Source organism: Herbidospora sakaeratensis, assembly GCF_001570525.1.
GTDB lineage: Bacteria > Actinomycetota > Actinomycetes > Streptosporangiales > Streptosporangiaceae > Herbidospora > Herbidospora sakaeratensis.
In genome coordinates, this window is sequence record NZ_BBXC01000009.1 from 1 (window position 1) to 57,671 (window position 57,671).

Annotated in this window: 43 protein-coding genes (1 of these 43 running past the window's edge); 22 read left to right on the top strand and 21 right to left on the bottom strand. The window is 70.0% G+C overall.

Features of this window, described 5'->3' with window-relative positions; all coding sequences use genetic code 11:
• The 3 genes from AW271_RS10035 to AW271_RS10045 all read left to right on the top strand — a co-directional run.
• Window positions 1-540 (top strand): carbohydrate binding domain-containing protein (locus AW271_RS10035; RefSeq protein WP_157554011.1); only part of this gene is annotated, 540 nt, incomplete at its 5' end.
• Between the two features lie 13 nt (window positions 541-553).
• Window positions 554-1,888 (top strand): carbohydrate binding domain-containing protein, encoded by a 1,335-nt coding sequence (locus AW271_RS42285; protein ID WP_083976439.1) that lies wholly within the window; start codon window positions 554-556, stop codon window positions 1,886-1,888.
• Window positions 1,889-1,978: 90 nt separating this feature from the next.
• A complete protein-coding gene (locus AW271_RS10045; RefSeq protein WP_275935759.1) occupies window positions 1,979-2,812 on the top strand; it encodes a fumarylacetoacetate hydrolase family protein in 834 nt (277 codons plus the stop codon).
• Here the strand turns inward: AW271_RS10045 and AW271_RS10050 are convergent.
• On the bottom strand, window positions 2,791-3,489 hold the full coding sequence (locus AW271_RS10050) for a TetR/AcrR family transcriptional regulator (RefSeq protein WP_062335312.1): 699 nt from the start codon (window positions 3,487-3,489) through the stop codon (window positions 2,791-2,793). The two genes, AW271_RS10045 and AW271_RS10050, sit on opposite strands and share 22 nt — an antisense overlap.
• Window positions 3,490-3,583: 94 nt before the next feature.
• Between AW271_RS10050 and AW271_RS10055 the strand changes: the two genes are divergently transcribed.
• The 5 genes from AW271_RS10055 to AW271_RS10080 all read left to right on the top strand — a co-directional run bounded on the left by AW271_RS10055 (window position 3,584) and on the right by AW271_RS10080 (window position 17,117).
• Window positions 3,584-3,991 carry a hypothetical protein gene (locus tag AW271_RS10055; protein ID WP_063817947.1) on the top strand — a complete coding sequence of 136 codons (408 nt, stop codon included), beginning with the start codon at window positions 3,584-3,586 and terminating at the stop codon, window positions 3,989-3,991.
• Between the two features lie 212 nt (window positions 3,992-4,203).
• A complete protein-coding gene (locus tag AW271_RS10060; RefSeq protein WP_062335314.1) occupies window positions 4,204-6,180 on the top strand; it encodes an alpha-L-fucosidase in 1,977 nt (658 codons plus the stop codon).
• Window positions 6,181-6,203: 23 nt separating this feature from the next.
• Complete coding sequence (locus AW271_RS10065; protein WP_169806311.1) at window positions 6,204-10,184, top strand: glycoside hydrolase family 2 TIM barrel-domain containing protein; 3,981 nt, start codon at window positions 6,204-6,206, stop codon at window positions 10,182-10,184.
• A gap of 289 nt (window positions 10,185-10,473) precedes the next feature.
• Window positions 10,474-16,446, top strand: coding sequence for a DNRLRE domain-containing protein (locus tag AW271_RS10075; protein WP_083976443.1), 5,973 nt, complete (start codon window positions 10,474-10,476; stop codon window positions 16,444-16,446).
• 71 nt (window positions 16,447-16,517) lie between these two features.
• The gene (locus tag AW271_RS10080; protein ID WP_062335318.1) at window positions 16,518-17,117 is read left to right on the top strand and encodes a DUF6461 domain-containing protein; all 600 of its coding nucleotides are present in this window, start codon (window positions 16,518-16,520) and stop codon (window positions 17,115-17,117) included.
• 9 nt (window positions 17,118-17,126) lie between these two features.
• Here the strand turns inward: AW271_RS10080 and AW271_RS10085 are convergent, their stop codons facing one another.
• The 6 genes from AW271_RS10085 to AW271_RS10110 are packed head-to-tail and all read right to left on the bottom strand — an operon-like array spanning window position 17,127 to window position 24,810.
• The gene (locus AW271_RS10085; RefSeq protein WP_157554012.1) at window positions 17,127-19,157 is read right to left on the bottom strand and encodes a bifunctional aldolase/short-chain dehydrogenase; all 2,031 of its coding nucleotides are present in this window, start codon (window positions 19,155-19,157) and stop codon (window positions 17,127-17,129) included.
• Between the two features lie 5 nt (window positions 19,158-19,162).
• Window positions 19,163-20,320: an L-rhamnose isomerase gene (rhaI, locus tag AW271_RS10090; RefSeq protein WP_083976445.1), complete on the bottom strand. Its 1,158-nt coding sequence runs from the start codon at window positions 20,318-20,320 to the stop codon at window positions 19,163-19,165.
• A 38-nt stretch (window positions 20,321-20,358) separates the two neighbouring features.
• Window positions 20,359-21,321, bottom strand: a complete 963-nt coding sequence (locus tag AW271_RS10095; RefSeq protein WP_062335321.1) for a substrate-binding domain-containing protein — start codon at window positions 21,319-21,321, stop codon at window positions 20,359-20,361.
• Between the two features lie 29 nt (window positions 21,322-21,350).
• A complete protein-coding gene (locus tag AW271_RS10100) occupies window positions 21,351-22,334 on the bottom strand; it encodes an ABC transporter permease (RefSeq protein ID WP_062335322.1) in 984 nt (327 codons plus the stop codon).
• A complete protein-coding gene (locus AW271_RS10105; RefSeq protein ID WP_062335323.1) occupies window positions 22,331-23,290 on the bottom strand; it encodes an ABC transporter permease in 960 nt (319 codons plus the stop codon). Before AW271_RS10105 ends, AW271_RS10100 begins: the two co-directional genes overlap by 4 nt.
• Complete coding sequence (locus tag AW271_RS10110; protein WP_062335324.1) at window positions 23,287-24,810, bottom strand: sugar ABC transporter ATP-binding protein; 1,524 nt, start codon at window positions 24,808-24,810, stop codon at window positions 23,287-23,289. Before AW271_RS10110 ends, AW271_RS10105 begins: the two co-directional genes overlap by 4 nt.
• Window positions 24,811-25,021: 211 nt before the next feature.
• Here AW271_RS10110 and AW271_RS10115 point away from each other — a divergent pair, with 211 nt between their 5' ends.
• Entirely contained in the window at window positions 25,022-26,434 is a 1,413-nt protein-coding gene (locus tag AW271_RS10115; protein ID WP_062335325.1) for a rhamnulokinase, read from the top strand.
• Between the two features lie 70 nt (window positions 26,435-26,504).
• Complete coding sequence (locus AW271_RS10120; RefSeq protein ID WP_218008024.1) at window positions 26,505-29,705, top strand: alpha-L-rhamnosidase; 3,201 nt, start codon at window positions 26,505-26,507, stop codon at window positions 29,703-29,705.
• A 6-nt stretch (window positions 29,706-29,711) separates the two neighbouring features.
• Here the strand turns inward: AW271_RS10120 and AW271_RS10125 are convergent, their stop codons facing one another.
• From AW271_RS10125 to AW271_RS10145, 5 genes are read right to left on the bottom strand one after another with little or no spacing between them, the layout of a single operon-like run.
• Entirely contained in the window at window positions 29,712-30,755 is a 1,044-nt protein-coding gene (locus tag AW271_RS10125) for a LacI family DNA-binding transcriptional regulator (RefSeq protein ID WP_157554013.1), read from the bottom strand.
• A gap of 30 nt (window positions 30,756-30,785) precedes the next feature.
• A complete protein-coding gene (locus AW271_RS10130; RefSeq protein ID WP_062335327.1) occupies window positions 30,786-33,338 on the bottom strand; it encodes a glycoside hydrolase family 78 protein in 2,553 nt (850 codons plus the stop codon).
• A gap of 1 nt (window position 33,339) precedes the next feature.
• Window positions 33,340-34,167, bottom strand: coding sequence for a carbohydrate ABC transporter permease (locus tag AW271_RS10135; protein WP_062335328.1), 828 nt, complete (start codon window positions 34,165-34,167; stop codon window positions 33,340-33,342).
• Window positions 34,167-35,048 (bottom strand): carbohydrate ABC transporter permease, encoded by an 882-nt coding sequence (locus AW271_RS10140; RefSeq protein WP_062336358.1) that lies wholly within the window; start codon window positions 35,046-35,048, stop codon window positions 34,167-34,169. The genes AW271_RS10135 and AW271_RS10140 overlap by 1 nt, the downstream gene beginning before the upstream one ends.
• The gene (locus AW271_RS10145) at window positions 35,045-36,352 is read right to left on the bottom strand and encodes an ABC transporter substrate-binding protein (protein WP_062335329.1); all 1,308 of its coding nucleotides are present in this window, start codon (window positions 36,350-36,352) and stop codon (window positions 35,045-35,047) included. The genes AW271_RS10140 and AW271_RS10145 overlap by 4 nt, the downstream gene beginning before the upstream one ends.
• Before the next feature lie 276 nt (window positions 36,353-36,628).
• Here AW271_RS10145 and AW271_RS10150 point away from each other — a divergent pair, with 276 nt between their 5' ends.
• From AW271_RS10150 to helR, 5 genes are all read left to right on the top strand, one after another.
• Window positions 36,629-37,267 (top strand): HD domain-containing protein, encoded by a 639-nt coding sequence (locus AW271_RS10150; protein ID WP_062335330.1) that lies wholly within the window; start codon window positions 36,629-36,631, stop codon window positions 37,265-37,267.
• On the top strand, window positions 37,267-38,184 hold the full coding sequence (locus tag AW271_RS10155) for an NADP-dependent oxidoreductase (protein ID WP_062335331.1): 918 nt from the start codon (window positions 37,267-37,269) through the stop codon (window positions 38,182-38,184). The genes AW271_RS10150 and AW271_RS10155 overlap by 1 nt, the downstream gene beginning before the upstream one ends.
• Window positions 38,185-38,284: 100 nt before the next feature.
• Entirely contained in the window at window positions 38,285-39,502 is a 1,218-nt protein-coding gene (locus tag AW271_RS10160) for a serine hydrolase domain-containing protein (protein ID WP_062336361.1), read from the top strand.
• A 326-nt stretch (window positions 39,503-39,828) separates the two neighbouring features.
• Entirely contained in the window at window positions 39,829-41,130 is a 1,302-nt protein-coding gene (locus AW271_RS10165) for a sensor histidine kinase (protein WP_245653018.1), read from the top strand.
• A 116-nt stretch (window positions 41,131-41,246) separates the two neighbouring features.
• Window positions 41,247-43,379 (top strand): RNA polymerase recycling motor ATPase HelR, encoded by a 2,133-nt coding sequence (gene helR, locus AW271_RS10170; protein WP_062335333.1) that lies wholly within the window; start codon window positions 41,247-41,249, stop codon window positions 43,377-43,379.
• Window positions 43,380-43,385: 6 nt separating this feature from the next.
• Here the strand turns inward: helR and AW271_RS10175 are convergent, their stop codons facing one another.
• The gene (locus tag AW271_RS10175; RefSeq protein WP_062335334.1) at window positions 43,386-44,234 is read right to left on the bottom strand and encodes a class II glutamine amidotransferase; all 849 of its coding nucleotides are present in this window, start codon (window positions 44,232-44,234) and stop codon (window positions 43,386-43,388) included.
• A 169-nt stretch (window positions 44,235-44,403) separates the two neighbouring features.
• Here AW271_RS10175 and AW271_RS10180 point away from each other — a divergent pair, with 169 nt between their 5' ends.
• Complete coding sequence (locus AW271_RS10180; RefSeq protein WP_169806313.1) at window positions 44,404-44,751, top strand: helix-turn-helix domain-containing protein; 348 nt, start codon at window positions 44,404-44,406, stop codon at window positions 44,749-44,751.
• Window positions 44,752-44,758: 7 nt separating this feature from the next.
• Here the strand turns inward: AW271_RS10180 and AW271_RS10185 are convergent, their stop codons facing one another.
• From AW271_RS10185 to AW271_RS10200, 4 genes are read right to left on the bottom strand one after another with little or no spacing between them, the layout of a single operon-like run.
• Entirely contained in the window at window positions 44,759-45,298 is a 540-nt protein-coding gene (locus AW271_RS10185; RefSeq protein WP_157554014.1) for a hypothetical protein, read from the bottom strand.
• Between the two features lie 40 nt (window positions 45,299-45,338).
• Complete coding sequence (locus AW271_RS10190) at window positions 45,339-45,623, bottom strand: PepSY domain-containing protein (RefSeq protein ID WP_062335337.1); 285 nt, start codon at window positions 45,621-45,623, stop codon at window positions 45,339-45,341.
• A 35-nt stretch (window positions 45,624-45,658) separates the two neighbouring features.
• A complete protein-coding gene (locus AW271_RS10195; protein ID WP_062335338.1) occupies window positions 45,659-46,879 on the bottom strand; it encodes a sensor histidine kinase in 1,221 nt (406 codons plus the stop codon).
• On the bottom strand, window positions 46,876-47,553 hold the full coding sequence (locus AW271_RS10200) for a response regulator transcription factor (RefSeq protein WP_062336363.1): 678 nt from the start codon (window positions 47,551-47,553) through the stop codon (window positions 46,876-46,878). The genes AW271_RS10195 and AW271_RS10200 overlap by 4 nt, the downstream gene beginning before the upstream one ends.
• 96 nt (window positions 47,554-47,649) lie before the next feature.
• Here AW271_RS10200 and AW271_RS10205 point away from each other — a divergent pair, with 96 nt between their 5' ends.
• The gene (locus tag AW271_RS10205; RefSeq protein ID WP_062335339.1) at window positions 47,650-48,084 is read left to right on the top strand and encodes a hypothetical protein; all 435 of its coding nucleotides are present in this window, start codon (window positions 47,650-47,652) and stop codon (window positions 48,082-48,084) included.
• Here AW271_RS10205 and AW271_RS10210 read toward each other — a convergent pair.
• Entirely contained in the window at window positions 48,081-48,644 is a 564-nt protein-coding gene (locus AW271_RS10210) for a TetR/AcrR family transcriptional regulator (protein WP_062335340.1), read from the bottom strand. The genes AW271_RS10205 and AW271_RS10210 overlap by 4 nt on opposite strands.
• Before the next feature lie 77 nt (window positions 48,645-48,721).
• Here AW271_RS10210 and AW271_RS10215 point away from each other — a divergent pair, with 77 nt between their 5' ends.
• A complete protein-coding gene (locus tag AW271_RS10215; protein ID WP_062335341.1) occupies window positions 48,722-49,291 on the top strand; it encodes a dihydrofolate reductase family protein in 570 nt (189 codons plus the stop codon).
• Here AW271_RS10215 and AW271_RS10220 read toward each other — a convergent pair.
• Entirely contained in the window at window positions 49,282-50,823 is a 1,542-nt protein-coding gene (locus AW271_RS10220) for an LCP family protein (protein WP_062335342.1), read from the bottom strand. The genes AW271_RS10215 and AW271_RS10220 overlap by 10 nt on opposite strands.
• On the opposite strand from AW271_RS10220, the gene AW271_RS10225 reads away from it, so the two are divergent.
• The gene (locus AW271_RS10225) at window positions 50,822-51,838 is read left to right on the top strand and encodes a glycosyltransferase family 2 protein (protein ID WP_083976452.1); all 1,017 of its coding nucleotides are present in this window, start codon (window positions 50,822-50,824) and stop codon (window positions 51,836-51,838) included. The genes AW271_RS10220 and AW271_RS10225 overlap by 2 nt on opposite strands.
• Here the strand turns inward: AW271_RS10225 and AW271_RS10230 are convergent.
• Together AW271_RS10230 and AW271_RS10235 are read right to left on the bottom strand one after the other, a co-directional pair.
• Window positions 51,818-53,569 (bottom strand): CDP-glycerol glycerophosphotransferase family protein, encoded by a 1,752-nt coding sequence (locus AW271_RS10230; RefSeq protein ID WP_062335343.1) that lies wholly within the window; start codon window positions 53,567-53,569, stop codon window positions 51,818-51,820. The genes AW271_RS10225 and AW271_RS10230 overlap by 21 nt on opposite strands.
• Window positions 53,570-53,578: 9 nt before the next feature.
• Window positions 53,579-54,973: a bifunctional cytidylyltransferase/SDR family oxidoreductase gene (locus AW271_RS10235; protein WP_062335344.1), complete on the bottom strand. Its 1,395-nt coding sequence runs from the start codon at window positions 54,971-54,973 to the stop codon at window positions 53,579-53,581.
• A 105-nt stretch (window positions 54,974-55,078) separates the two neighbouring features.
• On the opposite strand from AW271_RS10235, the gene AW271_RS42820 reads away from it, so the two are divergent.
• From AW271_RS42820 to AW271_RS10250, 3 genes are all read left to right on the top strand, one after another.
• Window positions 55,079-56,497, top strand: a complete 1,419-nt coding sequence (locus AW271_RS42820; RefSeq protein ID WP_062335345.1) for a CDP-alcohol phosphatidyltransferase family protein — start codon at window positions 55,079-55,081, stop codon at window positions 56,495-56,497.
• Complete coding sequence (locus tag AW271_RS42825) at window positions 56,497-57,120, top strand: DUF5941 domain-containing protein (RefSeq protein WP_062335346.1); 624 nt, start codon at window positions 56,497-56,499, stop codon at window positions 57,118-57,120. Before AW271_RS42820 ends, AW271_RS42825 begins: the two co-directional genes overlap by 1 nt.
• Window positions 57,121-57,213: 93 nt before the next feature.
• On the top strand, window positions 57,214-57,671 hold the 5' portion of the coding sequence (locus AW271_RS10250) for a phosphocholine cytidylyltransferase family protein (protein ID WP_062335347.1). 274 nt of this gene lie beyond the right edge of the window; only the first 458 of its 732 coding nucleotides appear in the window; the start codon lies at window positions 57,214-57,216; its stop codon lies off the right edge, out of view.

Sequence of the window (57,671 nt, forward strand, 5' to 3'; positions counted from 1 at the left end):
GTCTCCGGCGCGACCGGCACCCGTGACCTGTTCCTGCGCTTCGCCGGCAACAGCGGCAACCTGTTCAACCTCAACTGGTGGCAGTTCACCGGCGGCGGCGGCACCACCGAAGTGCTGACCAACGGCTCGATGGAGAACGGCACCACCGGCTGGACCGCCTCCGGCGGCACCCTGACCTCCGCCACCCCCGCGTACGCGGGCAGCCGGTCGCTGCTCGTCTCCGGTCGTACCGCCTCCTGGCAGGGCCCCAACCAGAACGTGACCGCCCAGCTCACCAACGGCAGGAGTTACACCACGAGCGTCTGGGTGCGCTCGCAGAGCGGCACCCCGAGCGCGAAGGCCACCCTGGCGCTCACCGCCAACGGCACGACCAGCTATCTCCAGCTGACCCCCGCCCAGGCGGTCAACACCGGCGGCTGGACCCGGTTGACCGGCACCACGACGGTCTCGTGGACCGGCACGCTCACCAACGCCTCCTTCTACGTCGAGACCACCGCCGGCACCGACGGGCTCTACGTCGACGACGCCTCCTTCCAGTGACAGGACCGGTGACATGTCCTTACGCAGAACACTGCTGACCGCGATCACGGTCGCATCCCTGGTGTCCCTCGCCGCCGTGCTCACTCCGACCGCCGCCACCGCGGCGGCCACGGCGGGGTGCGGGCGGACCCCGACTCTCGCCAACGGGAACAACACCATCCAGAGCGGCGGCAAGACCCGCAGCTTCATCGTCCGCATCCCCAGCGGCTACGACAACCGGCGGCCTTACCGGCTGGTGTTCGGATTCCACTGGCGGGGCGGCACCTCCACCGACGTCGCCACCGGCCAGACCGTCCAGCGGGACGTCTGGTCCTACTACGGTCTCCAGCGCCTGGTCGGCGAGAGCACGATCTTCGTCGCGCCCCAGGGCATCGGCAACGGCTGGGCCAACGCGGGCGGCGAGGACGTGACCTTCGTCGACGACATGCTCCGCCGCATCGAGGGCGACCTGTGCGTGGAGACCACGCAACGCTTCGCCCTCGGCTTCAGCTACGGCGGCGCGATGAGCTTCTCCCTGGCCTGCTCCCGGCCGGACGTCTTCCGGGCGGTCGCCGTCTACTCCGGCGGGCGGCTCAGCGGATGCGCCGGCGGCACCCAGCCGATCGCCTACTTCGCCGCGCACGGCCTGCGCGACGGCGTCCTGAACATCTCGGGTGGACGCTCGATGCGTGACCAGTTCGTGCGCAACAACGGCTGCACCGCGCAGAACCCGCCCGAGCCCGCCCAGGGCAGCCTGACCCACCGCACCATCACCTATTCCGGCTGCGCGTCGGGCCGTCCCGTCACGTGGGCCGCCTTCGACGAGGGCCACATCGCGGCCCCGCAGGACGGGGCGACCGGCGACAGCGGCTCCCGCACGTGGTTGCCCGCCGAGACCTGGCGCTTCTTCACCCAGTTCGGCGGTGGCGGCGGTGGCAACCTGCTGACCAACGGCTCGATGGAGAACGGCACCACTGGCTGGACCGCCTCCGGCGGCACTCTGTCGTCGGCCACCCCTGCGTACGCGGGCAGCCGGTCGTTGCTCGTCTCCGGCCGGACCGCCGCCTGGCAGGGCCCCAACCAGAACGTGACCGCCCAGCTCACCAACGGCAGGAGCTACACCACGAGCGTCTGGGTGCGCTCGCAGAGCGGCACCCCGAGCGCGAAGGCGACGCTGGCGCTCACCGCGAACGGCACCACCAGTTACCTCCAGCTCACTCCGGCCCAGGCGGTCAACACCGGCGGCTGGACCCGGTTGACCGGCACCACGACGGTCTCGTGGACCGGCACGCTCACCAACGCCTCCTTCTACGTCGAGACCACCGCCGGCACCGACGGCTTCTCCATCGACGACGCCTCCTTCCAGTGACAGCTCCGCCGCGGGCCCACGAAGCGCTTCGTGGGCCCGCGGGCTCGAAAGGATCATCATGAGAGGAACCACACCGTGAGGTTCTGCCGTGTGGGCGCTGCGGGCCGTGAACGTCCGTGTGTCGTCAACCATGAAGGGCAGGCGTTCGACCTGTCGCCGCTGACGGCGGACATCGACGGCGCCTTCTTCGCCGCAGGCGGGATCGAGCGGGTGCGCGCCGCGCTCGCGGACGACCGCCTCCCCGGCGCGGCGCCCCGTGAGCGCATCGGCGCCCCCGTGGCGCGCCCGGGAAAGGTCGTGTGCATCGGGCTGAACTACTCCGACCACGCCTTGGAGACCGGGGCGCCCATCCCGCCGGAGCCGGTCGTCTTCATGAAGGCGTCCAACACGGTGGTCGGCCCGAACGACGAGGTGCTGGTGCCGCGCGGCAGCGTGAAGACCGACTACGAAGTGGAGCTGGCGGTCGTCATCGGAAGGACGGCCCGCTACCTCGGCTCGCCGGCCGACGCGGGGGACGTCATCGCGGGATACACGATCTCCAACGACGTCTCCGAGCGGGAGTTCCAGAACGAGCGCGGCGGCCAGTGGGACAAGGGCAAGTCGTGCGAGACCTTCAACCCGCTGGGGCCGTGGCTGGTCACGCCCGACGAGGTGGGCGACCCCCAGTCGCTCGACCTGCGTCTGTGGGTCAACGGGCAACTGCGCCAGAACGGCAGCACCAAGGACCAGATCTTCGGCGTCCACCACGTCATCTGGTATCTCAGCCAGTTCATAGTGCTGGAACCGGGCGACGTGGTGAACACCGGCACGCCGGCCGGGGTGGCCATGGGCCGGGGCGCCCAGGCCTACCTGCGCGCGGGGGACGTGGTCGAGGTGGAGATCGAGGGTCTGGGACGTCAGCGTCAGTGGGTGGGACAGGCGTGACGTGCCGTCTCGATCACGGTCTCGATCTCGGTGGCGGCGAGCTGGGCGGCGTCCAGCTCCATGGCGGCGAAGGCGCCGGAGATCTCCAGGGAGACCAGCCCGTGGAGGCGGGACCAGCAGAGCACGCCGAGGCGCAGGGCCAGCGGGCTCATGCCGGGAGGCGCGCCGATGGCCTGACCCCATCTCACCAGCGGCTCGTCGAGCGGGGTCGCGGTGTGCGGGGTCGATTCGGCGATCTCCTGGAGGGCGGCGAGCAGGTGCAACATGCCCTGGTTGACCCCCGCGACGCCCTCGGGGGTGTCCTGCGCGGAGGCCGAGCGGTCGGAGAAGAGCATCGCGTAGCGACGGGGATGGGTGAGGGCCCATCGCCGCCACGCCTGGGCGATGCGGGCGATCCGGGCCGGGGCGTCGAGGGGCGGCTCGGTGTGGGCGGCGGCCGCCGTGGAGGAGCCGAGGTCGGCGTAGGCGTCGACGACCAGCGCTTCCAGCAGGGCCTCGCGTGAGGGGAAGTAGCGGTAGAGCGCGGGGGCGCTCATGCCCATGGCTTTGCCGACCGAGGCGATCGAGACGTCGGTGACGCCGCCGGCGTCGAGGAGTTCGAAGGAGCGCTCCTTGATCTCCCTGATCGTCTGCTGCCGCACCCGCTCGCGTCGGCTCGGGTTCTCGGTCACGGACATGTGCTCAGTGTAGCCACTTTACGTTCGCTACGATCAGACACTACAGTTAATGGTCGTAACGAAAATTATTCGGCGTCACACACAAGGAGCTCTCATGGCCATCGGACAAGACCCCGCCCCCTGGGCCGACCGCACTGGACGTGTCCTCATGGCCGTCAACGCGGTCGCCACGCTCGGCGCGTTCGCGGGCGGGCTGTTCATCACCGCCGAGGTCGCCGACGAGCGAGTCATCACCGAGGCCTGGCGGACGCTCGCCTACATCGTCTTCGCCGGCATCTGGGCGATCCTCGCCGTCGCGCCGCGCCGCCAGTGGGGGTTATGGGAACTGCTGCTCTTCCAGAAGGGAGGGATCACGATCTACAGCTTCGTCATGTGGCACCTGCCCGACGCGCCCCGGACGGCGTTCATCGACCTCGCCGTCACCGTCACCACCCTCATCGCGTACGTGTTGTGCCGCGGGTGGAGCAGCTGGCGGACCGGCGCCGCCGTGTCGACCGCATAACTCAAGACCGTCCACCCGTACCGCCCGCGCCTGTGCCGCGTGGGCGGTTTTCGGCGTTGCCCATTCTCAGATCAGACATCAATCCCATGTCTAGTTCCGTATTGCGGGTTGATCATCCCGATAAGTCTGTTATTCACCGCGACCATTGCGTGATTAATCCCATGTTTGTAGCCTGACTGGACCGGCACTCATCAGGCCTGAAAGGACATTCGATGTCCGATTCCCCGTATCACTTAAGCCGCCGGAGCGTTCTGGCCGCCGCCGTTGCCACCACGGCGGCGACCCTGCTCAAGGCCGGCCCCGCCTGGGCCACCGAAGGCCCGCAGAGTTACTCGCCGACCTGGGCGTCGGTGGACCAGCACCCGCCCGCCGCCGAATGGTTCCAGGACGCCAAGTTCGGCATCTACTACCACTGGGGCGTCTTCAGCGTCCCGGCCTTCGCCAATGAGTGGTATCCGCGCAACATGTACAACAACGGCTCCGGCGAGAACAACCACCACCGCAACACCTACGGCGACCCGGCGGCCTGGCCGTACCACAACTTCATCAACGGAGCCCGGGACAGGGCCGGCAACTGGGTGCAGTTCGCGCCCCGGCTGCGTTCGGCCGGGGGCAACTTCGACCCCGACGAGTGGGCGCAGTTGTTCGTGGACGCCGGCGCGAAGTTCGCCGGCCCGGTGGCCGAGCACCACGACGGCTACTCGATGTGGAACAGCAGCGTCAACGAGTGGAACTCCGTCGCCACCGGCCCCCGCCTCGACCTGCTGCGGCTGCACGCCGACGCCATCAGGGCCAGGGGGATGAAGCTCCTGGTCGCGATGCACCACGCCTTCAACTTCACCGGCTTCTACCAGTGGGCGCCCCAGCAGTCGACCGCCTCGCTGCGCAAGCTCTACGGCCAGCTCGACCGCGCCACCGAAGAGGTGCTCTGGCACAACAAGCTCAAGGAGATCATCGACGGCTACCAACCCGACGTCATCTGGCAGGACTTCGACCTCAGCCGCATCGCCGAGTCGCACCGGCTGAACTTCCTGTCCTACTACTACAACCGCGCGGTCGCCTGGAACCGCGACGTCGTCGCGACGTACAAGGACGGGTTCAACACGCGCGGCGAGGTCTTCGACTTCGAACGCGGCGGCCCCGCCGGCATCCAGACCCCTTACTGGCTGACCGACGACAGCGTCTCCAGCTCCAGCTGGAGCTACACCAACGGCCTGGGCTACTACGCCTTCAGGGCGGTGCTCCACGCGCTGATCGACCGGGTCAGCAAGAACGGGAACATGCTGCTCAACATCGCGCCCATGGCCGACGGCGCCATTCCCTCCGCGCAGCGCACGCTGCTGCTGAACATCGGCGACTACCTGCGCCGCTTCGGCGAATCCATCTACTCCACCCGCGCCTGGACGGCCTTCGGCGAAGGGCCGACCCAGATGGGCGGCGGCACCTTCCAGGCGCCGCGGGAGGGGACGAGCGCCGACATCCGGTTCACCCGCAGCAAGGACAACCGCGTCCTGTACGCCACCGTGCTCGGCTGGCCCGGCGGCCAGCTGCACATCACGACGCTCGGCTCCAACCGCATCAACCTGGGCTCGCTCACCTCCGTCCAGCTCCTCGGCTCGAACGCGGGCTCCTACGTCAACCTGCCCACCCGCACCCAGGACGGCGGCGGCCTGCACATCACGCTGCCCTCCTCGTCGGCGCCGTTCTCCGCGCCCGCGTATGTCGTCAAGCTCACGTTCTCGGGCTCGATCCCCCCGCTGGGCGCGGGCCCCACGCCGACCGGCTGGGTGCGGATCGGCAACGCGGCCACCGGCCTGGTCCTCGACAGCGGCGGCAACGTCGCCTCCGGATCGGTGCTCAAGCAGTGGACCTCCGACGGCTCTGCCAACCTGCAGTGGCAGCTCGTCGACCTGGGCAGCGGCTGGTTCCGCATCGTCAACCGGACCAACGGCATGGTCATCGACAGCTGGGGCGCCGCCAGCGGCACCTTCTGCCGGCAGGCCGCGTGGAACGGCGGCAACAACCAGCAGTGGCGGCTCAGCAGCCTGAGCAACGGGCGCTACCAGATCATCAACCGCGGCAACGGGCTCGCGCTCGACAGCGGCGGAGACACCACGGTCGGTTCGTCGGTGAAGTTGTGGACGCCGGTCTCCAGCCCCAACCTCGAATGGACGATCACCAGCGTCTGATCACCACACCTCGTGGAGGCTTGATGAAGGCCCGCAGGACGATGGCGACGGCGCTGAGTCTGTCGCTGTTCATCAGTACGTTGATCTCCCTGGTCGCGCTCACGGTCGCGGCTCCGAGCGCGACGGCCGCGGAGACGCGCAGTCACCTGAACTTCAACCGCGGCTGGAAGTTCCTCCGCAAGGACGTCACCGGCGCGTCGAACGTCGGCTTCAACGACGCGTCGTGGGTCGCGGTGGGGCTGCCGCACAACTTCGACGCCCCATACGACGTCGGCGGGTCCGCCGGAGGCGACTCCTTCCACGTCGGACCGGGCTGGTACCGCAAGACCTTCGACGTCCCGGCGGAATGGAGCCAGAAGACCGTCGAGATCGAGTTCGAGGGCGCGGCCAACGTCGCCGACGTGTGGGTGAACGGGACGAAGGCCGGGACGCACCGCGGCGGTTTCACCGGTTTCACCTTCGACATCGGCAGGCTGCTGAGGCCCGGCTCGAACCTCGTCGCCGTCCGTGTCGACAACGGGTGGAAGGCCGATCTGGCGCCCCGGACCGGTGACCACCAGTTCATGGGCGGGCTCTACCGCGACGTGTTCCTCAACGTCACCGACAAGGTGCACGTCACGTGGTACGGCACGTTCGTCACGACGCCGGCCCTGACCAACCCCGTCTGGGACACGAGCAACGCGGCCTACTACCGGAACATCGATCTCAGCCAGTATCCGGGCACCACGGCGTTGCAGGCCAACCTCGACGCGAGGCGGTCCAACGTCCGGGTCCAGACCGAGGTCCGCAACGACCGGACCACCTCCTCGAACGTCATGGTCCGGCACGTCGTGACCAGGAAGGGCGCCACCACCGCGCTCGCCACGTTCACCTCGTCCACGCGGACCCTGGCAGCTGGCCAGACCGCGACGATCGACGCGCTCAGCGGCGGTCTCGGCGACACGGGCGCGATGGTGCAGAACCTCGACCTGTGGGCGCCGGACAACCCCGCGCTCTACACCGTGACGACCTCCGTGATCGTGGACGGCGCGCAGGTCGACGACTACCAGACCGTCTTCGGCTTCCGCAGCGCCCAGTGGAAGGCAGACGGCTTCTATCTCAACGGCCGCAAGACCCTTCTCGTCGGCGCCAACGCCCACCAGGACCACGGCGGCTGGGGCAACGCGGTGACCAACGCCGGGCTGCGCCGCGACGTGGAGATGATCCGCGAGGCCGGGATGAACTTCATCCGCGGTTCGCACTACCCGCACGACCCGGCCTACTCCCAGGCGACCGACGAGCTCGGCGTCATGATGTGGGCCGAGAGCGACTACTGGCACACCGCCACCGCCGGCCGCGAGGGCGCCCCGGTCGGCAGCTCGACCGACTACCTGAAGGACGGCTACCCGCAGAACTCCTCCGACCAGGCCGCCTTCGAGCAGAGCGCGCTCGACCATCTGGGCGCCATGATCCGCATGGAGCGCAACCGTCCGTCGATCATCAACTGGTCGATGGGCAACGAGGCGTTCTTCACCGCGTCCGGCACGATGGCGAAGGCCAAAGCGCTGGTGAGCAGGATGCGCGACCACGCCCACCTGCTCGACCCGACCCGCAAGGCGGCGATGGGCGGCGTGCAGCGCCAGTCCTTCGACCAGCTGTCGATCGCCGACATCGCCGGCTACAACGGCGACGGCGGCAAGATGACCAACACGTGGATGCCCAACATCGTCAGCGAGTACGGGTCCCACACCTCCGACCGGCCGGGTCTGTACGCGCCGACCTTCGGCGACATCGCCGATCCGGCCGACACCTCACGGTTCAAGCTGACGACGGGCAGCGCGGGCCTGGCCATCTGGGCCGGCTTCGACCACGGCACGGTCTTCGGGGCGAGCCTGGCCCGCATGGGCATGATCGACTACTACCGGCTCCCCAAGGCGCAGTGGTACTGGTACCGGGCCAACAAGTCCCTGTGGACCGGCCTGACGCGGGTGAACGACGCCAGGGCGGTCGCCCGGGAGCAGTCGGTGTCCGGAACGGCCACGAAGATGTCCCTCGCCGTCTCCAAATACGGCGGCACGACGATCGCCAACGACGGCTCCGGAGACACCCAGCTGGTGGTGACGATGCTCAACGCCGCCAACCAGTGGGTGAACCAGACGAGGCAGGTCAAGCTCACCGTCACCAGCGGCCCCGGCGGGTTCCCCGGCGGCAAGACCTACACCTTCGTGCCCGGCCGGCAGATGTTCGACGGCAGGGCCGCGATCGAGTTCCGCTCCTACTACGCCGGCACGACCACCATCACCGCGAGCTCGTCCGGGCTCCCCGACGCGACCCTGCAGATCACCACCGCCGACACGGCCGGCGCCGGGCCGGAGAGCGAACCCCCGTACTTCGGGGACTCCAGCCGGTGGGGGGAACAGATCACGACGGTGACCCCGCCCGTCGCGTACCCGACCGACAACCAGGCGGTCGCGCACCCGATGGACGCGACCTCGGAGCAGAGCGGGCGCGGCAAGGCGTTCGCGGCCGACGGAGACCCGTCGACCTGGTGGGCCGCCGGAACGACCGGCGCGAACCAGAGCGTCACCGTGTTCCTGGAACAGGCGCGCCACCTCTACAAGGTCAGGGTCGACTTCCCCGACGGACCCCTGCCGTACACCGTCGCGGTGCGGAACGCGGGCGGCACGTGGACCGACGTGGTCCGCCACACCGCCGGCACGGTCGCCGCCCGCCCGGTCGAGGACTCCCTCGACGGCGTGTACGCCGAGTACGTCCGCGTCTCCTTCCCCGACCTCACCTCCGGCCAGCGCGCGGCGGTGGGCGAGCTGACCGTCCTCGGCAATCTGGCGATCACTCCCCGCTATGCCGCCGACGGCGCCTACCTGTCCGACGTCGTCGACTTCTCCGGCGGCGTGACGACCAGCTCGGGAGCCAAGGGCAAGGACCAGACGAGCACCGGCCGCAGGCTCACCCTCGGCGGTGTCGCCTACGACAAGGGCATCGGGCTTCAGAGCGCCAGCTCGGTCACCTTCGCCACCTCGGGCCGGTACGCCCGGATCGTCGGCGTGGCCGGTCTCGACGACGAGGTGACCGGCGGAGACGCCACCTTCCTGGTCTACGCCGACGACCAGCTCATCTACACCAAGCGCATGTCGGCGGCGACCGTCCTGAGGGAGCCGTTCGATCTCTCGATCAGCGGCGCGGCCCGGATCCGGCTGGTCACCGACGCCAACGGATCGGCCGCCAACGACTCCATCGACTGGGCCGACGTCCGCCTCATCGGCGCCGTACGTGATCTCAGCAAGGCGGGATCGCGGCTGGAGACCACGTTCGCGGCCCTGACCGACCAGTTGCAGGCGGGCACGCCCTACCGGGCGGGCGTCACGGTGGCCAACACCGGAACCGCCGCGCGCGGCGTGCGGGCCGGCATCACCCTGTACGACAACCAGGGCGCCGTGCTCGACAGCAGGGTGAGCCAGGTCTCGGTCCCGGCCGGTGACCGGGTCACCGTCAACCTCACCCTCCCGATGCCGAACTCCGTCACCGGCCGGTACGCCACGGTCAGCGTGTCGGACCCGGCCACGCTCGACGTCCTGTCGGCGGTGGCCTGGCTGGGGCCGGACCCCGCCAGGTCGACCTACGACGTCCCGGCCTGGACCACGAAGACAGACGGGGAGAGCTCCTCGATCGTCAAGACCGGCTCGTGGGCGCGATGGGACAGCAGCGCGGCGTACCAGGGCACCGAGACCTTCGTGAACACGTCGGGCGCGACGATGGCGTACACCTTCACCGGCGAGTACGCGCGGATCGGCGCCAAGTTCGACGGCAGCCAGAGCGGCTTCACCGTCTTCGTTGACGGCACCCAGGTGGCGACGGTCTCGACCCAGGTCGGCGACGGCAGCAACACCTACCGGGTCGCCTGGACCTCCGCCCGCCTGGCGGCGGGCCCGCACACGGTCCGCATCGTCACCACCGGGAAGGCGGGCATCGACTACTTCGAGTCGGGCATCGCGACCTCGACGTAGCCTCCGGCCGTCACGGGGGTGGGCCGGCCACCCCCGTGACGTAGCGGGTGGTCAGGTGATCGCGCTCGGCACCTGAGCCTTGATCCGACTGCCAGCTCCGTCGTGGCGGTCTCCCGCGCCGTCTCCGCGCACCACAGATTCGTGACCTGCGTCTATATACGGAGGAGCGCGTTCCCGATACTGAAGACGATCTTTACTTTCATCTCTTCTCCGTGTGACGATCGGTGTGGTTTTAGTACACTTATTCGAAAGGTGGTAAGTGAACACACGCCGATGCACGTCCAGACGAGTGCGCCGTCACATCGCCACGTCGCTGGTGCTCGCGCTGACGCTCTCGCTCATGTGTGCTCCCGTGAGCGCCCAGACCACCCCGTCCTCCACATCGACGAGCCGATCAACCGCCCCATCGCAGCCTGCGCTCAAGAGCGCGTGGGAGACGGCCGCGAAGACCGGTAAGCCGGTGGAAGTGCCCTCCCGGTTCACCGAGACCATGAAGGTGTGGGCAGACCCGGATGGCGAACACCTGCGGGCCGAGTTGTACACCCGGCCGGTTCAACTCAAGAACGCGGTGAGCAACACATGGGAACCTGTCGACACGCGCATCGTGAACCGCGGCGGGATCCTGCAGGCGGCGCGGGTCAAGACTCCGCTCTCCTTTGGGAAGCGCGGCGCCCGCCAGCTCGTGTCGGCCGCCGGAAAGGAGAGCGCGACCGGCCTGGGCGTCACTCGCGCGCTGCCGGAACCGGAGGTGTCCGGCAACACCGTCACCTACGCCGACGCGGTGGCGCCAGGAGCGGATCTGGTCGTGACGGCTCAGTCCGACGGCTTCGTCGCACAGGTGGTCTTCCGGCGCGCGCCGACAGGGCCGGTGACCGTACGGCTGCCGCTCACGCTGCCCAAGGGAAGCAAATTCGGCAAGACGGCTCAAGGCCTGCCGCAGTTGACGGACGCAAGTGGTGCGGCGAAGGCTGCGCCGATCGTTCTGACCGCGACAGACGCGAAGGTCGAGGCGTCCCCGGACCAGGGGCGGACCGCCCGAGTGGACGCGCGCGTCGAAACGACTGGCACGACCTCGGAACTGGTGTTCACTCCTGATCAGGAATTCCTGTCCGACCCGGCGGTCACCTATCCGGTGACGATCGCGGCCGCCTCCGAGTGGTTCGGCGGTGGTGAACCCGCCGACGCCTGGGTCAGCAGGAACGATCCCTACAACAACAATGCCGCCGCCGCGTGGCTGCGGGCGGGTACCACCTCGACCAGCGCGGATATCGCGCGCGTCTACCTGAAGTACGACACCGACGCCCCGGAACTGATCGGTGCGGACGTCGTCGAGGCCGATCTGATCATCTGGAACTACAAGTCCGGCGGCCCCAACGGAGCGTTGTGCGGAGACCCGCTGGGGGCGGGCATCACGGCCGCCCGGCTGGGCTCCTCGTGGACTCCTACCAGCCTCAATTGGTACAACCAACCCTCAACCATCGGGGGAACCGAGGGACTGAACAGGGCCGGGTACAACTACGACGCCACCGGTTCCTGGTGCGCGAAGGACGAAGCGCTGTGGTACCGGGTGAGCGGCATGGCTCGGGCTTGGATCGAAGGGGACGAGCCCAACCACGGGCTGATGCTGCGGGCCGCAAGTGAGACGGCGGCGATCAACTGGCGTCAGTACTACGCCGGCGAACACAGCGGCGACCCTTACCCGGGTTACCGGCACGCACCGACACTGATGATCGAATATGTGCCCGCGCCGCCTCCCGAGGTGATCGTCTACTCCTATGAGGGGCCGAGAAGGACGACCCAGCCGACGTATGAGGAAGCTCTGGCGATGCGGGTGGACACACCCGGCGGGATCCCGGACCTCCCGGCCATGACCGACGCGGACGAGCAGGCTCTCATCTCTCAGCCCAACCACCCGGTGGAGATCTCGCCGGAGGAGTTGGAGCCGTTGACCGGTGAGTCAGGCGAAGAGTCCTGGGACGGAGAGACCATCGAGGAAGGCGGCCCGCCGGAATCGATCCCACCCACTGTCATCAGCACTGATCCCGCCGCCGACGCGCGGAATGTCCGGGTGGACACTCTCATCAAGGCCACCTTCGACGAGCCCGTGTGGGAGCCGACGTTCACGGTGAGGGATGAGTCGGGCGCGGAGATCGACGGGGCACTGTCCAGCGATTCCTCCGATCGTGTGTCCACTTTCGCACCCACTGAGCCGTTGACGGTCGGCACCACCTACACGGTGGATGTCTCGGAGGGAACCGACGCGTCGGGAAACCCGGTCACCCCCTATCAGTGGTCCTTCCAGACACAGGAGGCCGGGAGCGTCCATTGGTCGTTCGACGAGGGCACCGGGAAGGTCGCCGTCGACTCATCCGGCCGGCATCCGGCCACGCTCGGCGACACGTCGACCTGGATCGCCGGAAAGCACGGCGGCGCGATCTCCAACTCACCGGCGCAGGCCCGTTCTGCCGCTTCTCAGGCAGCGGCCAAGCAGGGTAAGGCCGTGGAGGTCTCCGACGAGACGACCGCGAGCAGCATCACCTACGCCCAGCCCGACGGAAGGACGTACACGACCGAGGTCACCACAGGTCCGGTCCGGACCCGGGTGAACGGGACATGGGTGCCGATCGACACCACCCTGGCTGAACACGGCGGCACGTTGCGGCCCGAGGCCCTCGCGGAGGGCACGTCTGTGGAGATCTCCGCCGGAGGGACCCGGCCGTTCGTCACGATGCGCACTAAGGGGAGCTCGTATGGCCTGACCTGGCCGTCCCCGCTACCGAAACCCATCGTCAAGGGCGGCGTCGCCACTTACACCGACGCCGCCGGTCCTGGCGCCGACCTGGTGGTGACCGTGCTGCCGACCGGGTTCCGGCATGACGTCCTGCTGCGGACGCGCCCGGCCAAACCGCTCGAGTTCCGCATCGGAGTCCAGAACGACGGCCTCACCTTGACCGAAGCGGCGGACGGACGGTTGTTGCTCACGGGGCAGAACAGAAAGAAGGTCGCCTCCGCCCCGCAACCGGTGATGTGGGACGGCAGTGCGAGGGGACTTCCGGCACGGGCCAGACATGCCAAGGTCCACACCGACGTCGTCACCAAGGACGGTCGTACGGAACTGGTGCTCAGGCCGGATCACCAATGGCTCGTCGACCCGACGACCAAATATCCGGTCAGGGTGGACCCCACTGTCACGGTGCCGCTGAACACCGATGTCGAGGTCACTTCGGACAACGATGCCGACAACCTGGCCGATCCGACGATGGCGTACCTCATGGCCGGGACGATTCCCGGCGGTTTCAAGTTCCGGACGCATCTGAAGTTCGACGTCCCGAATCTGACCGGCTCGACGGTGACCGACGCACGGTTGTCGATGAACACCATCGACGCCCAGGGATGCGGTGCCGTGGTCGGCAACGGCATCCAGGCAGCCCGGTTGACCAGCGCATGGGACCCGGAGAACGTGCACTGGGTGAACAAGCCCGCCTTCACGACCGAGGACGCCTCGACCAACACCAAGGGCGTGAACCAGAACTGTGCCACTTGGCCGGACAGCATGGAGTGGAACGTCACGGGCATCGCCCAGGACTGGGCGGCCGGCGCCGGCAACCACGGCCTGGTGCTCAAATCTCCCGGTGAGGGCAACGTCAACAATTTCCGCGTCTACACCGCCGCCGAGAACACCGACGAGTTCGGGAGCCCGCCGAAGCTGACCATCACCGGCAGCGGTCCTGCGTCCACACCGGCTGTGTCGAACCCGGTGACCCACCCGGTGGAGACCGTGAACGGCGTCGTCGTGGCACGCTCGATCACCCCGCAATTGGCCGTGGCCGTCTCCGACACCGTCGGTGGCCAGTTGACCGGCGAGTTCGACGTCGAGCACGATCCGGCTGCGACCGGCCAGGGAACCGGTCGCATCTGGACCGGGAGTTCGCTCCCCGTGGCCTCCGGAAGCCAAGCGGCTGTCACGGTCCCGGCGCAGGCGTTGGCCGACGGCTGGCGGATCCGCTGGCGAGCCCGAGCCGTCAACTCTGCGGCTTCGACGAGTTCGGCGTGGACGTCGTGGCAGCAGATCACGATCGACCTGCCGGGGCCCACGGCGCCACCTGTCGTGGGCGCCCTTCAGGTCGTCCCGTCTCAGCAGATCGACGGCAGCACCATCACCTCCTCTCGCACCCCCGCTCTCCGGGCGCACGTGAGCGATCAGGCCGCCGCCACGTTACGGGCGGAGTTCGAGGTGGAGCACGATCCGGCCGTGACCGGACAGGGCAACGGCCAGATCTGGGCGGGCGCCGCCGATGGCGCCGCATCCGGGAGCGCGGCCGAGGTCGTCCTCCCGGCAGGAGAACTGGAGGACGGCTGGAAGATCCGCTGGCGCGCCCGCGCGGTCGCCGGCGAACGCACGTCGGCATGGTCGGACTGGCAGCCGCTCACGGTCGACGCGACCGACCCCGGAGAGGAGCCGTTGGCCCAGACCGCCGGACCGGTCGTGCGCACGGATCAGAGTTTCACCGTCGCGGCCTGGGTGCGCTGGAGCGACAAGGACGGCGACTACCTCGTCGCCGAGCAGCGTGGTACCCACCAAGCGCCGTTCCGCCTGGGCAACACCGCGGAGCATGGCCTGGAATTCACGCTGACCAGCGCGGACAGCGCCACTGCCACCACCGAGGGGGTCCGGTCTGACGCCGAACCGCCCGTGGACACCTGGATTCACCTGGCCGGTGTCTATGACGCCACGGCCAGCACCGCGACGCTGTATCTCGACGGTCAACCGCTTGGGTCGGAGCCGGTGAGCTTCGTGGGATGGCACGCCGATGGGGCCCTGACGTTGGGCACCCGCATGCTTGGTGCGCTGGATGACGTACACGTCTATCAGAAGGCGCTCACTGCGGCCGAGATCGCACCCCTCGCCGGAACCGAGGCCGCCGCGGCGCTCAAACCGGCGCTCAAACCGGCGGGTGAGTCCGTGGTCCCGAATCGGCCGGCCGTCGCCGACGAGCCGAACCCGCGTGAGGTCGACTACCGTCACTACACCCTGGCGACCTGCCGGACGAAAGCTCCGAAGGAGGCCACCTGGGGAATCTGGACGGACGCGACCGTTTTCAGCGGCTGCTCCGTCCGCTGGTTCGGGGTCAGCATGTGGTTCGACGACATGGACCCCGACACCGGCGGGAGAAAAAAGGTCAGGCTGAAGCTGCCAGACGGCTCGGAGGGGCTCGACCTCCAGGTTCGGGCGACCACCGTCATGAACACCTATCTCGGAACGAAGTCAGGCACGGATATCCGCAACCCGGGCAGTGACGGTGTGACGGGTCCGATGACGCCACAGGACATTTCGATGTGGGTCGCGCTGGACCAGATCACGTTCGACGAGCTGACGGGGATCGGCAATTCACCTCTTCAGCTGTCGGTGACGGCCAAACCGGACTCCAACGCGTCGACCTGCCAGAAGACGGTGAACGGCGATCGGCAGGCTCTGGTCAAGAACTGGAACAACTCGATGCAGTACTTCCGCTTCAAGTCGGTGAGCCCGGCGAAGGAGATCCGGAAGTGCACGGTGTTCCCCTGGCTGACCATCAAGGAGGTCGTCACCAGTACGGGGCCGAACAGCTTCCCCCTCTGGGGCAAGATGAAGGATGATCGGCAGAACGGTGTCTGGACTCCGCCGACCGTCCGTTGTGACGACCTGACAATGGGTCCGGGCTCGCCGGGCAACTGGCCGGAGGAGAAGCGGGTGCGCTACACCGGCGCCTGCATCTTCCCTGATGTGAGCCGCATCTTCCGCAATGACGTGGCGCATCCCAAGCGCGGCCCCGTTGGGGTGCACATCTGGACGGCGTTCAACAAGCCTGAGACCACCAAACCCGAGAAGACCACAGGGCCCAAGGTCATACCGGGCAACTGGGACGGGAAGACGGCCGCCACACGTGCCGCGTTGATCCGCATCAACGAGGACGAGCCCCGGCCCAACGACCCCAAGGGACGCACGTGGGGGTCGGTCCAGGTGTCGGAGCGGACCAAGGCTTGCCGAGCCGAGAAGATCAAACCTGACTGTGACGAGTTTCCCTTCAACTCCGTGCGGCAAGGGCCAGGATGGGGAGACGGGAACTTCTCCGTCCGCCAGGTGAATCCCGCCAACAACAAGAGCGACGGCTGGTATCTGACCGTCTTCTACGCGCGATATCGAGTACTCACTCCAGACGGACCCAAACGTCCCAACGGTGACCGCTTCTGGGTGAGCATCGTCGGCACACCCGCCTCATGACCATCCACCCGTCCGGTCCGTCCAGGACCGGACGGGTGGCTTCCGCCAAGTCCGATTAGGGGATCGATCAAATGCCGGCAGACGAGCTGTACCGACTACTGCGTTCCTACGATCCGAGCGACGTGTCCATGCAGTGGTTCTATGCGGCGTGGGTGGAGAACCTTTCGGTCGAGGACGCGGTCGCCGTGCTCAACGGTGATCCGGCCACCGGCGCGCCGGACAGTTTCGCCGGGTGGGGTTCGGGCTCTGACGGAAGCGACGACGAGGCAGGTGGAATGCTGGCCGGTCCGATCGGGGGCTGGACACTGGTCATCGGCGACTACCGTGTCACCGAGGACGAGGCGGTGCTCGCGCTGTCACGGCGAGGTGGACGCGCGCTGGCCGTCTGCTGGGACACCGGCAGCCAGACTCAAGTCAAGTATGCGAAAAGCGGTGAGTTGCTCACCGTCCTCGACATTCTCTTCACCGATGACCGGTCCGGCAGCGAGCCTGATGCTCTGGTCCCCTACATGGACGGTCTTCGTTTCGACATTGACGGTGAACCCCCTGTCGAGCCGGCCGAGAGCTTCACCTCTGCGCTGACTCTGATCGGGCGGATGACCGGCCGCCCGATCGACAGGGAATGGCTTGAGGCCACGCACGTGGCCTATGCCGTACCTGCCGAGGTCTGACACCGCGGTTCATCGAAGGAAGGCGGCCGCCACTCCGGCGTCCACGGGCACGTGCAATCCCGTGGTGTGCGACAGGTCGCCGCCGGTCAGGGCGAACACCGCGTTGGCGACGTGCTCGGGGAGCACCTCCCGCTTCAGCAGGGTGCGCTGGGCGTAGAACTCGCCGAGTTTCTCCTCCTCCACCCCGTACACCGCCGCGCGGTTGGCTCCCCATCCCGACGCGAAGATGCCCGAGCCGCGCACGACGCCGTCGGGGTTGACGCCGTTGACCCGGATGCCGTGGCCGCCGAGTTCGGCCGCGAGCAGACGCACCTGGTGGGCCTGGTCGGCCTTGGCCGCGCTGTAGGCGACGTTGTTCGGCCCTGCGAAGATCGAGTTCTTGGACGAGATGTAGACGACGTCGCCGCCCATGTTCTGGCCGATCATGATGCGGGCCGCCTCGCGGGAGACCAGGAACGAGCCGCGGGCCATGACGTCGTGTTGCAGGTCCCAGTCGGCGACGGTCGTCTCCAGCAGCGGCTTGGACAACGACAGGCCGGCGTTGTTGACGATCAGATCCACGCCGCCGAAGGCCAGCACGGCCGCCGCCAGCCCGGCGCGGACGGCGTCTTCGCTGGTCACGTCGGCCTCGACGGCGACGGCGACGTCCGCCGAGCCGAGTTCGGCGGCGACCCGGCGGGCCGCGGCCAGGTTGCGGTCGGCGATGACGACGCAGGCGCCCTCGGCGGCCAGGCGGCGGGCGGTGGCCGCGCCGATGCCCGAGCCGCCGCCGGTCACGAAGGCGATGCGGGTCGCCAGCGGTCTGGGTTTGGGGCGGCGCTGGAGTTTGGCCTCCTCCAGTGACCAGTACTCGATGCGGAACTTCTCGGCCTCGCTGATCGGGGCGTAGGCCGACACCGATTCGGCGCCGCGCATGACGTTGATGGCGTTGACGTAGAACTCGCCGGCGACCCGGGCGGTCTGCTTGTCGCCGCCGAAGGAGAACATGCCGACCCCCGGGACCAGCACGATCGCCGGGTCGGCGCCGCGCATCGCGGGGGAGCCCTCGACCGCGTTGCGGTCGTAGTAGGCGGCGTAGTCGGCCCGGTACCGCGCGTGGAGTTCCCGAAGGCGGTCGGCCACGACGTCCAGGGGAGCGTCGGCCGGCAGGTCCAGGACCAGCGGCGCGACCTTGGTCCGCAGGAAGTGGTCGGGGCACGAGGTGCCCAGCGCGGCCAGGCGGGGGTGTTCGGCGCGCGAGACGAAGTCGAGCACGACGTCGCTGTCGGTGTAGTGGCCGACCTGCGGCCGGTCGGTCGAGGCCAGGCCGCGGATCAGCGGGAACAACTCGGCGGCGCGCGCGTGCCGCCGCTCCGGGGGTAGCGGTTCGTAGCCGCCGAGGACCGGGCCGAAGGGCTCGGGCCTGCCATGAAGACTCAGATGGGTTTCCGCCAGCCGGATGATCTCCAGGGAGTTCGATCGGCACTCTTCGGAGGTCTCGCCCCAGGCCGTGATGCCGTGGCCGCCCAGGATGACGCCGATCGCCTGCGGGTTCGCCGCCTTGATCGCCGCGATGTCCAGGCCGAGCTGGAAGCCGGGGCGCCGCCACGGCACCCACGCGACCCGGTCTCCGAAGATCGCCCGGGTCAGTTCCGCGCCGTCGGCGGCGGTCGCGATGGCGATGCCGCTGTCGGGGTGGAGGTGGTCGACGTGGGCGGCGTCGACCAGCCCGTGCATCGCGGTGTCGATGGACGGCGCCGCACCGCCACCGCCGTGGGCGCAGAAGCCGAACAACGCGACCATCTCGTCTTCCCGGTCGGCCCCCGGGTAGACGCCGGTCAGGGCGCGCAGCCGGTCGAGCCGGAGCACGGCCAGGCCGGCCGTCGTGAGGGTGCCCAGGTCGCCGCCGGAGCCCTTGACCCACATCAGGTCGACGGGTTCGCCGGTGACCGGGTCGGTCTGGCTGCCCTTCGCGGAGGCGTTGCCGCCGGCGTAGTTGGTGTTGCGCGGGTCCGCGCCGAGTTCGTGGCAGCGGTTCAGGAGGTCGTCGACGACGCTCATGGTGATCAGGCTCCCCATCCGGCCTGGGCGCCGCCGACACGCTCGGCGGCGATCTTGTCGAAGTATCCCGACCCCTTGTACGCGGCGATCGGGTCGGGTTCCAGGCCGCGCTGCTCTCGCCAGGCGGCCAGCCGCGGGCGGACGTCCGTGTCGTACGCGTCCATCAGTACCGCGTTCGCCGCCAGCACGTCGCCCTCGTCCTGCGCGGCCCGCAGCGCCTCGGCGTCGACCAGCAGGGCCTTGGCCGTGGCCTCCTGCACGTTCATGACCGAGCGGATCTGGCCCTGGATCTTCGGCTCGATGTTGTGGCACTGGTCGAGCATGAAGGCGACGCCCGCGGCGGGGTCGAGACCGCCGCCCCGCACGACCTCGTACATGATCCGGAAGAGCTGGAACGGGTCGGCGGCGCCGACCATGAGGTCGTCGTCGGCGTAGAAGCGGGAGTTGAAGTCGAAGGCGCCCAGGCGGCCCGCGCGCAGCAGCATCGCCACGATGAACTCGATGTTGGTGCCCGGCGCGTGGTGGCCGGTGTCGACGCAGACCATGGCCTTGGGGCCGAGCGCGACGCAGTGGAGGAACGAGGTGCCCCAATCGGGCACGTCGGTGGTGTAGAAGGCCGGCTCGAACAGTTTGTACTCCAGCAGGACGCGCTGGTCGTCGCCCAATCGGGCGTACACCTCGGTCATGGCTTCGGAGAGGCGGTCCTGGCGGGCGCGGAGGTCGTCCTGGCCGGGGTAGTTGGTGCCGTCGGAGAACCACAACTTCAGGTCGCGGGAACCGGTGACGTCCATGATGTCGACGCACTCGAGCAGGTGGTCGGTGGCCTTGCGGCGGACGCGCGGGTCGGGGTTGGTGACCGAGCCGAGCAGGTAGTCGTCGTCCTGGAACACGTTGGCGTTGATCGCGCCCAGCCGCACGCCGTGCTCGGCGGCGTACGCCGCCAGCACGGAGTAGTCGGAGACCCGGTCCCACGGGATGTGCAGCGCCACGGTCGGGGCCGCGCCGGTGAAGGCGTGCACCTGGGCGGCGTCGGCGACCTTCTCGAAGGGGTCGCGTGGCACGCCTCGCTGGGTGAACACCTTGAACCGGGTCCCGGAGTTGGCGTACGCCCAGGAGGGCGTCTCGATCGCCAGATCGGTCAGCCCGGTGGTGAAGTCGGTCATGCTCTCAAATCCCCGCATTTCAGAAGCTTGGTGGTTCGTCAGCCGATGGAGGCCACGTTGGTCTTGTCGACGAGGGTGACGGGGTTGAACACCTCGCGCTCGGCGGCGTTGGAGAACTGGATCGGCTGCTTGTTCAGGGCCTGCTCCCCGAGGGTGACGGTCAGCCCGCCCATGGCCGCCGGGTCCTGCGCGACGGTCGCCGCCAGCAGGTCTCCCTTGATCGCGGTCAGGGCCTCGGGGTCGGCGTTGAAGCCCACACTGACGACGTCGGTGACCGGGCTCTTGCCGGCGTCCTTGATGGCGTTGGCGGCGGCCACGCCCATGGGGTCGTTGCACGAGAAGACGCCCGCGACGTCGGGGTTCTTGGCCAGGATGTCCTTCATGACCTTGTAGCCCTCTTCGGCCTTGGAGTTGCCCGAGAGCTCGGCCACGACCGTGTAGCCGCGGGCCTCGATCTCCTCCTTGAAGCCGGCGTTGCGGCGGGCGGCGTAGGTCGCCGACGGCTCGCAGGTGATGGAGGCCACGTTCTTGCTCGCGGAGCCGTTGGCCTGGATCTGCTTGTCCATGAACTCGGCGGCCAGCTTGCCGCCGCCGGCGTTGTCGGAGATGACGATCGCGTCGTAGGGGGTGCCGCCGCCGCCGATGTCGTTCACGATGACGGGCACGTTCTCGGCCTTGGCCTTGGCGATGATCGGGCCGAGCGCGGTCGGCTTGAACGGGCTGATGATCAGCAGGTCGACGCCCTGGTCGATGAGCGCCGAGGCGCCGGTGACCATCTCGTTCTCGTCGCTCTTCTCGTCGTGGAGCTTGACCTCCCAGCCCTTGGCCGCGGCGGCGTCCTGGGTGCCCTTGGCCATCTTCTGGAAGAACTCGTACTGCATGTCGTAGACCGAGAAGCCCACGGTGATCTTCTGGTCGGCGGCGGGCTCACCGGAGTCGGAGCAAGCCGAGAGGGCGAGTATGCCGAGGAGGGCGACGGAGGCGATCTTCTTGGTGCGCATGTGAGGTGTCTTTCTTGGTGGGGGGTCGGTCAGGACGTCGGACGCGACGCCCTGCGGAAGGAGCCGGGGGCGGCGAAGCGGGTGCGCAGACCGTCGACGGTCAGCGCGACGATGAGCACGCATCCGAGGACGATGCGCTGGTAGGCCGACTCGACGCCGCGGCTGACCAGCACCTCGTTCAGGACGCTGACGAGGAAGACGGCGGAGAAGGTGCCGATGAGCGTGCCCTTCCCGCCCTTGAGCGCGGTGCCGCCGAGCACGACCGCGGCGATCACCTTGAGTTCGAACCCGTCCTGGGCCGATCCGTCGGCGGTCCAGACGCGGGTGATGTACGTCAGGGCGGCGATGCCCACCGTGAGGCCGACGAGGCCGAAGACGAACACCCTGATGGTCGTGTCGGAGATGCCGCAGAACCGCGCTGCCGACGGGGAGGACCCGTAGGCGAGGGTGCGCCGGCCGATGGCGGTGCGGCGCAGCAGCACCCAGCCCGCCCCGAAGACGGCGACCATGATGAGGAAGGGCACCGGCAGCCCGGCGACGTCGAGGCTGCCGATCTTGGCGAACGGCGCCTCGATCTGCTCGTACGGCAGCGTCTTGGGGCCGTCCTGGGTGAGCAGGTAGGCGATGCCCCGGAACACGAACAACGAGCCGAGCGTCGCGACGAACGGCGGGACCCGCAGCTGGGTGATCAGACCGGCGTTGACCAGGCCGCAGAGCAGCCCGGTGGTGATCGCCGCCGCGACGGCCGCCGCCGTGCCGCCGCCGTTGAACGCCATGAGGGTCACCACGCTGGTGAGCGCGAGCTGGCCGCCGACCGACAGGTCGAAGGCGCCGCTGGCGATGGCGAAGGTCATGCCCACCGCGACGATGCCGACATAGGCGCTCTCGCGCAGCACCGACTGGAGGTTCTCGATGTCCAGGAAGCCGGGCGCGATGACCGGCGTACACAGGAGAAGGAGGAGCAGGAGCGCGGTGACACCCCAGGTGTCCCAGATCCGGCCAGCGTTGATCATGCCGCACTCTCCAGAACGCGAGGGGCGCCGCGTCGCTCGCGGCGGCGGAGGGCCAGCAGCGCCAGGGCGGCGATCAGCAGGAGTCCGACACTGATGCGCTGGTAGGCGGGCGGCGTGTTCAGCAGGTTGAGCCCGTTGCGGATGGTCTCGATCATCACCGCGCCCAGCACCGTGCCGACGATCGAGGCCCGGCCGCCGAGGAGCGCCGTGCCGCCCAGCACCACCACCGTGATCGCGTCGAGTTCGAAGCCGAGCCCGAGCTGGCCGTTGCCCTTCTGGAGCTGACTGGAGATCAGCAGCCCCCACAACCCGCCCGACAGGCCGACCAGGACGTAGACGGCGATGCGGATGCGGTCGACCGGAAGCCCGGACATGCGGGCGGCGTCCCGGTTCGACCCGATGGCGCAGACCCATCGGCCGAACCGGGTGCGGTTGATGGTCCACCAGGCCAGCGCCGTCACCACGACCGCGAGCACGATCGGCATGGGGACGCCGAGCGGGCGTCCCGCGACCAGGTACTTCAGCCCGGGTGAGCTGACGATCTGGTCGTGCCCGTCGGTGTAGGCGAGGGAGGCGCCCCGGACGATCACCATCGTCGCCAGCGTCGCGATGAAGGGGGTGACGCCGAGTTTGGTGATCACGACCCCGTTGGCCAGGCCGATGAGCGCGCCGACGCCGAGCGCCAGGAGGAGGGAGAAGGCCGGCGGCTGACCGGCGATCAGCGCGCTGCAGCAGGCCACTCCGGCGAGGGAGACGGTGGAGCCGATCGACAGGTCGAACTCGCCCATCGCCAGGCAGAAGGTCATCGCGATCCCGGGAACGGCCAGGATCGCGGCGGCCACCAGGACGTTCTCGAGGTTTCCCCGGGTCAGGAAGGTGTCGGTGGAGACGGCGAGGACGACCATGACCAGGACGAGCGGCGCCAGCAGCGGCGCCTTCTTGATCGCGCCGATCATCGGGTGCTCAGCTCCTCGGAGAAGACGCGGCGGCCGGTCGTCGCGCACGCCACGACGTTCTCCTCGGTCCGGTCGTCACCGGTGAGGTGGGCGACGATCTCGCCGCCGGCCATGACGTAGACGCGGTCGCTGACGCCGAGGAGTTCGGGCAGGTCGCTGGAGACCATGAGCACCGCCGCGCCGTCGGCGGTGAGCTGGTTGATCAGCCGGTGGATCTCGGCCTTCGCGCCGATGTCGACGCCCCGGGTCGGCTCGTTGAGCAGCAGGAGCCGTCCGCCGGGGGCCAGCGCCCGGCCGAGCAGGACCTTCTGCTGGTTGCCGCCGGACAGCTGGCCGATGAGCTGGTCGGGGCCCGTCGCCTTGACGTCGAGCCGCCGGCGGTAGTCGTCGAAGACCTCGGTCTCCCTGGCCGGCGCCAGCAGCCGGGTGATCGCGCCGCGGACCCGATGCAGGACGGAGATCGTCAGGTTGTGGCGGATCGACAGGTCGGGAAGGTTCCCGGCCGCCTTGCGGTCCTCGTGCAGGAATCCGATGCCCCTGGCCATGGCGTCGCCGGGGTTACGAGGGCTGAAGGGCGCTCCGTTCAGCGTCATCGTGCCCGCGTCGGCGGCGAGCGCGCCGAAGATCAGCTGGGACAACTCGGGCTGACCCGCGCCGGCGATGCCGCCGACGCCGACGACCTCCCCGGCGCGCACCACGAGGGACAGGTCTCTCAGCCGGCGTCCCGCGCTGACGCCGGTCAGTTCGAGCACGACGTCTCCACCGCGCACCTCGTCCCGGTGGAAGACCGACTCGACGTCCCGGCCGACCATGTCCCGGACCAGCCGGTCGGGGTCGGTCTCGGCGATGTCGCAGGTCCGGACGTGCCGGCCGTCGCGGAGCACCGTCACCCGGTCGGCCAGGGCGAAGACCTCGTCGAGGCGGTGGCTGACGTAGACCACGCTGCGGCCCTCCTCGCGCAGCCGCCGGACGACGTCCAGGAGCTGCCCGACCTCGTCGGCCGACAACGCCGCGGTGGGTTCGTCCATCACGATGATCCGGCCGTCGACCGACAGCGCCTTGCAGATCTCGACGAGTTGCTGTTCGGAGACGGTCAGCTCGCCGACCGTGGCGGCCGGATCGATGCCGACCCCCAGTACGGCGAACAGTTCGCTCGTGCGGCGGTTGATCTCGGCGTACCGGATCCCCCGGGAGACGGGGGAGCAGGGTTCGCGGCCGGAGAAGACGTTCTCGGCGACCGTCAGGTCCGGATAGAGGTTGAACTCCTGGTAGATGACCGCGATCCCGGCGGCGAGCGCGTCTGCGGGCCGCCGGGGCCGGTAGGCGGCCCCGGCCAGTCGTACCTCACCTGAGCTGGGGCGATGCACCCCGCCCAGCACCTTCAGCAGGGTCGACTTGCCGGCGCCGTTCTCGCCCACGAGAGCGTGCACCTCTCCCGGCCTGATGTCGAAGCAGACCGCGTCCAGAGCCCGGATGCCCGGGAACTCGACAGTGAGGCCGTCGACCTCCAGCAGCGCCATGGCCTCTCACCTTCGCAAAAACGTTTTAACGAAATGTGTCTGAAGGAACGTAGATCCACCGGGCGGAACCCGTCAAGAGCGCGGTTCCGGGCCCCTCAGGGTCTTGACACGTTTTAACGAGCGGTCCACAGTGTGGCGTGCGTCACCGCCCAATCAGCCCTGTGAGGTCATCCATGCCACGATCGGAATCCGGCTCCGGCGACGGGGGCCGATGAGCGCCACCATCGCCGCGATCGACCTCGGCGCCTCCAGCGGCCGCGTCATCACCGCCCGGGTCGACGTGGACCGGTTGGAGATCACGGGGATCCACCGCTTCCCGAACAGATCGGTCCGGGTCGGCGGCACCCTCCACTGGGACGTCCTGGGTCTCTACGGCGACGTGCTCGACGGGCTCCGGCGCGTCGAGGCGCCCCGTCTCGACTCGGTGGGCATCGACTCGTGGGCCGTCGACTACGGCCTGCTCGACCACGCGGGCCGCCTGATCGGCAATCCCGTCCACTACCGCGACGACCGGACGGCCCGGGTCGTCGACGACGTCCACCGCAGGGTCCCGCCCGATCGCCTCTACCAGGTCAACGGCCTGCAGTTCCTGCCCTTCAACACCCTCTACCAGCTGGCCGCCGAGCCGTTCCTGGACCGGGCCGCCACGATGTTGCTCATCCCCGACCTGATCTCCTACTGGCTCACCGGAGAACGCGGCGCCGAGCGGACCAACGCCTCCACCACCGGCCTGTACGACGCCGCTCGGGGCGCCTGGTCGACGGAGCTCATCGAGGCGCTGTCGTTCCCGGCCCGGATCTTCCCCGGCCTCCGCGCGCCCGGCACGCCGGCGGGCCGGATCCACGCCGACGCGGGCGTGTTCACCGGCACGCCGGTCACCACGGTCGCCTCGCACGACACCGCCTCGGCCGTCGCCGCGATCCCGGCGACCGGCCCGGACGTCGCCTACATCTCCTGCGGCACCTGGTCGCTCGCGGGGGTCGAGATCGACGCGCCGATTCTGACCGAAGCCGGACGCGCGGCCAATTTCACCAACGAGACCGGCGTCGACGGCGCCATTCGCTATTTGCGCAATGTCATGGGCCTGTGGTTGTTGTCGGAGTCGCTGCGCTCCTGGGGAATGAATTCCGCCGATCTCGACGTGCTGATCGAGCGCGCGGCGGAGCTGCCGCCCCTGCGCAGCGTCATCGACCCCAACGACCCGGTCTTCCTGCCTCCCGGTGACATGCCGTCGCGCATCGCCCGGTTCTGCGAGCGGACCGGCCAGCCGGTTCCGGTGGGCCGGCCCGAGGTCGTGCGCTGTGTCCTGGACAGCCTCGCGCTCGGCCATCGCAACGCGATCGAGCAGGCGCTGGCCCTGTCGGGCCGGCGGGCGGACGTCATCCACATCGTGGGCGGCGGCGCCCAGAACCGGCTGTTGTGCCAGCTCACCGCCGACGCCACCGGACTTCCCGTCGTAGCCGGGCCCGTAGAGGCGACGGCTCTGGGGAGCGTCGGCGTCCAGGCCCGTGCTCTCGGCCTCATCCCCGACCTCGCCTCCCTGCGATCCCTCATCGGCACGACACAGACGCTGCACCACTACGAACCCACCGGATCCACCACTCCCTGGGCCGGCCGCATTTGATGAACAGCCATTCTTCAAATGACTAGTCAACGAGTAGCATTAAAACGATTTAAACCTGAAAGGAACACAGGTGAAAAGAAATTCACGGCGCGCCCTGGCGGTCAGCCTCGCGCTCGGCGTGGTCGTGCCGTTCATGGCCACCGACGTCTCCGCCGTCGCCCTGGCGGCGGCCGGGAACGTCGAGGTCACGCGTCTCGGCGTGGACGGACGGTACGACTCGCCCTTAGGGCTCGACGACGTTCAGCCGGTGCTGAGCTGGCAGTTCGCCGAGACCTCGCGGGCCCGTTCGCACGCCTGCCACCAGCCAGGCGCCATCGTGGCCTGCCCCGGTGACAAGCAGACCGCCTACGAGGTCCAGACCGCCGAGTCGGCCGGCAAGCTGGCCGCCGGTGACCTGATCTGGACGACGGGCCGGGTGCAGAGCGCGGACCAGCGGGTGATCTTCAAGGGAACGCTCCACTCCCGGCAGTCGGTCTTCTGGCGGGTCAAGGTCTGGGACGCCGACGAGCAGGAGTCGGCCTGGTCGGCGCCGGCCAAGTGGACCGTCGGTCTGCTGGAGCAGGGCGACTGGGGCACGGCCCGCTGGATCGACTTCCCCGACCGCACCGAGAACCAGCCGCTGCCGATCTTCGCGCGCCAGTTCCAGATCCCGGCGGGCAAGCAGGTCGCCGACGCGCGCCTCTACCTGTCGGGCGTCGGCCTGCACCACACCACGATCAACCGGCGGGAACTGACCGACGAGGTCCTCGCGCCGGGCAACTCCAACTACCAGCTGTCCAGCGAGTACCGCACCTACGACATCACCAAGGCGCTGCGGTCCGGCGACAACACCATCGGCGTCGAGCTCGGCAACGGTCCGGCCTACGTCCGCCGTAGCGTGACCAACCCGGCCGTGGGCCGGACGTCCCCCTACTCGTGGTGGCAGAGCCAGCCCAAGGGCAACGGCACGCTGGCCGGCGACGTCGCGGTCGGCGCGACGAACGTCAAGGTCGACAGCGTGGCCAACTACCACGTCGGCGGCACGATCAACGTCGACACGGGCCAGGGCGGCGACCGGCTGGAGTCCCGGACGATCACCGCGATCGGCACCGCCGGGGCCGGAGGGACCGGCATCACCTTCACCCCGGCGTTGTCGATCGCGCACGCGGCGGGCGCGAAGGTGACCGGCTCGGGCAACAACCTCGCGGCCAGCGACGCCTCGGCGGGCGCGGCCGTGACGCCGCGCCTCATCGGCCGCGTCGAGATCGACTACGCCGACGGCACCTCCGACACGATCGTCACCGACCGGTCGTGGCGCACCGCGCTGGGCCCGCTCGTCACCGACGCGTGGTACTCGGGTTCCGACTACGACGCCCGCAAGGAGCAGCCGGGCTGGGACAAGCCCGGGTCGAACCTGACCGCGACGGCCAAGCGCCGCGACGGCTCGCCCACCGGCTGGGTCAGCGCCGGGATCGCCCCGCCGCCGAACCTGGCCACCAAACTGGTCGCCCGGACCGCCGAACCCATCCGGGAGCAGGAGACCTTCAAGCCGGTCTCGGTGACGAACCCCGTACCGGGAACCTGGGTCTTCGACTTCGGCCAGAACATCGTCGGGTGGCCGAAGCTCAACCTGGAGCAGGTTCCCGCGGGCACGACGGTGAAGATGCAGCCAGCCGAGTCGCTGAACGCCAACGGCACCGTCAACTCCGCGTCCCTGATGGGCGGCGGGACCTCGCGCGGCACCAACCTGTTCAACACCTACACCGCCCACGGCGCCGCCGAGGGCGAGGTCTGGCACCCCGACTTCAACTACTTCGGCATGCAGTGGGTCCAGGTCACCGGCCTGCCCGAGGGCTACACCCCCACGGCCGACCTCATCACCGGCGTGCGCCTGCAGGCCGACACCGCCCAGGTCAGCGAGTTCACCAGCTCCAACGCGCGGGTCAACCGCATCCACAAGATGGCGCGGTACTCCTTCGCGTCCAACATCATGTCGGTGTTCACCGACTGCCCCGGCCGGGAGAAGCTCTCCTACCCCGCCGACTACACCATGCCGATGGGCTCCATCCACCGGAACTTCGAGCTCGACGCCTTCATGCGAACGACGATGCGCCACCTCGTCGAAGGGCAGTCGGTCGCCGACACCTCCATGGCCGGGAACGTCGCCCTGAAGACCCCGGTCTACGACTGGGGCTACACCGGCCAGTTCGGTGACGAGATCAACTGGGGCAACGCGATCATCCTGGTCCCGAGCATGTTGTACGAGTACTACGGCGACACCCGGACGATGGCGCAGTACTACCCGCAGATGGTGAAGTTCGTCGACTACATCCAGCGGCAGAAGGTCGGCACCGGCGCGAACGCCAACATCGTCAACGCCGCCCTGGCCGACTGGGTCTCGGCCGAGCAGACCTCGGGCCGGATCACCGGCACCTGGGGCTACTACATCATGATCACCAAGATGGCCGAGATGGCCCAGGTCCTCGGTGACGGCGCCGACGCGGCCAAGTGGACGCAGCTCGCCGCCGACATCAAGACCTCCTACAACCAGGCGTTCTTCAACGACTCGCTCGGCTACTACACCGCCAACGGCAACGCCGGCACCACCGGCGCCACCCAGGCGGCCCAGGCCCTCGCGCTCGACGCGGGCCTGGTGCCCGAGGGCAAGCGGGAGAGCGTCCTGAACGCCCTGGTCGCCAACATCTACGCCTTCCACCCCAACGGCGACGGCCCGCACTTCAGCGGCGGCACCATCGGCATGGCGCCGACGGTCCGCGCGCTGATGAACGGCGACCGCGACGACGTCCTGTGGGACCTCATCCAGGAGGACGAGCAGCCCAGCTACGGCTTCTTCATGGAGTCCACCACCGCCAACCCCGGCGGCATGACGACCATGGGCGAGCGCTGGAACCGCGGCGACTCCAAGAACCACATGATCCTCGCCCAGATCGAGGAGTGGTTCCACGCCGGACTGGCCGGCATCAAGGCGGCTCCCGGGTCGATCGCCTACGGCAAGCTGGTCATCCAGCCCAAGCCGGTGGGCGACCTGACGAGCGCCGAGTCGAGCTACGCCACGCCCCACGGCCTGACCAAGAGCTCGTGGACGAAGGAAGGCGACCGGTTCAAGCTGAAGGTCACCGTCCCGCCGAACACCACGGCGGAGATCCGGGTCCCGAAGACCGGCACGCAGACGATCGAAGCGCCGTCGCGGGCGACCTTCGTCGGGAACGCGGGCGGCTACGCCGTCTACACGGTCCCGTCGGGCGACGACTTCGTCTTCGTCGCCAGGTAGTGCCCCCTAGCTGGTAGCGGACGGCGGCGGCGCGGTCGAGCGGCGGGCGACGAGTTTGGGCCCCACCGAGAAACGCGCCGCCGCGGTCCGTCCTTCGATCCGCTCCAAGAGCAGGCGCCCGGCCATCCGGCCCATGGCGAAGCCGTCCTGGTCGACGCTGGTCAGGGCGATGTTGGGCAGGGCCGCCAGCAGGGTGTTGTCGTATCCCGCGATCGAGATGTCCTCGGGCACCCGCAGCCCGGCTTCGTGGACGGCGGCCAGTGCGCCGATCGCGGCCTGGTCGGCGCCGGCGAAGATCGCCGTCGGGCGGGGCGAGCGCGCCAGCAACTCCCGCGCTCCGTCGTAACCACCCTGTTCCGAATAGAACGTCGTCGCGACGGCGATCTCGTCGGCGAGGCCGTGCTCGCGCATGACTCGCTTATACGTCTCGGCTCTTATGATGTGCAGCAAATCGGCCGGTCGCGCGATGGCGTTGTCCTGGTGCGTTATGTGCGCGATCCGGCGGTGGCCCAGTTCCATGAGATGTTCGACCACCAATTCGGCTCCCGCCTGGTCGTCGTCGAACACCGAATCGTAGGCGGCCGACCTTTCGTGCCGGGCCAGCACCACGAAAGGCCGTTCTTTCGCCACTTCCTCCATACGGTTCTTCGACGCCAGTGGGGCGACGGTGATGATGCCGTCGACCTGGCGGTCGAGCAGCGCCTCGACGGCCTGCTTCTCCGCCTTACGCGTCGCGCCGCCCTGCACCATGATCGCCTGGTAGCCGGTGCCGTCGAGATGTTCGTGCAGGCCGTCGAGGATGTCGGCGAAGAAGGGGTTGCGGATGTGCGGGAGGACGACGCCGATGGTGAACGTGCGCCCGCGCATGCCCCGGGCGGCCGCCTGCGGGCGATAGCCGAGTTCGGCGATGGCGGCCTGTATCCGGCTTCTGGTCACCGGGCTGACGCCGTCGGCGTTTCTTATCACCTTCGAGACGGCCGTGGTGGACACCTGGGCGTGACTGGCCACGTCGGCGATCGTCACACGCCGCCGCGGATTCTGCGTGGCCATGTGGAAGTCCTCCTGAAAACGCTTATTCGATCACGAATGGAAGACGTGCCGCCCCGATCCGACCTCGATCGGCTCCGGTTCGTTGGGGAGATGGACGTCGGCGAGGGTGTTGGGCGGAACGGTGACCTCCAGGGTGAAGCCGTCGTCGCCGGATGACCAGCTCACCTCCGCCGGGCCGTAGGGGGTCTCGTGCCGGGCCCGGGCACTGGTGAGCCCGCCGCCCGGGATCGGCCGTACCGTGAGGCGGCGGTAGCCGGGTTCGGCCGGGGCCAGGCCGGCGATCGTGCGGTGCATCCAGTCGGCGATCGCGCCCAGGGCGTAGTGGTTGAAGGAGGTCATCTCACCGGGGTTGACGCGGCCGTCGGGCAGCAGGCTGTCCCAGCGTTCCCAGATCGTGGTCGCGCCCATGGTCACCGCGTACAACCACGACGGGCACTCGGTCTGCAGCAGCAGGCGGTAGGCGTCGTCGACGGCGCCCGCGTCGGTGAGGGCGTCGCAGATCAGCGGGGTGCCGACGAATCCGGTCCCGATGCGGTGACCGTTGGCCCGCACGAGTTCGGCGAGTCGCCGGCCCGCGTGTCCGCGCCGCTGCCCGCCGTCCACCAGGCCGAACCGCAGGGCCAGGGCGTAGGCCGTCTGCGAGTCGCCGGCGACCTTCCCCTCCGCCGTCGTGTACGCGGCCTCGAACGCGGCGGCGACCTGGTCGGCCAGCTCGCGGTAGCGGGCCGCGTCCTCCGCCAGGTCGAGCAGCGCCGCCGTCTCCGCGACCAGCCGCGCCGAGTACGCCAGATAGGCGGTGGCCACCAGGCCGGGGTCGGTCTGCGCCTCGAAGGGGCGCTCGGGGGGCGCCGTCGGGTCGAGCCAGTCACCCAGTTGCGGTCCGGTGTCCCACAGGCGGGTCTCCCCGGCCAGGCCGGCGATCTGGTCCACCCAGGCGGTCATGCTCGCGTACTGCGCGCGGAGCAGGCCGAGGTCTCCGCTGCGTTCATGGAGCACCCACGGCACGACCACCGCCGCGTCGCCCCACGCCGCCGTCGGCGGGATCTCCCGGAACGGGTCGAGCGAGATCCACGGGACGTACAGGGGAACGGTGCCGAGCTCTCGTTGTTCGGCGGCGAGGTCGGCCAGCCAGGAGGAGAGGGGCCCGGCGCAGTCGTAGAGGAAGGCCGCGGTGGGCGTGAACACCTGGATGTCGCCCGTCCAGCCGAGCCGCTCGTCGCGTTGCGGGCAGTCGGTCGGCAGGTCGACGAAGTTGCCCCGCATGCTCCACACGACGTTCTCGTGCAGGCGGTTCAGCAGCGGGTCGGACGACTCGAAGGACCCGGTCCGGCGCAGGTCCGTGTGGCACACGACCGCGACGACGTCGCCGGGGCCCAGGTCGCCGGGCCAGCCGTCGACCTGGGCGTAGCGGAACCCGTGCACGGTGAAGCGCGGCTCCCACTCCTCGACGCCGCCGCCTCCGAGGGTGTACGTGTCGTGCGCGGCCGCATGCCTGAGAGGGCGCAGGGCCAGGGCGCCGGTCTCGTCGAGGACCTCCGCGTGACGCAGCGAGACCGTGTGCCCGGCGGGACCCTGAACCCGGATGCGCAGGCGGCCGGCGATGTTCTGGCCGAAGTCGAGGATCGTCTCCCCGCCCGGCCCGGTGAGGACGGCGACGGCCGGGAGCGTCTCGATCCGGCGGACGGGCGGCCCCGTGGGGGCGACCAGCAGAGCCGGGTCGTGGGACAGGAGTTCGGCCGGACGCCACTCCGCGTCGTCGAAGCCGGGCGACGACCAGCCCGGAACCTGCCGGCGGGCGTCGTGGTGCTCGCCGTCGTAGAGACCGGCGGACGTCACGGGCCCCGGGGCGCTGCGCCATTTCTCATCGGCGCCGACGACGTCCCGGCTGCCGTCGGTGTAGGTGATCTCCAGCTGGGCGATCAGCGCGGTCCGGTCGCCGTAGATGGCCGAGACGCCGCCGTGGAAGCCGTACCGGCCGGTGTACCAGCCTTCGGCCAGCGTGGCGCCGATGGTGTTGCCGCCCTCGCGCAGCAACGGGGTGACGTCGTGGGTGCGGTAGCGGAGACGGTGGTGATAGCTGCTCCAGCCGGGGGCCAGGACGTCGTCGCCGACCGGGACCCCGTTGACCTCGACCTCGAAGACGCCGTGCGCGGTGACGTACAGGCGAGCCGAGACGACGTGAGCCCTCACGTGGAAGTCGCGGCGCAGCAGCGGGGCCCCGGCGAGCAGGTCCCGGGGAGGCGCGACGGCGCCCGCCTGCCAGTCGGACGGTTCCAGCAGCCCGGCCTCGACCTCCGACCACGGACTCCAGTCACTCGCGGAGCCGTCGTGGCCCGTCACGCGCACGCGTACACCCAGGCGTTCGCGCGAGCGCAACGGGCGGCGGGGCCAGGGCGTCAGCACGGAGTCGCCGGAGACCGCGTGGCTCGTCGTGCCGTCACTGAATTCGAGGTCGTACGCCTGCTGCAACCACCCCGGCAGTTCGGTGCGGACCACCCAGGACAGCCGGGGCTCGGCTTCGCCGATGCCGAGAGGATCACGATGGTGCTCGAAGGTGACCGGGCCGACGTGCGGAGAAGTCATGTCATCCCTTGATGGAGCCGGCGGTCATGCCGGCCACGATCTTGCGGTTGAAGAAGACGAAGGCCAGCAGCGGCGGGATCGTGATCAGCACGATGTCCATGAACAGCAGGTTCCACTGCGTGCTGTACTGGCTCTGGAAGTTGTAGAGGGTGACCTGCACGGTCGCGTTGTCGTCGCCGGGCAGGAAGTAGAGCGGGTTCACGAAGTCGTTGAAGACCTTCACCGAACTGGTGAGGATCACCGTGATCGTCACCGGCCGCAGCAGCGGGAAGATCACCCGGAAGAACAGCGACAACCCCCCGCAGCCGTCGATCATGGCCGCCTGGTCGAGCTCCCGGGGGATGGCCGCGATGAAGGCGCGGAACAGCAACATGGCGTAGGCCAGCCCGAAGGCGACCTCGACCAGCACCAGCCCGGGCAGGGTCTTGAACAGGCCGATGGCCTGCAACAACCAGATCGTCGGCACCACGGCCGGGGGGACGATCAGCCCGGTCAGGACGAGGAAGTTCGCGACCGCGCCGACCCGCCCGGGTCGGCGCTGCAGGACGAAGGCCGCCATCGCCCCCGCGATCACGATGAGGGTCACGGACGCCACGGTCAGGATGATGCTGTTCACGAAGGCGCGCAGGAGGATGTGGTCGCGAGCTTCGATGACCTCGATGAAGTTCGCCACGATCGGCCAGTTCGCCGGCCAGGCGAAGTCGAGGTCGGCCGACTGCACATCGTCCTTGACCGCCGTGAGGATCATGAACGAGAACGGCACCAGGAAGACCACGGTGGCCAAGATCAGCGCGATGCCCTCCGCCCCGGCGCGTTTCAACGACCTCATCACGTCACCTGCCGTTTGCCGAGGAAGTGGTTCAGCGGGAGCACCAGCGCCGTCACGATGAGGAACAGCAGCACGTTGCCCGCCGTGGACAGGCCGAAGAACCCGGCCTGGTACTGCTTGTAGATGATCGAGGCGATGACGTCGCTGCTGAAGCCGGGGCCGCCGCGGGTCATCGTCCAGACGAACTCGAACGAGCGCAGCCCGCCGATCAGTGACAGGATGATCACCGAGTAGGTCGCCGGCCAGCTCAGCGGCAGGGTGACGTGCCGGAAGCGGTGCCAGGCGGTGCCGCCGTCGACGGCGACCGCCTGGTAGTAGTCGGTGGGGATCGACAGGATTCCGGCGATGTAGATGACGGTGGCGAGCCCGACGCCCGCCCACACGTCCACCAGCCCGACCGACAACAACGCGGTCGTGGCGTCGCCCAGCCAGTCGGGCCCGGAGACGCCCACGACCGCCAGCGCCTTGTTCACCAGTCCGGTGTCCGGCCGCAGCAGCGCGCTGAAGGTGATGCCGACGGCGACGGTCGAGACCAGCACGGGGAAGAACACGACCGCGCGGAGGAAGCCGCGCAGCCGCATTCTGCCGGTGAGCAGCACCCCGAGGCCCAGGCCGAGCACGACCTTCAGCCCGCTGGTGACGACGGCGTAGAACAGGGTGTTCTGGAAGCCGACGCGCAGGTTCTGCTCGGCGAGGAAGTCGCGGAAGTTGTCGAGCCCGACGAAGGTGCTGTCGAACAGCGTCCACCGGGTGAGCGAGAAGTAGAAGGCCAGCCCCGTGGGCACCAGGAAGATCAGCAGGAACACCGCCCCGGCGGGGAGGTAGAGCCAGTAGGGGTAGGGGGACTTGTTCCTGGTCGGCGGTCTGGCGTGCTTGGTCACCACCCCGTGAGGCCCAGCTGCTTGGCCTGCTTCTCGACGTCCTGGTCGTACTGCGCGGCTCCTTCGGCGGGCGGCGTCAGCCCTGAGCCGACCGCGACGGTGATCTGCTCCAGCGACGGCCCCTTGATCGGCGACAGGAACTCCAGCGCCGGGGCGGTCGCGCCCTGGTCGATGTACACCTGGAGGTCCTTGGCGACCTGGAGCGCGTCCTCGGGCAGCTTCGACCCCTTGATCCGGTACGGCCCGGACGGGCGGACCGCAGCGGTGACCGCGTCGGTCCCGGCGGGGGAGGCGACGAAGGCCAGGAACTTCTTGGCCGCGTCGAGGTGCTCGGTGGTCTTGGCGATGTAGAGGGCGGCCGGCTCCCAGACGGTCGCCCCGTGCTTGGCCGCGTCGGCGCCCGGGAGGCCGAAGAAGCCGACGTCGGTGGCGGTCTGCGGGTAGTTCTCCAGCTGCGCCGGCAGCAGCGTCGTGAGCATCGGGTAGTGGGCGCCGGCGCCCTCGATGAGCATCTTGAGGCCCTGGTCGAGCACCGCGGAGCCGAAGCCCTTGTTCATGAAGTCCCTGGCGTGGACGTCGGCCAGGTGCTGGAACCCGCCGATCGCCGCCGGCGTGGTGGCGAACTTCGCCTTGCCCGCCGTGTAGTCGGCCGCGAAGTTCGGCGTCGCCGCCTGCACGTTGTAGAAGTCGGACAACACGAACAGCTGCGACGTCCAGGTGTCCTTGAACGTGGAGATGACCGGCGTGATGTCCGCGGCCTTGATCTTCTCGTTGTTGGCCATGAACTCGTCCCAGGTCCTGGGCACCCGCAGGCCGAGCCGCTCGTAGACCTTGCGGTTGTAGAGGATGCCGCCACCGGCCAGCGTGGTCGCGGGCACGCCGAACGCCCTGCCGCCCTGGCTGACGACGGGCAGGTAGTCGGGCTGGACGTCGGCCAGGACGGGGTCGCCGGTGAGGTCGACCATGGTCTGGGCGGGGTTGAGCGCCTGGAGCAGCGAACCGGAGTTGTACCAGAAGACGTCGCTCATCTCGCCGGTGGACAACCGGGTCTTGATGACGTTGTCGCCCTCGCTGCCGCCGGGCTGGTTCTCGATCTCGATCTTGATGTCTGGGTTGACCTTCATGAACGCGTCGGCCAGCGCCTTCGAGGTGTCGACCGTCGACTGGTCGCTGCCCGTCAGGAAGGAGAGGGTGACCGGACCGCCCGCGGCCGGTTCGTCGTCGCCGCTCGTGCCGCAGGAGGTCAGGGCCGCTATCGCCACGACGGCGACCGCCATCGTGAGCGTGGGGGGTGAGCTTTTCATGGGGGGACCCTCCCCGGGTTCATTGAATCGTTTTAATCGACTCCCCGAATGCCGTTAACTTAGGCGTTACGTGAGAGGGCGTCAAGATTCAATGGGTAACGTTACCCATCAAATAAGCAGGTCAAAGAGTCGGGAATCGTTGATTCCCGGTATCGATGCCGGTTCCTGGTAGTCGTTTGTCCTGACATGAGTGATTTGTGGCCGGATGAGGGCGGCGCCGCGAGCCGGTCGGCGGGCAGCATGGGACTCTGGGTTCCTTCCGAAAGGCAGCGGCACATGCCAGAGGCCATCGCGGGGCTGGAGATCCCTGAGACGCAGGCGGTCGCGGAGGCGACCAAGATCGCTCAGGACATGACCGGTCCCCTCATCTACCACCACTCCCGGCGGGTCTTCTTCTTCGCGCTGATCCACGCCAACCGGCTCGGCGTGAAACCCGACCCCGAACTGCTCTATCTGGCGGCCATGTTCCACGACACCGGCCTCCGCACCCCCTTCTCCGCCGTCGAACAGCGCTTCGAGGTCGACGGCGCCGACCACGCGCGGGCCTTCCTCACCGAACGGGGCTTCTCCACGGCCGCCGCCGACACGGTCTGGACGGCCATCGCCCTGCACACCACGCCGGGCATCCCCGGCCGGATGGCCCCGGAGATCGCGGCCGTCCACCTCGGCGTGCTGACCGACGTGGTCGGCTACGGGCTCGACGGGTTCGCCCACGGCCAGCTGAACGAGATCCTCGCCGCCCACCCCCGGGGGGACTTCAAGGACGAGTTCCTGCGCGAGTACGTCGCCGGGCAGCAGGACCGTCCGGACACCACGATCGGCACCGTCAACGCCGACGTGCTCGAACACTTCGTCCCCGGCTTCCGGCCGACGACGACGGTCGAGCGCATCCTGAACTCCCCCTGGCCGAGCTGATGCGCGCCGTCATCGCGCGGGAGCGCGACGCCGGAGCCGACGGCCTCACCCTGGCCGACCTGCCCTATCCCCACGCGGCCGAGAACGACGTCGTCGTGCGGGTGCACGCCGCCGGGTTCACGCCCGGCGAGCTCGACTGGCCGGCGACGTGGACCGACCGGGCCGGGCGCGAGCGGGCCCCGGCCGTCCCCGGCCACGAGTTGTCCGGAGTCGTCACCGACCTGGGCTACGGGACCACCGGCCTCACCGTCGGGCAGCGGGTGTTCGGGCTGACCGACTGGGCCCGCGACGGGTCGCTGGCCGAGTTCACCGCCGTCGAGGCGCGCAATCTCGCGCCCCTTCCGGCGGACATCGAGCACACCGTGGCCGCCGCGCTGCCCATCTCGGGGCTGACCGCCTATCAGGGGCTGTTCGACCACGCCCGGCTCACGACCGGCCAGACGGTCCTGATCACCGGCGCGGCCGGGGCGGTGGGCTCGATCGCGGTCCAGCTCGCCCGGGAGGCGGGCGCGGTCGTGATCGGCGCCGGGCGGGCCCGCGACCGCGAGCTCGTGCTCGGCCTCGGCGCGCGGGCCTTCGTCGGCCTCGACACCCAGGACGTGCGCGACGCGGGGGAGGTGGACGTGGTGTTCGACGTCGTCGGGGGCGACGTGCTGGGCGTGTCGGCCGAGCTGGTCCGGCCGGGCGGCACGCTCGTCAGCGTCGCCATGCCGCCCGATGCGCGGCCCAAGGACGGGCGGGCGCTGTTCTTCGTGGTCGAACCAGACCGCCTCCGGCTGGCCGACCTGGCCACGAGGGTGCGCGACGGACGGCTGAAGCCGCTGGTGGGGGCTGTGCGCCCGCTGTCGGAGGCGATCGACGCCTACCTCCACAAGTCCGCCGTGCCCGGGAAGACGATCATCCAGGTGGCGGCCTGACACACCCCGGCGGCGCTGTCAGCGGCGCGACGGCCCCGTGTCAGCACGGGCGGCGAAGGTGATCCTCACGAACCGAACCACCGGACGCGAGGAGAACATCATGAGCCGTTTCCCCGAATCAGGGTTGCGTCGGCTGCGCGGAGTGCTGGCCGGGCACGTCGAGTCGGGCCGGATCCCCGGGCTGGTCGCCCTGGTCGGCCGGGGCGAGGAGGTGCACGTCGAGACGCTCGGGACCATGCGCCACGACGGCGGGCCGCCGATGGCCCGGGACACGATCTTCCGGATGGCCTCGACGTCCAAGCCGGTGTCGATGGCGGCGGCGATGATCCTGCTCGACGAGTGCCGGCTGCGGCTCGACGACCCGGTCGACCCGTGGTTGCCCGAACTGGCCGACCGGCGGGTGCTCACCCGCGCCGACGGCCCGCTCGACGACACCGTGCCGGCCCGGCGGCCGATCACCGTGCGCGACGTGCTGACCTCCACGTTCGGGCTCGGCATGGACCTGACCGCGCTCGGCACGCCGATCATGAACGCGGTCTTCGAGCAGGGCCTCACGCCCAACCTGCCGGTCGAGATGCCCGAGCCCGACGAGTGGATGCGCCGCCTGGGCACCCTGCCGCTGATGTACCAGCCGGGGGAGCGCTGGCAGTACCACATCGGCAACGACCTGCTCGGGGTGCTCGTCGCGCGGGTGACCGGCCAGTCGTTCGAGGGCTTCCTGCGCGAGCGCCTCTTCGACCCGCTGGGCATGCGGGACACCGGCTTCGACGTGCCCGCCGGCAAGATCGACCGGCTGCCGCCCCTGTACGCCCCCGACCCCGCGAGCGGGGAGTTCCACGTGTGGGACCCGGCCGAGGGCGGCCGCCACAGCACTCCGCCGGCCTTCCAGGGCGGCGGCGGTGGCCTGGTCTCCACCGCCGACGACTACCACGCCTACTTCCGGATGTTGCTCAACGGCGGCGTCCACGAGGGCGAGCGCATCCTGTCGCGGCCCGCCGTGGAGCTGATGACCACCAACCGGCTCACGCCCGAGCAGAACGCCGCCCGCGACGCCCTGGCGAAGGACAACGTCCACGTGTCGTTCGGCCAGGGGCAGCACGGTGGCTGGGGCCTGGGGATGGCGGTGCGGACGTACCGGGGCGACTACGCGCCGGTCGGGCAGTTCGGCTGGGACGGCGGCAGCGGCACCTCGACCTACGCCGATCCGGCCAACGGGCTCGTCGGGATCCTGCTCTGCCAGGTCGGGATGTCGGTGCCCGATCCGGCCCGGCTCGTCCATGATTTTTGGACCACCGTCTACCAAACGATCGAGCGGTAAAAGCTTTGCCCAACGGAAACCCCGCCAGGCGTCGGCCTTGGCGGGGTTCACGGCGCTGACCGGCCAAAAGAGGTTTTGGCAAGGTGAACTGAGCGTCATAGACTCAAAACGAACAGGAGGTCGTCCGCCCTCCCAGAGAATCGCCGTCGAGGTCTTCGCGACTCCGGCCTCGGCCCGGACGCCTCTCGCACAAGCGGGAAGACCGCGCGATCACCTGACGGCACACCGGCCGACTTCGGACAGAAGCTCGACCGGCCTTTTCGCGTTCCCTTTCCGCGCAGCAGAAAGGCCCTTCGATGACGCGAGCTTTCCGAGTCCGGAGGACCGTGGCGACCGCCCTGGTGACGACCCTGGTGTGCGTCGGGGTCAGCGTGCTCTTCCTGCTCTTCGCAGGTTACAAGGAGATGGACAGTGTGCAGGCGCGAGCCACCATGACGTGGGGCCACGTGGTCCCGCTCATCAGGGAGGGCCCGCTGCCCAAGACGTTGAAGGACGAGTCCGTCAACGCCGTGCAGGTGGTGGACGCGCACGGGAAGGTCGTGGCGGCCACCCCGCAACTGGCGGGCAAGGGCCCGATGGCCGACTTCCACGCCGACCGGGCGAGCGTGCGCGCGGTCCGGACGTTGTGCCCGCCGGCCGGGCTGTCGGGCTGCGCGACCGTGTTGTCGTACAAGGTCTACCAGCCGGGCGGGTTCTGGCTCCTCTACATGGCGCTGCCCGTGGTGGCCTGGTACGGCAGCGTGACCTCGATCATCACCGCCGTCGGGGTGTCGCTGCTGGTCATCTCGGTGCTCACCGCCTGGACCTTCCGCGACCTCACCAAGGCGCTGGCCCCCGTGAACGCCATCAGGTCGCGGATGGCCGAGATCACCGCCACCGGCCTCGACCGCCGGGTCCCGGTGTCGAACAAGTACGAGGAGATCCAGCTCCTCGCCGAGACGGTGAACGCCACCCTCGACCGGCTGGAGGTCGCCTACAGCCAGCTCCGCCGCTTCACCCAGGACGCCTCCCACGACCTGCGCAGCCCCATCACGGCCATGCGGGCCCAGCTGGAGGAGGCGCTGATGCACCCCGAGAGCACCGACTGGCCCACGATGAGCACGGAGGTCCTCGCCGGCGTCGAACGGCTCCAGGCGATCGTGACCGACCTGCTCACCCTGGCCCGGCTCGACGCCCGCGCCCCGCTCGACCGCGTGCCGGTCGACCTGGGCGACCTGGTCGACGGGGAGCTGAAGCGGCGGGCGTACCGGAAGGAGGTGGTGGCCGACCTGGCCGGGAAGGTCCGGGTGCAGTGTGACCGGCTGCGCATCACCCGGGTCCTGGGCAACCTGCTCGACAACGCCGAACGCCACGCGACCTCGCGGATCACCGTGCGGGTGCGGGGCGACGGGACCTGCGCGACCCTGGAGGTGCTCGACGACGGGGCCGGGATCGCGCCCGAGCACCGGGAGATCGTCTTCGACCGCTTCACCCGGCTGGACGCCTCACGGGCCCGCGACGCGGGCGGAACGGGGCTGGGCCTGGCCATCGCGCGGGAGATCGCCGAGGCGCACGGCGGGAGCCTGACGATTCAGGACAGCGAGCGGGGGGCACGATTCGTGCTGCGGCTGCCCACGACGACGTCCTGAGAGCGGCCCCTCCATTTTCAACCTATAGCGCACCCCCGGGCTTGCCACAAGCCCCCGGTCATGGCGCAGAATCGTCCGGCCAAGCCTGCAATCTGCGAAATCCGGGGGACGCAGACGTGAATCCAGTGACCACCAGTGCGTTCGACCTGCCCGAACAGCTGGCGCCCAAGGCCGACCCGGCCCTGATCGCCCGGGACGAGAAACACTTCGCCGCCATCGCGGAGAGCCTCCACCGGTCGATCACCGACCTGTCCGCCCGTCTCGACGCCGAACGCCGGGCCCCGGGCGGGGCCGGGCGCGCGGCGTTCGACCGCGACCAGGAGGTGCACCGGCTGACCGCCCGCCTGCGGGCGCTGCGCCGGTTCGGCCTCGACCTGTGCCTCGGCCACATGGTCGGCGCCGACGACCAGGAACCCGTCTACATCGGCCGTCTCGGCCTGACCGACAGCTCGGGGCGGCGGCTGCTGCTCGACTGGCGCTCGCCCGCCGCCGAGCCCTTCTTCGGGGCCACCCACGCCAACCCCATGGGCCTGGCGAGCCGCCGCCGCTACCGGTGGGCGGCCGGGCGCGTCAACGACTACTGGGACGAGGTCTTCACCCAGGACGGCTTCGACGGCCACGCCGCCGCCCTCGACGACCAGTCGGCCTTCATCGCCAGCCTGGGCGGCAACCGCTCGGGCCGCATGCGCGACGTGCTGGGCACCATCCAGGCCGACCAGGACGCCATCATCCGCGCCTCCTCGCGGGGCGCGCTGGTCGTCGACGGCGGCCCCGGCACCGGCAAGACGGTCGTCGCCCTGCACCGGTCGGCCTACCTGCTCTACTCCGACCCGAGGCTCGGCCACCACCGGGGCGGGGTGCTCTTCGTGGGGCCCCACCAGCACTACCTGGCCTATGTGGCCGACGTGCTGCCGAGCCTGGGCGAGGAGGGGGTGCGGACCTGCACCCTGCGCGACCTCGTCAAGGAGGGCGCCGCCGCGGCGCCCGAGACCGATCCGGAGATCGCCCGGCTCAAGGCGTCGGCCGAGATGGTCACGGCCATCGAGCCCGCCGTGAAGTTCTACGAGAACCGGCCCGACAAGGGCATGGAAGTCACCGACGCGAAGATCTGGCTGAGCCCCGACGACTGGGCCGAGGCCTTCGACGCCCCCGACCCCGACACCCCCCACAACGAGGCGCGCGACGTCATCTGGCAGGAACTGCTCACGATCCTGACCGACAAGTACGAGGGCGACGCCTCCCGCGACATGGTGCGGCGCTCGCTGCTCCAGGACCGCGAGCTGGTCAAGACGTTCAACCGGGCCTGGCCGCTGATCGAGGCGGCCGACCTCGTGGGCGACCTGTGGACCGTCCCGGCCTACCTGCGCCTGTGCGCCCCCTGGTTGACGATCGAGCAGATCCGGCTCCTGCAGCGCCCCGAGGCCCAGGCGTGGACGGTCTCCGACCTGCCGCTCCTCGACGCCGCCCGCCAGCGGCTCGGCGACCCGGAGGCCGCCGCGACCAAGCGCCGCCAGCAGGCCGCCATCGCCCTCGAACGGGAGCGGACCGGCCACGTGATCGACCGGCTGCTCGACACCGACGACGACGGCGAGGGCCTGATCACCATGTTCCACAACCAGGACATGCGCGACGCCCTGGTCGACGAGACGGTCGCGCCCGGCGCCGAGCCCGACGTGCTGGCCGGTCCGTTCGCCCACGTCGTGGTCGACGAGGCCCAGGAGCTCACCGACGCCGAATGGCAGATGCTGCTGCTGCGCTGCCCGTCGCGCAGCTTCACGATCGTCGGCGACCGCGCCCAGGCCCGCCACGGCTTCACCGAGACCTGGGAGGAGCGGCTGCGCCGGATCGGCCTCGACCGGGTCACCCTGGCCCAGCTCACGGTCAACTACCGCACCCCGGAAGAGATCATGGCCGAGGCCGAGCCGGTCATCCGGGCCGCGCTGCCCGACGCCAACGTGCCGACCTCGATCCGGACCGGCGGCGTGCCCGTGCGCCACGGCTCGGTGGCGGAGCTCGACTCGATCCTCGACGCCTGGACCGGCGACGGCATCGCCTGCGTGATCGGCGACCCGTCCTTCCGGCCGACCGCCCGGGTCAGGTCGCTGACCCCCGAGTTGTCGAAGGGCCTGGAGTTCGACCTGGTCGTGCTGGTCGACCCCGACAGGTTCGGCGAGGGCGTCGAAGGGGCCGTCGACCGGTACGTCGCCATGACGCGCGCCACGCAGCAGCTGGTGATCCTCACGAGCTGACGGGGATCACGCGCCGTGTTGTGACGCCGCCGCCTCCGGCCGCAGGTCCCGCAGCGTCATCTGGTGACGTGGCGGGTCGGGCAGGACCACGTTTCTGTGGACGGCCGACCTCCGGTCGGCGTGGAGGAGCTCGCCCGGTTCCATGAGACGCCAGCCGGGGTCGTCGTCCATGCGCTCACTGGCCACCACGACGCACTGCCGGTCGGCCATGTCGGCGCTCTCGACCCTGATCCGGCCGGCGGTGCCCTCGTGGCAGAGCAGGCCGGGGCGGCGTTCCAGCACGTACAGCTCGTGGGTCTCCGGGTAACGCAGCGCCCACATCTGCGTGGCGGAGATGAGGACGAGGTTGAGCGCGTACAGCGGGAGTTCGTCGGCGATCCAGCGGGTCGCCGACACGATCGCGGCGCTCACGTCGCCGCCGTTGGCGCGGATCTCCCGGGTGATGAGCGCGAAGACCCGCTCGGAGTCGGTGTCGCCCTTGACGAGGTTGCGGTCGGGGCCCAGCTCCGCCTCCAGCCGGTCGAGGCCCTCGACGACGCCGTTGTGCGCGAACAGCCGGTTGTCCTGCTTGAACGGGTGGGTGTTCCTGCGCTCCAGCCCGCCGGTCGAGGCGAAGCGGACGTGCGCGATGAAGGTCGCCGAGCACTCCTCCTTCGCCTCGTGGGCGAAGCAGCGGTCCTCGTAGGCGGCGATCGGGGCCTTGTGGGTGTGCGCCTCGCCCCGGTCGTAGAAGCCCAGACCGGCGCCGTCGGGGTCGCGGTGGCTCTGGGCGGTCAGGGAGTCGGGGGCGTCCAGGAGCCAGAACGTGGCCTTGGTGCGGTGCGGGGCGGCGGACAACCCGAAGAGGCGGCACATGACGTGCTTATCCCCGGAGCCGCAAACCGGCACAGATCGGCACGGACAAGAGTTCGCCCAGCTGCGATCATGGTGCGGTCAAGCCGCCGCCGACCTTGCAATATACGTCGGCTATACATGCGCGCCCTACGTTGGCCGTATGTCACGGATGACCTTGGATGATCACCTGATGGCACGCATCGTGGACTACATCGACCACCGCCTCGGGGACCCTGATCTCTGCCCGCCCACCATCGCGGCGGCGCACTACCTGTCGATTCGCGGGCTGTATCGCATGTTCGAAGCACGGGGATTGTCGGCGGCGCGGTACATCAGGTCGCGGCGGCTGGAGAAGTGCCGCGACGAACTGACGGCGCCGGGGATGACGGGCGTGCCCGTGGGCACCATCGCGCAGCGGTGGGGCTTCCGGTCGTGCTCGCACTTCTCGCGGGTGTTCCTGGAGGAGTACGGGGTGTCCCCGGCGGCCTATCGGAAACAGGGAAACCGGAAACGGAGAACGGAGAGGACCGCCGCCTGACGGGAGCTCAGACGGAGAAGTCGGCCGCCATTCGCACCGCCTCGCCGAGTGGCGGCACACTCCATTCCGCCCGTTCCTCATCGGTCGTGCCGGGTTCCACGTCCCACAACCGGAACCCCTCGCCGTCCTCCACGTACTGCGTGCCGTAGTGCTGCGGCAGGCCCTGGTGCATCAGCCACCGGTCCATCGCCGCCGCGGCCAGCCACTTGGCCGGGCCGTAACCGGCCAGCGCGCTCAGCCTCGCCAGCACGTGGGCCAGGTGGAAGTGCTCCACCAGGTGGGAGTGCTGCAGGACCATCGCCGCGTTGTAGTAGTCGCGCGGCGACCGCACGTGCCCACTCCCCAGCAGCCGCATCACCTTGGCGCGGCGCGCCTGGTCGCGCTCGAACCGGCCCTCGGCCGGGGCGGCGCCGACCCGGTCGGCCTGGTCGTCGGCGAAGACGCTGATGAGCACCGGATTGTCCGGGGAATGGGCGTTCGGGGCGGGGAGCCGGTCAAGGACCAACGGCAGGTTGAACCGTTCTCCGATCAACCGTGGGCTCGGCATGTTCCCAGTGTGAACGGCGGCTCAGGTGGCGTCGAGGGTGTCAGTCGTCGTAGTCGCGGGTGAACTTGACGATGCGCCCGGTCGAGACGGCGACGTAGACGTCGTACTCCCAGTCGCCCTTCTCGAGCTCGATCTTCCAGGTGCGCACGCCGTGCTCGCGCTCGCGCTCGACGTCGCTCACGTACGCGCCGGGCACCTTCTTCTTCGCGATCTTCACCGCCTGCGCCTTGGTGACGGCGGCGGTCGTGGCGGCGACGGCGGGGGAGGCGGCGGCGGTCAGGCCCAGGACGGCGACCGCGGCGGTGACTGCGTATCGGATTCTCATGCCGTCAGCCTCGCCGGAGGGTGGATAGCGGCACGCTAAGACGTCACTAACGTCAGCACCACCCGCGCGCCGCCGCCCGGGGAGCTCTCCAGGCGCAGGCCCGGTACGGTCCGGCGCACGATGTCCAGGCCGAGCCCGGTCGACCCGGCTCCGCTGCGGCCGCGTTCCAGGGCGGCGGGGCCGAAGCCGGGGCCGTCGTCCTCCACGACCAGGTCGCGGGGCGTCAGGCGGACCGAGAAGGAGACCCCTTCGTCGGTGTGGGCGAACACGTTCTCGAAGAGGGCGTCGAGGGCGGCGGCCAGGTCGGGCGCGGAGACGGGCACCTCGACGGGGCCGGGCGGGACCGTCACGGAGAAGGCGCGTTCCTGCTCCTCGGCCAGCACCGACCAGAACCCGGCCCGGTCGCGCACCACCACGGCCGCGTCGCACGAGCCCTTCTCGCGGGTGCGGCGCCGGGCGTCGAGGATCACCGAGGTGACGGCCTTCTCCAGGGCGTCGACGCGGGCGGCGATGCGGTCGGCTTCCGCCGGGTCGCGCAGCGACTCGGCCTCCAGTCGCAGCCCGGTGAGCGGGGTCCTGAGCCGGTGGGAGAGGTCGGCGACCGTCTCGCGCTCCTCGGCCAGCAGTTCGCCGATGCGGCCGGCGAGGTGGTTGAGCGCCAGCCCGGCCGACCGCACCTCCGGCGGCCCGCCGGGCACCGCCCTGGCCGCCAGGTCGCCTCCGGCCAGGCGGTGGGAGACACGGGCCAGCGCGGCCGTCGGGCGGGTGATGGCGACCGCCAGCCGGTCGGCCAGAGCCACGCCGAGGCCGATCAGCACCACCCCGAGCAGCAGCAGCCCGAGCCAGGTCTCGCCGACGCCGCGGGTCAGGTCGCCGGGGGTCAGCACGACCTGGACCACGCTCGTGCCGCCGGGCCCCTGCACCGCGACCAGCACCTCACGGCCGCCCGAGGGGGAGACGGCGGTGAAACTGCGCCCGCGCCGGGCCAGCTCGACCGCCTCGGAGACCGGCCGCGTGCCGGGCGCGAAGACCGCGACGTCGTGCCCGCCCGCCGCCTCGGCGCGGCTGACGGCCAGGGCCAGCGTCGCGTCGTCGACGGTGCCGATCACCGCCCCGACCGACTGCGCCTCGGCCGTGGCCTGCGTGATCGCGTTGTTCTCGGCGGTCGCCCGCACCAGCAGGGCCAGCGGCACCAGCATGGCCACCAGCACCAGAGAGGTGGTCGCGGCCACCAGCAGCGCGAGCCGGCTCCTCACGGCGACACCAGTTTGACCCCGACGCCGCGCAGGGTGTGCAGGTAGCGCGGCTCCTGGGCGGTCTCGCCCAGCTTCCGCCGCAACCACGACAGGTGCACGTCGACCGTCTTGTCGGTGCCGCCGTAGGGGAGCTGCCACACCTCGAGGAGCAGCTCGCGTTTGCTCACCACCTGCCCGGCCCGCGAGGCCAGGTAGAGCAGCAGGTCGAACTCGCGCGGCGTCAGGTCGAGCCGCCGCCCGTCGAGCAGGGCCTCCCGGCCGCGCGGGTCGACCCGCAGGCCGCCGACCGTCACGGCCGGGTCGCCGGCCACCGATCCGGTCCGCCGCAGCACCGCCCGCACCCGGGCGTCGAGCTGGGCGGCCGTGAACGGCTTCACCAGGTAGTCGTCGGCGCCGGCGTCCAGCACCCGGACCGATTCGGCGTCGCCGTCGCGGGCGGTCGCCACGATCACCGGCACCGCCGACACCGCGCGCAGCATGCGCAGCAGCTCGGCGCCGTCGAGGTCGGGCAGGCCGAGATCCAGCACGACCAGGTCGGGGCGGTCGTCGAGGGCCATCCGTAGCCCGTCGAGCGCCGAGGCCGCCGACGCGACGGCGTGTCCTTTGTCGCGGAGGGCGCGGACCAGCGCGGTCCGGATCGTCACGTCGTCTTCGATGAGCAGCAGGCTGGCCATGATGCCCGACACGTTAGTCAATGTCCGGTTCATCGGCGAAGGGCCTTAGCGTCGTGTTAACCCGGCCTTAGCGCAGGGAGGGGAAGGGTGGGCGGCATGGATCGGCGTCTCGTCTTCGCGGTCGCGGGCTGGGTGGTCGCGGCGCTCGCGGCGACCGTCGCCGGGCTGGTCGTCATCGGCTCCTTCGGCGGCGCGTTCCGCGGGCCGGGCGACCAGGCCCTCTCGGCCGAGGCGGTGCGCCGCGAACTCGCCCTGCCCGCGCCCTCCGCCGACCCCCGGCCCTCCGGCCCCTCGGCCGCCGCGACGGCGAGCCGGGTGGTGTCCACCGAGGGGGGCACGGTCGTCGTGTCCTGTACGGCCGGCCGCGCGCACCTCACCTCCTGGACCCCCGCCCAGGGCTGGCAGACCGACGACGTCGAGCCGGGACCCGACGCCCGGGCCAAGGTCAAGTTCGAACGCGGCGAGGCCGAGGTCGAGGTGGAGACCCACTGCGCGGGCGACGTGCCGCGCACGGTCGTCGCGAACGACTAGAGCAGCCCTTCGACCAGCGCCTCGACCACCTCGTCGGTGGAGGTCTCGGGATCGATCGGCACGGTCAGCCGGTCGAGCAGCAGCCCGTCGACGGCGTAGTGGAACAGCGCGATCTCGGCCGGCCCGCCGGGCAGCCCGGCCGCCTGGTTGTACGCGACGTCGGCCCGGAAGCCCTCCAGCAGCACCCCCCGCATCAGGTCGGCGACCTCGGGCCGCCGGGCCGCCTCCAGCCGCAGCTCGAACCACGCGAGCGTGACCTCGGGATGGGCGCTCAACCGGCGCACGATGTCGCGCACGTGCCGGGCGAACGAGGCCCGGTCGGGCGGGTGGGAGGCGAGCTCGGCCACCACCTCGGGATCGGGCGCGAACCGTTCGCCGATGCGCGCGACCAGCCCTTCGAGCAGGTCGGCCCGGGAGCGGAAGTAGTTGGACGCCGTGCCGGTCGGCGCGCCGCACTCGGCGTCGACCGCCCGGTGGGTGAGCCCCCGCGAGCCCTCCCTGGCCAGCACCCTGATGCCGGCGTCGGCCAGCTCCGCCCGTCGTCCCGCGTTGCGCGCCATGGCGACGAGGGTAGCGCAACCACGACGGCTGTAGTACATTCTGGGCAATCACTACAACTGCTGTGGTTGGAGCACGGATGCGAGAACTCACCTATTACGTCGCCGTTTCACTCGACGGCCGGATCTCCGGCCCCGCCGACGACTTCTCGGCGTTCCCGGTCGAGGGCGACCACATCGAGATGATCAAGCGCGACTACCGCGACACCCTGGCCGACGTCGGCCTGCGCATGCTCGGCCTCACCGCCGACGGGTCGCGCTTCGACACGACCCTGATGGGCTGGAACACCTACGCCGCGGGCTTCGCCCACACCCGCGACCCCTATCCGCACACCCGCCAGTACGTCTTCTCCCGCACCCGCGGCCCCGGAGACGTCGCCGACGGCATCACCCTCACCGGTGACGACCCGGTGGAGGTGGTGCGGCGGCTCAAGAAGGAGGAGGGCACCGGCATCTGGCTCTGCGGCGGCGGCCTGCTCGCCAGCGCCCTCGTCGACGAGATCGACCGGCTGGTGCTGAAGGTCAACCCGGTCGTGCTCCAGGACGGCCCGCCGCTGTTCGCCGCCCCCTACGCCCCGCACACCTTCCGGCTGGAGCGCAGCACGCCCTACGCCTCAGGCGTGGTGGTCAACGAGTATGTTCACGGCTGAGGCTTGCAGATGTTCTGCGTGGCCGTGCGGGCCGCCGGGGTCGGCGCCTTCGACGGGGTCGGCGCGGCCGTCGGCACGGTCACCTTCTCGACCTCGTGGTTCTCGGTCCCGATGATGACCTCGATGCCCTCGACGTCGACCTGGCGCATCTCCGACCCGGGCAGCGCGGCGGCGACCGTGCGGGCCGAGTCTTCGCGCCCGGCGGCGTAGCGGACCACCGTGTTCTTGTAGTCGCGGCGGCCGGTGTCGCCCGCCTGTTCGGGCACCAGGAAGCCCGCGCCCAGCAGGGCGTCGCGGGTGCGGCCGCCCAGGCCCGTGACGAGGGTGCCGTTGAGGACCGTCAGCCGGATGCGGTTCGGCGGCACCGACAGCGGGGCCGACCGGCTCAGCTCCGGGGTCGTGGACGCCGTGGCCGACGGGGTCGCCGACGGCGACGGCTTGACCGGCTTGGCGAGGTCTTCGTCGTTGTCGATGCGGCGGAACATCTCGGCGGCGGCCGTCTTGTCCCACAACACCGCCGACTCGCCGGTCGGGGTCGTGTAGTTCACGTCGGCGATCGGCACGGTCGCGAACGACACGTCGTCGGTCGACACGTCTTTCAGCTGGGTGGCCAGGTCGAGCATGTTGCCCGACAACTCGTCGTCGACGGTGAGGGTGCGCAGCGTCGAGTTGACCAGGGCGCCCAGCTTGGCCGGGTTGGTGAGCGTGCCGCCGCTCAGCGCCTGCTGCAACATGGCCGAGATGACCTGCTGCTGGCGGTCGATGCGGTCGAGGTCGGAACGCGCGGTGGCCCGGGTGCGGGCGTAGGCGAGGGCGTTGACGCCGTCGAGGTTGTGGGTGCCGGCCGTCAGGACGAGCTTGGTCTTGTCGTCGTTGATCGGGACCGGCGTGCAGACCGTGATGCCGCCGAGCGAGTCGACCACGTCGATGAAGCCCAGCACGTTGACCTCGACGTAGTGGTTGATGCGCATGCCGGTGGCCTGCTGCACCGCTCGCACGGCGAGCTTCGCGCCGCCGAACTGGTAGGCGCTGTTGATCTTGTGGCTGCCCTGGCCGGGGATCTCGGTCCACGTGTCACGCGGGAGCGAGACCACCGTCACCTTCTTGTGGTCCTCCGACACGTGCACGACCATCATCGTGTCGGTGCGCTGGCCGACCTCGCGGCCCAGGTGGAGCTGGTTCTGCTGGCGGCGCGACAGGTCGTCGCGCTTGTCGACGCCCACCAGGAGGATGTTCATCGCGCCCCGGGTGGCCGAACCGGCGGTGCCCGCGTCGACCGAGGTGATGCGGCCCGAGACGTAGTTGGGCAGCGCCCACGCGAAGCCCGAGCCGACCAGCACCAGGCTCGACAGCGTGCCGGTCACGACGATGGAGCGCATGCTCGCCCGGCGGTGCCGGCGGCCCTTGCGGGGAGCTGCTACCCGGACCCCTCCGTAGGCGTCGCCGCCCACGTGAACACCCGAGTCCTCCACGCGCTCCCCCTTCGAGGTTGCCGTCCACGCCCCCTCGTACAGTAGCGTGAGCGCAGCCATGAACCCCTTCCTCGACGCGCCCCCCGCGGTCTCCGTCATCATGCCGGTGCTCAACGAAGAGCGGCATCTACGCGAAGCGGTCCAGCAGGTCCTCGACCAGGACTATGCGGGCCCGATCGACGTCGTCCTGGCGGTCGGCCCCTCCCGCGACCGCACGCAGGAGGTCGCCGACTCGATCGCCGCGGCCGACTCCCGGGTGAGCCTGGTGCCCAACCCCTCGGGCCGCACCCCCCACGCGCTCAACGCCGCGATCAACGCCTCCAAGGGCGAGGTGGTGGCCCGGGTCGACGGCCACGCCATGTTGCCGCGCGACTACGTGCGCACCGCCGTGGAGACCCTCCAGGAGACCGGCGCCGACAACGTCGGCGGCATCATGGCCGCCGAGGGGGTCAGCCCGTTCGAGAAGGCGGTCGCGCGGGCGATGACGTCCAAGATCGGGGTCGGCAACGCCGCGTTCCACGTCGGCGGCGAGGGCGGCCCGGCCGACACCGTCTATCTGGGCGTGTTCCGGCGCACCGCGCTGGAGCGGGTCGGCGGCTACGACGAACACTTCCAGCGCGCGCAGGACTGGGAGATGAACCACCGCATCCGGGAGACCGGCGGCCTGGTGTGGTTCCAGCCCAGGATGCGGGTCTCCTACCGGCCGCGCGCCACCGTCGGAGCCCTGGCCAGCCAGTACTTCCACTACGGCCGCTGGCGGCGGGTGGTGGCCCGCACCCACCAGGGCACCATCAACCTCCGCTACCTGGCCCCGCCGATCGCGGTCTCGCTGATCGTGCTGGGCCTGGTCGCCGGGTTCTTCTGGCCGCCCGCGTTCGTCATCCCGGCCGGCTACCTGCTGGCCATCGTCGCCGGGTCGGTGCTGACCGGCCGCGACCTCGAACCGGCCGCCCTGCTCCGCCTCCCGGTCGTCTACGCCGCCATGCACCTGTCGTGGGGCGCCGGCTTCATCACCAGCCCGAAGCGGCTGCGCAAGAAGCAGGAGACGGTCGGGTTACAGGACCTGTTTCAGTAGCCCCTGCTGATACGCCTCCTCGACGGCCGCGGCGAACCGGGCCATCGGATCGCCGTCGCCGAGCAGGTATCCGCGCAGGGCGCGGCGGGCGTCGGCGAGTTCGTCCTCGCCCGGGTCCTTCGACACCTGGGCCAGGATCTCGGGCAGCTCCCGCAGGTCCTCCGACAGCAGGTAGGCCGCCTGCGCCGACGGATAGCGGGTGACGAACTCGGCCCGCTCTTTGTCGGCCACGTTGGTGACGACATAGGGCTTGCCCGAGGCCATGAAGTCGGCGACCACACTCGAGATGTCGCTGATCAGCAGGTCGGCGTCGTTGAAGCAGTCGTACAGCGTCGGCTTGGGGCCCAGCACCACCGTGCCCGAGTCGGGGTGTTCGCGGCGCAGCCGGGCCATGATCGCGCCGTGGGCGCGGCGGACCGTCATCGACCGGTGGCCGGTCAGCGGGTGGGGCTTGTAGACCACCCTGACCCCTTCGGCCAGCAGCGCGTCGACCAGATGCGGCCCCATCGCCGCCACCGAACTGTGGAACAGGTCGTCGGTCCAGCCCTCCCAGGTGGGCGCGTAGAGCACCGACCGCGCCCGCGGCCCCTTCTCGTTGATTCCAGGCAGATTCCCGGCGCGAGCCACGGCCGGTCTTCGACCGTCCGCGACTCGCTTGATACCCGCCAGCTGCGGTCTGCCCACCTCGACGATCGCCTCGTCGCGCACTCCGACGCCGGCCCGCCGGTAGCGGTCGCGGCCGGCCGGTCCGGCCACCCACACCTGGTCGTAGACCTTCGTGTACGGGTTGAACGACGCCTCCTTGTCGCTGTCGCCGTGGCCGACGAACACGCTCACCATGCCCGGCGCCCGCAGCATGTGGATGTTGTTGCCGACGTTGGCGGCGAACAGCGCCACCCGGGCGCTGTCGAGCCCGCGGAAGTTCATCAGGTCGACCGCCGACGGGATGCACAACACCGGCAGCGTCGTGGGGGCCAGCGCGGTGAACAGGGGCCGTTCGCGCAGCACCACGATGGCCCGCCGGGGCAGCGCCTCCAGCACGGGCAACCACATCGACGCCTGGTAGACGGCGTTGGCCGCGCCGGAGAAGTAGAGGACGACCTCCGGCTCGTAGGCCCTGACCCGGTCGTCGACGAGCTGGACGACCCGCCGCCGGTCGGCCACCGGCGCGGCCCGGCGCAGCTCCAGCCCGAGCACGGCCGTCACCACCGCCATGGCGGCCAGCGTCACGGCCATCCCGGCCCCGGCGAGCCAGGTGTCACCCGTGAGCCCGGCCACCGCTGCGAGCACGACGGGCGGCACGTCGAAGTAGAGCAGCCGGGTGCCGCGCTGGCCGAGCAGCCTGCCGGACGGCGCCCGCGGCAGGGTGACCTGCAGGTTGCGCGTCTCGACCGGCCGCAGGTGGTGCCACCGGTGCAGGAACAGCGCCAGCCCGGTCTGGGTCGCCCGCATCGCGTGGAAGATGAACAGCCCGCCCGCCAGCGGCACGAACGGCAGGCCCAGCCGGGCCAGCAGCAGCACCGCCGCCATCTCCCGGGCCAGGAACCGGACCGTCACCCCGAGGTGGACCCGGCTCAGCTGGTCGGCCGCCGCCTTCGGCAACACGAGCTCGGCGGCGTAGGACACGAGCACGGCGGCGGCGAACAACCACGGCGACGGCGTCAGCGCGGCCGCCACCAGCGCCGGGCACGAACCCAGCACTACGCCCGTGACCAGGACTTTCTTCCCCATAGAGGGGGGTTACCCAGTCAGCCGCACATCGATCACCTGTCCGGTCAAAGGGGACACCAGCACATCGATGCTGGTCTCGGCCACGGCGTAGGGGGACAGCAGGGACGTCGGCGGCTCGTCGCCGAACGCGCGCTGCCGCATCGGCGTGGCGGTGCGTTCGGGGTTGACGCAGTTGACCCGGATGCCCTGCGGCGCCCATTCGTCGGCGAGCGCCTGGGTGAGGTTGACGACGGCGGCCTTGGCCGAGGAGTAGAGGCTGTAGTCGGCCCGGCCGCGCGTGTAGGAGGAGGAGGTGTAGAGCAGCAGGTGGCCGCGCGTCTCGGCGAGATAGCGGAACGCCGCCCTGGCCACGTTGACGGGGCCCAGGTAGTTGACGCCGACCGTCTCCTCGACGGTCGCGGGGTCGGTGTCGGCCAGCTTGCCCATGTGGAGCACGGCGGCGGTGTTGACCACGAAGTCGATGCGGCCGGTGGCGGCGTACACGCCCCGGAGGGCCTCGGCCACCGCGGCCGGATCCTGCACCGCGACCCCGCCGGCGGTGCGGGAGAAGACGTGGGTGTCGGCGCCGTGCTTGCGGGCCAGGTCGACGACGTCGGCGCCGATGCCGTAGGAGCCGCCGAAGACGACCAGCACCTTGCCGGTGAGGTCGAGGCCGGGCTGCGGTTCGGGCGGGGTGGCGGCGGCGAGCTGGAAGAGCTTGTCGGCGATGTAGACGTCGACCGGGTGGGTCACCTTCATGTTGTGCTCGCTGCCGGGCACGATCGCGATCGGCACGTCGGGGCGGTAGCGCAGCATGACGCCGCAGTCGTCGGTGGCGGGCCGCTTGTCGAAGTCGGGGTCGGCCAGGGCGCGCCGGTAGGCGTCGCGGACCACCGACAACCGGAAACACTGCGGGGTCTGCCCCCGCCGCAGCCCCGACCGGTCGGGGATGTCGCGGATGATCTCGCCCGACGGCCCCGGGACCGCCACGACCACGGTGTCGCTCGACGGGATCGCGACGTCGACCGCCTGGAACTCCTGCAGCTTCTCGACGCACTCGGCGATGATGCGGGGCTCGATCAGGGGCCGCACGGCGTCGTGCAGCAGGACGTCACATTCCTCGTCTCCCAGGGCGGAAAGGGCCAGCCAGGTCGACTCGGTCCGGCTCGTTCCGCCGTCGATCACCTTGCTGACCTTCGTGAAACCGTTACGCTCCACGAGCGCCCGAACCTCGTCGCCGAACCCCGGGGTCATCAGCACGACGACCTCGTCGACGTCGGGGTGGCCGTCGAAGACGGCCAGGGTGTGCTCCAGGATGGTCCGGCCCGCGATCTTGAGGAGCTGCTTCGGCGTGTTGAGCCCGACCCGCTGCCCGACGCCTCCGGCCAGGACGACGCCGACCGTGCGCAACCGTGATTCGATCATCTTGATCCTCCCCGCCCGCACCATACCCGTGACGGTGATTGCCCATTAGTGATCACTCGGTTACTTTTCGGGTTAGCGCGGGCGTCGACGGAAGTGGGGTCTGACATGCAGGTTCAGTCCGTCACGCAGACCGTGGCGGTCGTGCTCGCCAACACCCCTGCGGCCCGGCTGGCCTGCGACGGGGGCACCGTGCTCGGACGGCTCACCGAACAGCTCACCTCAATCCCGGTCGCGGTCAGGGTGGTCGGCCGCGCGGGCGGCGACCTCGCCGACGACCTCAGGGAGATCGCCGTCGTGGCCCGGTCCGGCTCCGCGCCGCTGGCCATCATCTCAGGTGACGTGGTCGCCCACACCGAGGCCATCGCCAACCTGCTGGAGCACCCGGCCAGGACCACCGGCGCGCTCGTCGCCGAGGGCGAGCCCGGCCCCGGCGCGAGCCCGGTCAGGGTCGAGCACGACCGCGTCGCGGCGGCCGGGAACTCCTTCCACCAGCTGGTCGGCCCCAACGCCACCTTCCGCGGCGTGCTCCAGGTGGGCGCGGCCGACCTGCCGCGCCTGGCCGCCGTCGCCGCCGAGCTGAGCGACCTGGCCAAGGAGGACCTGCTCGGCGAGGCCCGCGACGACGAGGCCGCCGACCTGCTGCTGGCCGGGATGGTGCGCTCCGGGGTGCCGGTCGCGGCGGTGCCGCTCGGCGTCCTGCACGCCGAACGGGTGACCGGGCAGGAGGCCGCCGACGCGGCGTTCGGCCGTCTCGGCGCGGTCGACGAGGAACGCGCCCGGCTCGACGCCGCGGTCAAGCAGGACGACGGCTTCTTCGCCACCTACGCCGTCAGCACCTGGTCGCGCCACCTGGTGAAGGCGGCGGCCTGGTTGCGGCTGACGCCCAACGGGGTGACCGGCATCTCCGTCGGCCTGGCGGCGATGGCCGCGATCTGGTTCTCCACCGGCACCCGCGCCGCCCAGCTCGCCGGGGCGGTCGCGCTCTACCTGTCGTTCGTGCTCGACTGCGTCGACGGGCAGCTGGCCCGCTACACCCGCCGGTTCAGCCCGATCGGCGCCTGGCTCGACGCGACGTTCGACCGGGTCAAGGAGTACGTCGTCTACGTCGGCCTGGCCCTCGGCTACACCGGCGGGATGGTCGGCGGCGCCACCGGGCCGGGCGACATCTGGGCCCTGGCGGTCGGCGCGATGTTGCTCCAGGCGGTCCGGCACATGATCGACTTCTCGTACGCCGGCGCCGTCGCCGACGCCGCGAAGGTGGGCTCGGCGTGGGGGAACTCGCGCCGGTCGCTGGCCGTGGCGGCCGACGGGGCCCGGCTGGTGCAGCTGGCCGGGCGGTTGGAGAAGGGCACTGCCACCCGCTGGGCCAAGAAGATCATCGTGCTGCCGATCGGCGAGCGCATGGCGCTCATCGCCGTCACGGCGGCGTTCTTCAACGCCTACGTCACCTTCGTCGCCCTGCTGGTCTGGGGCGGGATCGCCGCCCTCTACACGCTCACCGGACGGATCGCGAGGTCGCTCTGATGACGACGACTCACCTGTCTCCGGTGCCCGCCGGCCACGTGGTCGCCTACCGCGACGACGGCCCGCTGTCGGCCGCGATGGGCACCATGGTCTCGGGCCAGATCCCGCCGCTGCCGCCGGCCCTGGCGGGCCTGTTCGTGACCGGGGTGCTGCTCACCCTGGGCGTGGCGGGCGCCGACGGCCTGGCCGTGTTCGCCCCGGCGGTCGCGCTGCTGCTGGCCGGGCCGGGTTCCTCCCACCGCCACGACGGGCGGCTCGACTGGCTGGTGCCGCCGATCCTGCGCATCACCGAATACGGCTTCGTGGCCTCGGTCGGGTTCGCCCACGGGGTGCCCCCGGTGATCGTCTTCCTGCTCCTCGGCGCTATCCTCTTCCACCATTACGACCTTGTTTACCGGGTCCGCCAGCACGTCTACCCGCCCGCCTGGCTCGCGGCGGCGGGGTTCGGCTGGGAGGGCCGGATGCTCGTGGTCGCCGCGGGCGCCTGGTTCGACGGGGTGACGGCGGTGTTCGTGCTGCTGGCGCTCTACCTGTGGGGCATGTTCGGCTGGGAGAGCGTGACGTGCTGGCTCGCGGCCCCGCGTTCCGGTACGGAGGCCGCCAATCTCGGCATCAATGATTAATCTGAACAACAGCCCTCATTCGGATTACACGATCAGGTCTGGTTGGCAACTAACCTGTGGGGTTACACGCAGTTCGACCCCAAGGAGCGCACGTTGCTGGGAATGGTGCTGGCCGCCGGAGCCGGCCGCCGTCTAAGGCCCTACACCGACACACTGCCCAAGGCGCTGGTGCCGGTCGACGGTGAGACGACGATCCTGGACATCGCCCTGGGCAACCTCGCCGCGGTGGACCTCCGCGAGGTCGTGGTGATCGTGGGATATCAGGCGCAGGCCGTCGTCGACCGCAAGGCGGCGCTCGAAGACCGCCACGGCGTCAACCTCACGCTGGTCTTCAACGACAAGGCCGAGGAGTGGAACAACGCCTACTCCCTCTGGTGCGCCCGCGACTACTTCTCCCACGGCGTGCTGCTGGTCAACGGCGACACCGTCCACCCCGTCTCGGTCGAGCACACCCTGCTGAACGCTCCCGAGACCAGCGACGTGCTGCTCGCGGTCGACGACGTGAAGACGCTCGGCGACGAGGAGATGAAGGTCACCCTCGGCGGCGAGCA

Bases quoted from the DNA above. Each gene is read 5' to 3' on its own strand.
- AW271_RS42285 (WP_083976439.1), top strand. From the start codon at position 554: ATGTCCTTACGCAGAACACTGCTGACCGCGATCACGGTCGCATCCCTG.
- AW271_RS10050 (WP_062335312.1), bottom strand. From the start codon at position 3,489: ATGTCCGTGACCGAGAACCCGAGCCGACGCGAGCGGGTGCGGCAGCAG.
- AW271_RS10055 (WP_063817947.1), top strand. From the start codon at position 3,584: ATGGCCATCGGACAAGACCCCGCCCCCTGGGCCGACCGCACTGGACGT.
- AW271_RS10060 (WP_062335314.1), top strand. From the start codon at position 4,204: ATGTCCGATTCCCCGTATCACTTAAGCCGCCGGAGCGTTCTGGCCGCC.
- AW271_RS10065 (WP_169806311.1), top strand. From the start codon at position 6,204: ATGAAGGCCCGCAGGACGATGGCGACGGCGCTGAGTCTGTCGCTGTTC.
- AW271_RS10080 (WP_062335318.1), top strand. From the start codon at position 16,518: ATGCCGGCAGACGAGCTGTACCGACTACTGCGTTCCTACGATCCGAGC.
- AW271_RS10085 (WP_157554012.1), bottom strand. From the start codon at position 19,157: ATGAGCGTCGTCGACGACCTCCTGAACCGCTGCCACGAACTCGGCGCG.
- rhaI (WP_083976445.1), bottom strand. From the start codon at position 20,320: ATGACCGACTTCACCACCGGGCTGACCGATCTGGCGATCGAGACGCCC.
- AW271_RS10095 (WP_062335321.1), bottom strand. From the start codon at position 21,321: ATGCGCACCAAGAAGATCGCCTCCGTCGCCCTCCTCGGCATACTCGCC.
- AW271_RS10100 (WP_062335322.1), bottom strand. From the start codon at position 22,334: ATGATCAACGCTGGCCGGATCTGGGACACCTGGGGTGTCACCGCGCTC.
- AW271_RS10105 (WP_062335323.1), bottom strand. From the start codon at position 23,290: ATGATCGGCGCGATCAAGAAGGCGCCGCTGCTGGCGCCGCTCGTCCTG.
- AW271_RS10110 (WP_062335324.1), bottom strand. From the start codon at position 24,810: ATGGCGCTGCTGGAGGTCGACGGCCTCACTGTCGAGTTCCCGGGCATC.
- AW271_RS10115 (WP_062335325.1), top strand. From the start codon at position 25,022: ATGAGCGCCACCATCGCCGCGATCGACCTCGGCGCCTCCAGCGGCCGC.
- AW271_RS10125 (WP_157554013.1), bottom strand. From the start codon at position 30,755: ATGGCCACGCAGAATCCGCGGCGGCGTGTGACGATCGCCGACGTGGCC.
- AW271_RS10130 (WP_062335327.1), bottom strand. From the start codon at position 33,338: ATGACTTCTCCGCACGTCGGCCCGGTCACCTTCGAGCACCATCGTGAT.
- AW271_RS10135 (WP_062335328.1), bottom strand. From the start codon at position 34,167: ATGAGGTCGTTGAAACGCGCCGGGGCGGAGGGCATCGCGCTGATCTTG.
- AW271_RS10145 (WP_062335329.1), bottom strand. From the start codon at position 36,352: ATGAAAAGCTCACCCCCCACGCTCACGATGGCGGTCGCCGTCGTGGCG.
- AW271_RS10150 (WP_062335330.1), top strand. From the start codon at position 36,629: ATGCCAGAGGCCATCGCGGGGCTGGAGATCCCTGAGACGCAGGCGGTC.
- AW271_RS10155 (WP_062335331.1), top strand. From the start codon at position 37,267: ATGCGCGCCGTCATCGCGCGGGAGCGCGACGCCGGAGCCGACGGCCTC.
- AW271_RS10160 (WP_062336361.1), top strand. From the start codon at position 38,285: ATGAGCCGTTTCCCCGAATCAGGGTTGCGTCGGCTGCGCGGAGTGCTG.
- AW271_RS10175 (WP_062335334.1), bottom strand. From the start codon at position 44,234: ATGTGCCGCCTCTTCGGGTTGTCCGCCGCCCCGCACCGCACCAAGGCC.
- AW271_RS10180 (WP_169806313.1), top strand. From the start codon at position 44,404: ATGGCACGCATCGTGGACTACATCGACCACCGCCTCGGGGACCCTGAT.
- AW271_RS10185 (WP_157554014.1), bottom strand. From the start codon at position 45,298: ATGCCGAGCCCACGGTTGATCGGAGAACGGTTCAACCTGCCGTTGGTC.
- AW271_RS10190 (WP_062335337.1), bottom strand. From the start codon at position 45,623: ATGAGAATCCGATACGCAGTCACCGCCGCGGTCGCCGTCCTGGGCCTG.
- AW271_RS10200 (WP_062336363.1), bottom strand. From the start codon at position 47,553: ATGGCCAGCCTGCTGCTCATCGAAGACGACGTGACGATCCGGACCGCG.
- AW271_RS10205 (WP_062335339.1), top strand. From the start codon at position 47,650: ATGGATCGGCGTCTCGTCTTCGCGGTCGCGGGCTGGGTGGTCGCGGCG.
- AW271_RS10210 (WP_062335340.1), bottom strand. From the start codon at position 48,644: ATGGCGCGCAACGCGGGACGACGGGCGGAGCTGGCCGACGCCGGCATC.
- AW271_RS10215 (WP_062335341.1), top strand. From the start codon at position 48,722: ATGCGAGAACTCACCTATTACGTCGCCGTTTCACTCGACGGCCGGATC.
- AW271_RS10225 (WP_083976452.1), top strand. From the start codon at position 50,822: ATGAACCCCTTCCTCGACGCGCCCCCCGCGGTCTCCGTCATCATGCCG.
- AW271_RS10220 (WP_062335342.1), bottom strand. From the start codon at position 50,823: ATGGCTGCGCTCACGCTACTGTACGAGGGGGCGTGGACGGCAACCTCG.
- AW271_RS10230 (WP_062335343.1), bottom strand. From the start codon at position 53,569: ATGGGGAAGAAAGTCCTGGTCACGGGCGTAGTGCTGGGTTCGTGCCCG.
- AW271_RS10235 (WP_062335344.1), bottom strand. From the start codon at position 54,973: ATGATCGAATCACGGTTGCGCACGGTCGGCGTCGTCCTGGCCGGAGGC.
- AW271_RS42820 (WP_062335345.1), top strand. From the start codon at position 55,079: ATGCAGGTTCAGTCCGTCACGCAGACCGTGGCGGTCGTGCTCGCCAAC.
- AW271_RS42825 (WP_062335346.1), top strand. From the start codon at position 56,497: ATGACGACGACTCACCTGTCTCCGGTGCCCGCCGGCCACGTGGTCGCC.